At 38.5% G+C, this 56,210-nt stretch carries 74 protein-coding genes, 1 rRNA gene and 2 other annotated features (1 of these 77 running past the window's edge); of the genes, 1 reads left to right on the top strand and 74 read right to left on the bottom strand.

Translation table 11 applies throughout. The features are described 5' to 3' along the window. The 72 genes from WAK64_RS19455 to WAK64_RS19100 form a co-directional block, all read right to left on the bottom strand. Window positions 1–283, bottom strand: partial view of a DUF2521 family protein gene (locus WAK64_RS19455; RefSeq protein WP_336588668.1) — the 5' portion only. The gene continues 164 nt to the left of window position 1, outside the view; only the first 283 of its 447 coding nucleotides appear in the window; its start codon is at window positions 281–283; the stop codon falls past the left edge of the window. 320 nt (window positions 284–603) lie between these two features. Continuing rightward, the gene (gene rpsI / locus WAK64_RS19450; RefSeq protein ID WP_336588667.1) at window positions 604–996 is read right to left on the bottom strand and encodes a 30S ribosomal protein S9; all 393 of its coding nucleotides are present in this window, start codon (window positions 994–996) and stop codon (window positions 604–606) included. Window positions 997–1,018: 22 nt separating this feature from the next. Next, complete coding sequence (gene rplM / locus WAK64_RS19445) at window positions 1,019–1,456, bottom strand: 50S ribosomal protein L13 (RefSeq protein ID WP_336588666.1); 438 nt, start codon at window positions 1,454–1,456, stop codon at window positions 1,019–1,021. A 154-nt stretch (window positions 1,457–1,610) separates the two neighbouring features. Then, complete coding sequence (truA, locus tag WAK64_RS19440) at window positions 1,611–2,360, bottom strand: tRNA pseudouridine(38-40) synthase TruA (RefSeq protein WP_336588665.1); 750 nt, start codon at window positions 2,358–2,360, stop codon at window positions 1,611–1,613. Between the two features lie 12 nt (window positions 2,361–2,372). Then, window positions 2,373–3,170, bottom strand: coding sequence for an energy-coupling factor transporter transmembrane component T family protein (locus WAK64_RS19435; protein WP_336588664.1), 798 nt, complete (start codon window positions 3,168–3,170; stop codon window positions 2,373–2,375). Continuing rightward, window positions 3,167–4,036, bottom strand: a complete 870-nt coding sequence (locus tag WAK64_RS19430) for an energy-coupling factor ABC transporter ATP-binding protein (protein ID WP_336588663.1) — start codon at window positions 4,034–4,036, stop codon at window positions 3,167–3,169. Before WAK64_RS19430 ends, WAK64_RS19435 begins: the two co-directional genes overlap by 4 nt. Beyond that, window positions 4,012–4,851, bottom strand: coding sequence for an energy-coupling factor ABC transporter ATP-binding protein (locus WAK64_RS19425; protein WP_336588662.1), 840 nt, complete (start codon window positions 4,849–4,851; stop codon window positions 4,012–4,014). Before WAK64_RS19425 ends, WAK64_RS19430 begins: the two co-directional genes overlap by 25 nt. A 279-nt stretch (window positions 4,852–5,130) precedes the next feature. Further along, on the bottom strand, window positions 5,131–5,493 hold the full coding sequence (rplQ, locus tag WAK64_RS19420) for a 50S ribosomal protein L17 (RefSeq protein ID WP_336588661.1): 363 nt from the start codon (window positions 5,491–5,493) through the stop codon (window positions 5,131–5,133). 46 nt (window positions 5,494–5,539) lie between these two features. Then, window positions 5,540–6,484, bottom strand: coding sequence for a DNA-directed RNA polymerase subunit alpha (locus tag WAK64_RS19415; protein ID WP_336588660.1), 945 nt, complete (start codon window positions 6,482–6,484; stop codon window positions 5,540–5,542). 170 nt (window positions 6,485–6,654) lie between these two features. Further along, window positions 6,655–7,044 carry a 30S ribosomal protein S11 gene (gene rpsK / locus WAK64_RS19410; protein WP_336588659.1) on the bottom strand — a complete coding sequence of 130 codons (390 nt, stop codon included), beginning with the start codon at window positions 7,042–7,044 and terminating at the stop codon, window positions 6,655–6,657. Window positions 7,045–7,068: 24 nt separating this feature from the next. Continuing rightward, window positions 7,069–7,434: a 30S ribosomal protein S13 gene (rpsM, locus tag WAK64_RS19405; protein ID WP_336588658.1), complete on the bottom strand. Its 366-nt coding sequence runs from the start codon at window positions 7,432–7,434 to the stop codon at window positions 7,069–7,071. Between the two features lie 24 nt (window positions 7,435–7,458). After that, a complete protein-coding gene (gene rpmJ / locus WAK64_RS19400) occupies window positions 7,459–7,572 on the bottom strand; it encodes a 50S ribosomal protein L36 (RefSeq protein ID WP_000868344.1) in 114 nt (37 codons plus the stop codon). A 37-nt stretch (window positions 7,573–7,609) separates the two neighbouring features. Then, entirely contained in the window at window positions 7,610–7,828 is a 219-nt protein-coding gene (infA, locus tag WAK64_RS19395; RefSeq protein WP_071351372.1) for a translation initiation factor IF-1, read from the bottom strand. Next, window positions 7,806–8,141 (bottom strand): KOW domain-containing RNA-binding protein, encoded by a 336-nt coding sequence (locus tag WAK64_RS19390; RefSeq protein WP_336588657.1) that lies wholly within the window; start codon window positions 8,139–8,141, stop codon window positions 7,806–7,808. The genes infA and WAK64_RS19390 overlap by 23 nt, the downstream gene beginning before the upstream one ends. Before the next feature lie 15 nt (window positions 8,142–8,156). Further along, on the bottom strand, window positions 8,157–8,903 hold the full coding sequence (gene map / locus WAK64_RS19385) for a type I methionyl aminopeptidase (protein WP_336588656.1): 747 nt from the start codon (window positions 8,901–8,903) through the stop codon (window positions 8,157–8,159). Next, window positions 8,900–9,553, bottom strand: coding sequence for an adenylate kinase (locus WAK64_RS19380; protein WP_336588655.1), 654 nt, complete (start codon window positions 9,551–9,553; stop codon window positions 8,900–8,902). Before WAK64_RS19380 ends, map begins: the two co-directional genes overlap by 4 nt. A gap of 58 nt (window positions 9,554–9,611) precedes the next feature. Next, window positions 9,612–10,904 carry a preprotein translocase subunit SecY gene (secY, locus tag WAK64_RS19375; protein WP_336588654.1) on the bottom strand — a complete coding sequence of 431 codons (1,293 nt, stop codon included), beginning with the start codon at window positions 10,902–10,904 and terminating at the stop codon, window positions 9,612–9,614. Further along, a complete protein-coding gene (gene rplO, locus WAK64_RS19370) occupies window positions 10,904–11,344 on the bottom strand; it encodes a 50S ribosomal protein L15 (RefSeq protein WP_336588653.1) in 441 nt (146 codons plus the stop codon). The genes secY and rplO overlap by 1 nt, the downstream gene beginning before the upstream one ends. 33 nt (window positions 11,345–11,377) lie before the next feature. Continuing rightward, window positions 11,378–11,560, bottom strand: a complete 183-nt coding sequence (gene rpmD / locus WAK64_RS19365; protein ID WP_336588652.1) for a 50S ribosomal protein L30 — start codon at window positions 11,558–11,560, stop codon at window positions 11,378–11,380. A 13-nt stretch (window positions 11,561–11,573) separates the two neighbouring features. After that, a complete protein-coding gene (gene rpsE / locus WAK64_RS19360; RefSeq protein ID WP_336588651.1) occupies window positions 11,574–12,074 on the bottom strand; it encodes a 30S ribosomal protein S5 in 501 nt (166 codons plus the stop codon). A gap of 23 nt (window positions 12,075–12,097) precedes the next feature. Continuing rightward, a complete protein-coding gene (rplR, locus tag WAK64_RS19355; protein WP_336588650.1) occupies window positions 12,098–12,460 on the bottom strand; it encodes a 50S ribosomal protein L18 in 363 nt (120 codons plus the stop codon). Window positions 12,461–12,492: 32 nt separating this feature from the next. Beyond that, window positions 12,493–13,029, bottom strand: a complete 537-nt coding sequence (gene rplF / locus WAK64_RS19350) for a 50S ribosomal protein L6 (protein WP_336588649.1) — start codon at window positions 13,027–13,029, stop codon at window positions 12,493–12,495. A 31-nt stretch (window positions 13,030–13,060) separates the two neighbouring features. After that, on the bottom strand, window positions 13,061–13,459 hold the full coding sequence (gene rpsH, locus WAK64_RS19345; protein WP_336588648.1) for a 30S ribosomal protein S8: 399 nt from the start codon (window positions 13,457–13,459) through the stop codon (window positions 13,061–13,063). A gap of 30 nt (window positions 13,460–13,489) precedes the next feature. Continuing rightward, a complete protein-coding gene (locus WAK64_RS19340) occupies window positions 13,490–13,675 on the bottom strand; it encodes a type Z 30S ribosomal protein S14 (RefSeq protein ID WP_007474803.1) in 186 nt (61 codons plus the stop codon). Between the two features lie 24 nt (window positions 13,676–13,699). After that, window positions 13,700–14,239 (bottom strand): 50S ribosomal protein L5, encoded by a 540-nt coding sequence (gene rplE / locus WAK64_RS19335; RefSeq protein WP_336588647.1) that lies wholly within the window; start codon window positions 14,237–14,239, stop codon window positions 13,700–13,702. A 27-nt stretch (window positions 14,240–14,266) separates the two neighbouring features. Further along, a complete protein-coding gene (rplX, locus tag WAK64_RS19330) occupies window positions 14,267–14,578 on the bottom strand; it encodes a 50S ribosomal protein L24 (protein WP_336588646.1) in 312 nt (103 codons plus the stop codon). A 40-nt stretch (window positions 14,579–14,618) separates the two neighbouring features. Beyond that, a complete protein-coding gene (gene rplN, locus WAK64_RS19325; RefSeq protein WP_336588645.1) occupies window positions 14,619–14,987 on the bottom strand; it encodes a 50S ribosomal protein L14 in 369 nt (122 codons plus the stop codon). A gap of 47 nt (window positions 14,988–15,034) precedes the next feature. Then, the gene (gene rpsQ, locus WAK64_RS19320) at window positions 15,035–15,298 is read right to left on the bottom strand and encodes a 30S ribosomal protein S17 (RefSeq protein ID WP_336588644.1); all 264 of its coding nucleotides are present in this window, start codon (window positions 15,296–15,298) and stop codon (window positions 15,035–15,037) included. Window positions 15,299–15,317: 19 nt separating this feature from the next. Continuing rightward, entirely contained in the window at window positions 15,318–15,521 is a 204-nt protein-coding gene (gene rpmC, locus WAK64_RS19315; RefSeq protein ID WP_003351417.1) for a 50S ribosomal protein L29, read from the bottom strand. After that, a complete protein-coding gene (rplP, locus tag WAK64_RS19310) occupies window positions 15,511–15,945 on the bottom strand; it encodes a 50S ribosomal protein L16 (RefSeq protein WP_336588643.1) in 435 nt (144 codons plus the stop codon). Before rplP ends, rpmC begins: the two co-directional genes overlap by 11 nt. Before the next feature lie 2 nt (window positions 15,946–15,947). Beyond that, on the bottom strand, window positions 15,948–16,604 hold the full coding sequence (gene rpsC, locus WAK64_RS19305) for a 30S ribosomal protein S3 (RefSeq protein WP_336588642.1): 657 nt from the start codon (window positions 16,602–16,604) through the stop codon (window positions 15,948–15,950). A 3-nt stretch (window positions 16,605–16,607) separates the two neighbouring features. Next, a complete protein-coding gene (gene rplV / locus WAK64_RS19300; protein ID WP_336588641.1) occupies window positions 16,608–16,949 on the bottom strand; it encodes a 50S ribosomal protein L22 in 342 nt (113 codons plus the stop codon). Between the two features lie 19 nt (window positions 16,950–16,968). Next, window positions 16,969–17,247, bottom strand: a complete 279-nt coding sequence (gene rpsS / locus WAK64_RS19295) for a 30S ribosomal protein S19 (protein WP_336588640.1) — start codon at window positions 17,245–17,247, stop codon at window positions 16,969–16,971. Window positions 17,248–17,307: 60 nt separating this feature from the next. Continuing rightward, complete coding sequence (gene rplB / locus WAK64_RS19290) at window positions 17,308–18,138, bottom strand: 50S ribosomal protein L2 (protein ID WP_336588639.1); 831 nt, start codon at window positions 18,136–18,138, stop codon at window positions 17,308–17,310. Between the two features lie 30 nt (window positions 18,139–18,168). Further along, window positions 18,169–18,453, bottom strand: a complete 285-nt coding sequence (rplW, locus tag WAK64_RS19285; RefSeq protein ID WP_336588638.1) for a 50S ribosomal protein L23 — start codon at window positions 18,451–18,453, stop codon at window positions 18,169–18,171. Next, on the bottom strand, window positions 18,453–19,076 hold the full coding sequence (gene rplD, locus WAK64_RS19280; RefSeq protein WP_336588637.1) for a 50S ribosomal protein L4: 624 nt from the start codon (window positions 19,074–19,076) through the stop codon (window positions 18,453–18,455). Before rplD ends, rplW begins: the two co-directional genes overlap by 1 nt. Before the next feature lie 30 nt (window positions 19,077–19,106). Beyond that, on the bottom strand, window positions 19,107–19,736 hold the full coding sequence (rplC, locus tag WAK64_RS19275) for a 50S ribosomal protein L3 (protein ID WP_336588636.1): 630 nt from the start codon (window positions 19,734–19,736) through the stop codon (window positions 19,107–19,109). Window positions 19,737–19,769: 33 nt separating this feature from the next. Beyond that, entirely contained in the window at window positions 19,770–20,078 is a 309-nt protein-coding gene (gene rpsJ / locus WAK64_RS19270; protein ID WP_003156464.1) for a 30S ribosomal protein S10, read from the bottom strand. 21 nt (window positions 20,079–20,099) lie between these two features. Then, the gene (locus WAK64_RS19265) at window positions 20,100–20,270 is read right to left on the bottom strand and encodes a hypothetical protein (protein ID WP_336588635.1); all 171 of its coding nucleotides are present in this window, start codon (window positions 20,268–20,270) and stop codon (window positions 20,100–20,102) included. A 205-nt stretch (window positions 20,271–20,475) separates the two neighbouring features. Continuing rightward, a complete protein-coding gene (gene tuf / locus WAK64_RS19260) occupies window positions 20,476–21,666 on the bottom strand; it encodes an elongation factor Tu (protein ID WP_336588634.1) in 1,191 nt (396 codons plus the stop codon). A 129-nt stretch (window positions 21,667–21,795) separates the two neighbouring features. Then, window positions 21,796–23,874: an elongation factor G gene (gene fusA, locus WAK64_RS19255; RefSeq protein ID WP_336588633.1), complete on the bottom strand. Its 2,079-nt coding sequence runs from the start codon at window positions 23,872–23,874 to the stop codon at window positions 21,796–21,798. A gap of 51 nt (window positions 23,875–23,925) precedes the next feature. Then, window positions 23,926–24,396, bottom strand: coding sequence for a 30S ribosomal protein S7 (gene rpsG / locus WAK64_RS19250; RefSeq protein WP_336588632.1), 471 nt, complete (start codon window positions 24,394–24,396; stop codon window positions 23,926–23,928). Window positions 24,397–24,445: 49 nt separating this feature from the next. Then, window positions 24,446–24,868 (bottom strand): 30S ribosomal protein S12, encoded by a 423-nt coding sequence (rpsL, locus tag WAK64_RS19245; protein WP_336588631.1) that lies wholly within the window; start codon window positions 24,866–24,868, stop codon window positions 24,446–24,448. 103 nt (window positions 24,869–24,971) lie between these two features. After that, a complete protein-coding gene (locus WAK64_RS19240; RefSeq protein ID WP_336588630.1) occupies window positions 24,972–25,220 on the bottom strand; it encodes a 50S ribosomal protein L7ae-like protein in 249 nt (82 codons plus the stop codon). A gap of 133 nt (window positions 25,221–25,353) precedes the next feature. Continuing rightward, window positions 25,354–28,950: a DNA-directed RNA polymerase subunit beta' gene (rpoC, locus tag WAK64_RS19235; protein ID WP_336588629.1), complete on the bottom strand. Its 3,597-nt coding sequence runs from the start codon at window positions 28,948–28,950 to the stop codon at window positions 25,354–25,356. A 59-nt stretch (window positions 28,951–29,009) separates the two neighbouring features. Further along, the gene (gene rpoB / locus WAK64_RS19230) at window positions 29,010–32,567 is read right to left on the bottom strand and encodes a DNA-directed RNA polymerase subunit beta (protein ID WP_336588628.1); all 3,558 of its coding nucleotides are present in this window, start codon (window positions 32,565–32,567) and stop codon (window positions 29,010–29,012) included. A 236-nt stretch (window positions 32,568–32,803) separates the two neighbouring features. Beyond that, window positions 32,804–33,403: a class I SAM-dependent methyltransferase gene (locus tag WAK64_RS19225; protein WP_336588676.1), complete on the bottom strand. Its 600-nt coding sequence runs from the start codon at window positions 33,401–33,403 to the stop codon at window positions 32,804–32,806. Window positions 33,404–33,529: 126 nt separating this feature from the next. Continuing rightward, window positions 33,530–33,895 (bottom strand): 50S ribosomal protein L7/L12, encoded by a 366-nt coding sequence (gene rplL / locus WAK64_RS19220; protein ID WP_336588627.1) that lies wholly within the window; start codon window positions 33,893–33,895, stop codon window positions 33,530–33,532. A 50-nt stretch (window positions 33,896–33,945) separates the two neighbouring features. Next, a complete protein-coding gene (gene rplJ / locus WAK64_RS19215; RefSeq protein ID WP_336588626.1) occupies window positions 33,946–34,446 on the bottom strand; it encodes a 50S ribosomal protein L10 in 501 nt (166 codons plus the stop codon). A gap of 44 nt (window positions 34,447–34,490) precedes the next feature. Beyond that, window positions 34,491–34,644, bottom strand: a sequence feature (ribosomal protein L10 leader region). Between the two features lie 59 nt (window positions 34,645–34,703). Next, a complete protein-coding gene (gene rplA, locus WAK64_RS19210) occupies window positions 34,704–35,402 on the bottom strand; it encodes a 50S ribosomal protein L1 (RefSeq protein ID WP_336588625.1) in 699 nt (232 codons plus the stop codon). A gap of 113 nt (window positions 35,403–35,515) precedes the next feature. After that, a complete protein-coding gene (rplK, locus tag WAK64_RS19205; protein ID WP_336588624.1) occupies window positions 35,516–35,941 on the bottom strand; it encodes a 50S ribosomal protein L11 in 426 nt (141 codons plus the stop codon). 167 nt (window positions 35,942–36,108) lie between these two features. Then, window positions 36,109–36,642 carry a transcription termination/antitermination protein NusG gene (nusG, locus tag WAK64_RS19200; RefSeq protein WP_336588623.1) on the bottom strand — a complete coding sequence of 178 codons (534 nt, stop codon included), beginning with the start codon at window positions 36,640–36,642 and terminating at the stop codon, window positions 36,109–36,111. A gap of 171 nt (window positions 36,643–36,813) precedes the next feature. Further along, window positions 36,814–36,993 carry a preprotein translocase subunit SecE gene (gene secE, locus WAK64_RS19195; RefSeq protein ID WP_336588622.1) on the bottom strand — a complete coding sequence of 60 codons (180 nt, stop codon included), beginning with the start codon at window positions 36,991–36,993 and terminating at the stop codon, window positions 36,814–36,816. 45 nt (window positions 36,994–37,038) lie between these two features. Further along, window positions 37,039–37,182 (bottom strand): 50S ribosomal protein L33, encoded by a 144-nt coding sequence (gene rpmG / locus WAK64_RS19190; RefSeq protein ID WP_336588621.1) that lies wholly within the window; start codon window positions 37,180–37,182, stop codon window positions 37,039–37,041. A gap of 79 nt (window positions 37,183–37,261) precedes the next feature. Continuing rightward, window positions 37,262–37,918: an RNA polymerase sporulation sigma factor SigH gene (sigH, locus tag WAK64_RS19185; RefSeq protein WP_336588620.1), complete on the bottom strand. Its 657-nt coding sequence runs from the start codon at window positions 37,916–37,918 to the stop codon at window positions 37,262–37,264. Window positions 37,919–37,989: 71 nt separating this feature from the next. After that, complete coding sequence (locus WAK64_RS19180) at window positions 37,990–38,502, bottom strand: NYN domain-containing protein (RefSeq protein ID WP_336588619.1); 513 nt, start codon at window positions 38,500–38,502, stop codon at window positions 37,990–37,992. A gap of 5 nt (window positions 38,503–38,507) precedes the next feature. Beyond that, window positions 38,508–39,251 (bottom strand): 23S rRNA (guanosine(2251)-2'-O)-methyltransferase RlmB, encoded by a 744-nt coding sequence (rlmB, locus tag WAK64_RS19175; protein ID WP_336588618.1) that lies wholly within the window; start codon window positions 39,249–39,251, stop codon window positions 38,508–38,510. Continuing rightward, window positions 39,248–39,670: a Mini-ribonuclease 3 gene (locus tag WAK64_RS19170; protein WP_336588617.1), complete on the bottom strand. Its 423-nt coding sequence runs from the start codon at window positions 39,668–39,670 to the stop codon at window positions 39,248–39,250. The genes rlmB and WAK64_RS19170 overlap by 4 nt, the downstream gene beginning before the upstream one ends. A gap of 2 nt (window positions 39,671–39,672) precedes the next feature. Continuing rightward, the gene (cysS, locus tag WAK64_RS19165) at window positions 39,673–41,070 is read right to left on the bottom strand and encodes a cysteine--tRNA ligase (protein ID WP_336588616.1); all 1,398 of its coding nucleotides are present in this window, start codon (window positions 41,068–41,070) and stop codon (window positions 39,673–39,675) included. Then, window positions 41,060–41,713, bottom strand: a complete 654-nt coding sequence (gene cysE, locus WAK64_RS19160; RefSeq protein WP_336588615.1) for a serine O-acetyltransferase — start codon at window positions 41,711–41,713, stop codon at window positions 41,060–41,062. Before cysE ends, cysS begins: the two co-directional genes overlap by 11 nt. A 121-nt stretch (window positions 41,714–41,834) precedes the next feature. Next, window positions 41,835–42,053: a binding site (T-box leader), on the bottom strand. 42 nt (window positions 42,054–42,095) lie between these two features. After that, window positions 42,096–43,553, bottom strand: coding sequence for a glutamate--tRNA ligase (gene gltX, locus WAK64_RS19155; RefSeq protein ID WP_336588614.1), 1,458 nt, complete (start codon window positions 43,551–43,553; stop codon window positions 42,096–42,098). A 71-nt stretch (window positions 43,554–43,624) separates the two neighbouring features. Then, window positions 43,625–44,104 (bottom strand): 2-C-methyl-D-erythritol 2,4-cyclodiphosphate synthase, encoded by a 480-nt coding sequence (ispF, locus tag WAK64_RS19150; RefSeq protein WP_336588613.1) that lies wholly within the window; start codon window positions 44,102–44,104, stop codon window positions 43,625–43,627. 14 nt (window positions 44,105–44,118) lie between these two features. After that, window positions 44,119–44,826, bottom strand: coding sequence for a 2-C-methyl-D-erythritol 4-phosphate cytidylyltransferase (ispD, locus tag WAK64_RS19145; RefSeq protein ID WP_336588612.1), 708 nt, complete (start codon window positions 44,824–44,826; stop codon window positions 44,119–44,121). Window positions 44,827–44,846: 20 nt separating this feature from the next. After that, window positions 44,847–45,938 (bottom strand): PIN/TRAM domain-containing protein, encoded by a 1,092-nt coding sequence (locus WAK64_RS19140; protein ID WP_336588611.1) that lies wholly within the window; start codon window positions 45,936–45,938, stop codon window positions 44,847–44,849. A gap of 184 nt (window positions 45,939–46,122) precedes the next feature. Next, entirely contained in the window at window positions 46,123–47,181 is a 1,059-nt protein-coding gene (disA, locus tag WAK64_RS19135; protein WP_336588610.1) for a DNA integrity scanning diadenylate cyclase DisA, read from the bottom strand. A 22-nt stretch (window positions 47,182–47,203) separates the two neighbouring features. Continuing rightward, entirely contained in the window at window positions 47,204–48,580 is a 1,377-nt protein-coding gene (gene radA / locus WAK64_RS19130; RefSeq protein ID WP_336588675.1) for a DNA repair protein RadA, read from the bottom strand. Window positions 48,581–48,736: 156 nt separating this feature from the next. Continuing rightward, entirely contained in the window at window positions 48,737–51,175 is a 2,439-nt protein-coding gene (gene clpC, locus WAK64_RS19125) for an ATP-dependent protease ATP-binding subunit ClpC (RefSeq protein ID WP_336588609.1), read from the bottom strand. Window positions 51,176–51,191: 16 nt separating this feature from the next. Beyond that, entirely contained in the window at window positions 51,192–52,250 is a 1,059-nt protein-coding gene (locus WAK64_RS19120) for a protein-arginine kinase McsB (RefSeq protein ID WP_336588608.1), read from the bottom strand. Continuing rightward, window positions 52,250–52,786 (bottom strand): protein-arginine kinase activator protein McsA, encoded by a 537-nt coding sequence (locus tag WAK64_RS19115; protein WP_336588607.1) that lies wholly within the window; start codon window positions 52,784–52,786, stop codon window positions 52,250–52,252. The genes WAK64_RS19120 and WAK64_RS19115 overlap by 1 nt, the downstream gene beginning before the upstream one ends. A gap of 21 nt (window positions 52,787–52,807) precedes the next feature. Next, a complete protein-coding gene (locus WAK64_RS19110; RefSeq protein ID WP_336588606.1) occupies window positions 52,808–53,269 on the bottom strand; it encodes a CtsR family transcriptional regulator in 462 nt (153 codons plus the stop codon). 527 nt (window positions 53,270–53,796) lie between these two features. Continuing rightward, window positions 53,797–54,495, bottom strand: coding sequence for a Dph6-related ATP pyrophosphatase (locus WAK64_RS19105; protein WP_336588605.1), 699 nt, complete (start codon window positions 54,493–54,495; stop codon window positions 53,797–53,799). 271 nt (window positions 54,496–54,766) lie between these two features. Continuing rightward, window positions 54,767–54,994 (bottom strand): hypothetical protein, encoded by a 228-nt coding sequence (locus WAK64_RS19100; protein WP_336588604.1) that lies wholly within the window; start codon window positions 54,992–54,994, stop codon window positions 54,767–54,769. Window positions 54,995–55,270: 276 nt separating this feature from the next. Between WAK64_RS19100 and WAK64_RS19095 the strand changes: the two genes are divergently transcribed. Next, window positions 55,271–55,411, top strand: coding sequence for a hypothetical protein (locus tag WAK64_RS19095; RefSeq protein ID WP_336588603.1), 141 nt, complete (start codon window positions 55,271–55,273; stop codon window positions 55,409–55,411). 401 nt (window positions 55,412–55,812) lie between these two features. Here the strand turns inward: WAK64_RS19095 and WAK64_RS19090 are convergent, their stop codons facing one another. Beyond that, window positions 55,813–55,953: a hypothetical protein gene (locus WAK64_RS19090; RefSeq protein WP_336588674.1), complete on the bottom strand. Its 141-nt coding sequence runs from the start codon at window positions 55,951–55,953 to the stop codon at window positions 55,813–55,815. A 153-nt stretch (window positions 55,954–56,106) separates the two neighbouring features. Next, a 5S ribosomal RNA gene (rrf, locus tag WAK64_RS19085) occupies window positions 56,107–56,210 on the bottom strand; the annotation flags it as partial.

The following is a 56,210-nucleotide window of genomic DNA, read 5'->3' as shown; positions in this document are numbered from 1 at the left end:
GTTTTAGCTCAGTTGCTACCGTACTTTTAATTCTTTCTATACTCTCTCCACTCTTTCCAAGACGACTAAGCTTCCCACCCAACAAATAGGATTCAATAGCAACATCATAGCAGGCTTCATCAAACCCTTCTTGCATGAAAAGGCCCCCTTGGACTTTGAGCGTACCAAAGTACTTCCTTACACTCTCTGATAACAACTTTATAGAAATTTCCTTTAATAGTCGACGTTCATATTTTATTTGTTTTTCTCTTCTTTTCGCATTAAATGTCGTTATCACGTTCATTTGTATTCACTCCCTTGAAAGTATTTTCCTACAACAACCCCAATGTAATCCTAGGAAAATGCTATCACCCTTACCCATATTCGGAAAATAGGGAGACCCATTTATTTATGGAACCAAGCTATAGGAAAAATCCCTTTCACGGTCATCTCTTTAATGCTTATGAATGGATAAAATGAAGAAGAAGAGAGCGAAAGTTGCATTTATACTTACCTGTTTATACAGAGCGAGCTTCTTTACTACTCTGTTTTTATTAAATGACTAAGCTCTTGAGCACAAAAAAACCCAACCAAAATGGTTGGGCTTTTCCAAACGTGTATAAATTAACGTTTTGAGAATTGTGGTGCACGACGAGCGCCTTTAAGACCGTATTTCTTACGTTCTTTCATACGAGCGTCACGCGTTAACAATCCAGCGCGTTTTAATGGAGTACGGAATTCAGGGTCAACTTGAAGTAACGCACGAGCGATACCGTGGCGAATAGCGCCAGCTTGACCAGTATATCCACCACCATGTACGTTTACTAATACATCGTAGCTACCTAGAGTTTCAGTAACGTTTAGTGGTTGTTTAATTACTTCGCGTAAAGCTGCGAATGGAATATAGCTTTCTACATCACGATCATTGATAACAATACGACCTTCGCCTGGTACTAAACGTACACGAGCAACTGAGCTCTTACGACGGCCTGTGCCATAATATTGAACTTGTGCCAAGATAATGTCCTCCTCTAATTAATTATCCACGAAGTTCGTAAACTTCTGGTTTTTGTGCTTGGTGTTGATGCTCTGCACCAGCATATACGTGTAATTTTTTGATCATTTGACGTCCAAGAGAACCCTTTGGAAGCATACCTTTGATCGCAAGCTCTAACATTTTCTCAGAGTAGTTAGAACGCATTTCAAGTGCTGTACGAGACTTTAATCCACCTGGGTGCATGCTGTGACGGTAGTAAATTTTATCTGTTAATTTCTTACCTGTTAATTGGATTTTCTCCGCATTGATAAGAATTACGTGATCACCAGTGTCAACATGTGGTGTAAAAGTTGGTTTGTGTTTACCGCGTAAAATAGATGCTACTTCGCTTGCAAGGCGACCTAAAGTCTTGCCTTCAGCGTCAACAACGTACCATTTACGTTCGATTTCATTTGCTTTCGCCATATACGTCGTACGCATTGTTTACCCTCCTAATATTTAAAAAATTATCCAATGAATTTGAGTATTTATTTAGTCACAATAAGTTTCCGGGGCTTATCGTGGGGTTAAAATTCATACCATATGATATCTTATCTCTTTCTAGACACATTGTCAAGAAAATGTTACACCTGGATTAGTTGTCATTGGTATACCACACTTTCCAAAGATATAGCCCGTGAGCTGGAGCAGTTTTCCCCGTGACCTGTCGATCTTTTAAAGCTAATAGCCGGACCATATCGTCTGCTCTTCGCTTTCCTTGTCCAACTTCAATTAGTGTTCCCGTCATAATCCGGACCATATTATATAAAAAACCATTTCCAACAAAGGAAAAACATACTTCATCTTCGGTTTTTTTAATTGATATTTTATAAATGCTGCGAACTTTATCATTCACCTCTGTCTTTGCAGAACAAAAGCTAGAAAAATCGAACGTTCCCGTTAGGAGATCCGCTGCTTTTTGCATTTCAGCTACATTTAAGGGAAATGGGAAATGATAAGCATAATTTCGTGTAAATGGACTTGGGAATGGACTTATATTCAATTTATATCGATACTCCTTTTTTTGAACAGAGTATCTTGCATGAAAATCTTGTGGCACAAATTCACTGTGAAGAACAACAATTTCTTTGTTAAGTAGAGAATTTAAAGCGATTGTCCATCGATTTTCAGCAATGGTTAAAGGTGTATCAAAATGAAATACTTGTCCAAGTGCATGTACTCCGGCATCTGTTCTACCAGAGGCCGTAATGCGTACATCAGTCCCCTTATGAATTTGCTTTAAGGCCTTTTCTAGCTCTAGTTGAACCGTCCTCTTTGATGGTTGTACTTGGTAACCGGAAAATAAAGTTCCATCATAGCTTACTATACATTTCACTCGTTGCATCTTGTCACTCCATTAAGAACGTAATAAATACAAAACAAGGGCTACAGCTAATAGGGATAAAAGAGATACTGTGTCAGAAAGCTTCCAGTTCAGCTGACGGTATTTTGTTCGTCCTTCTCCACCTCGATACCCGCGTGTCTCCATTGCGATGGCTAAATCTTCTGCACGCTTAAAAGAACTAACAAACAGTGGAATTAATAGTGGCACTACTGCTTGAAGTCTTCCTTTTATACTTCCACTGGCCAAATCAGAACCTCTGGCCGATTGCGCTTTCATTATTTTATCGGTTTCTTCCATCAAAGTTGGGATAAAGCGTAAAGAAATCGACATCATTAACGCAATTTCGTGCACCGGCATGTTTATTTTCTTTAAGGGACCAAATAATGCTTCTAATCCATCCGTTAAAGAGATGGGCGTTGTCGTTAGCGTTAAAAGCGAAGTCACGATAATTAATAAGAGGAACCGCAGCGAAATAAAGATTCCTTGGCGTAATCCTTCTTCATAAACTTTTAAAAGGCCAATATCAATAACCACACTTCCTTCTTTTGTGAAAAAAACATGTAAAAGGAAAGTAAATACAATTAACCAGAGAACAGGCTTTAAGCCATTTACTAGAAATACATATGAAATTTTGGTCAGTAACACAAGTGAAAAGGTAAATAAAGCTAAAACTCCATATGTTATTCCATTATTAGCTAAAAAGACCACAACGATAAATAAAAAAACAAACAATAACTTCGACCTTGGATCCAAGCGATGGATGATGGAATTCTGTGGTACATACCGACCAATAACAATCTTTTCCATCATGCTTGACCACCTCTTTCGACCATGTCTGCGATAAGCGATGCAAGTTCTTCAATGGAAAGGCATGTAGTAGGAAGTTTCTTTCCCATTTTCATTTCAAACTGATGTTGAAATCTAACAAATTCCGGAATGTTTAGTCCGAACGACTTGAGCATTTCAACATCCGAAAAGATTTCTCGTGGTGTTCCCTGTTTAACAACACGTCCATTGTTCATAATAATGAGCTTCTCTGCATACTTAGCTGCATCTTCCATGCTATGTGTGACCAATATAGTTGTAAGTTTTTCTTGCTGATGAAGAAGGTCAAACATGTCCATAATCTCTTTTCTTCCTCTTGGATCTAATCCTGCAGTCGGTTCATCTAATACGAGAACATCTGGCTGCATTGCTAAAACCCCAGCAATTGCCACGCGCCGCATTTGTCCACCCGAAAGGTCAAATGGAGACTTAGTTAAAACCTCTTCAGAAAGACCAACTTGTTGAATATATTCCCTAGCTCTCCGCTCAGCTTCTCTAGGTGGAACTCCAAAGTTTAATGGACCATACATAACGTCTTTAAGTACCGTTTCTTCAAATAACTGATGTTCAGGAAATTGAAACACAATGCCGACCTTTTGTCTAATCTCTTTTAGTTTTTTTGACTTTTCATTAGATTGAATAACAAATTTACCAATCTCCACTTGACCACTTGTAGGACGAAGTAAAGCATTTAAATGCTGTAATAACGTTGATTTTCCTGAACCTGTATGTCCAATAATCGCGACATATTCTCCGGAAGGAATTTGAAAACTCACTTCATGAAGAGCCCTTCTCTCAAAAGGGCTACCGACACCATATGAATAGCTTACATTTTGAAGTGTGATATCCATAAATCATCCACCAATTCTTCTTCGGTTAAATAGTTGTGTTTTATGTTTAAACCTTTTAATTTTAAGGATTTGCTCATTTTTGCAGCAAATGGGATGTCTAACCCTAGCTGAATTAATTCCTCATCAAGTTGAAAAATCTCTTCTGGTGTTCCTTCTTTAAAAATTTCTCCTTCGTTTAATATAATTAAACGATCGGCTTTCCTTGCCTCTTCCAAATCATGTGTAATGGAGATAATCGTAATCTGCTCTTGTTCATTTAATTCTCGTATAGTCTTAATTACTTCTTCTCGACCTTTCGGATCTAGCATAGAAGTTGATTCGTCAAGAATAATTATTTCAGGTTTTAAAGCCATTATTCCCGCAATAGCTACACGCTGTTTCTGTCCCCCAGAAAGATGGTGTGGCTCTTGATTAAGAAAATCAAGCATTTCTACAGAACGTAATGCGTGATGTATTCGTTCTTTCATTTCCGGAAATGGAATTCCGTAGTTTTCTAAACCAAAAGCCACATCATCCTGAACGGTTGCGCCAACAAACTGATTATCAGGATTTTGAAACACCATGCCAATCCTTTTTCTGATTTCCCAAATGTTTTGTTCATTTAACAACCATTCTCCAACTTTCACCATCCCTGATTGAGGAAAGTGCAAACCATTTAACATTTTAGCCAGTGTCGATTTTCCTGATCCATTATGTCCTACAATCGCTAACCATTCCCCCTTTCGAACATCCAATGAGATGCCTTTTAAAGCAGGTGGTAGTTCTGAGTGGTAACGAAAATATACATCTTGAATCGAAATGACGGATGAAGACATCTTACCCCTCCTCTACGCTATATGAAAAATAGTAAATGTTGATTAAGTAAAAAAGTAGAATATATAAAAAAAAGCCTGCACCCCATTCCTTGAAAAGCTAATTGCTTTTCATGTTCAACCTTGAACGCCCATATTGGGGGAAGAGGTGCATGGAGCTAGACGAGACGCATGATACGCTCATCATAACGCTCTGCTTTTTTGCTTAATATTCAACTCTAATTGCAGAAAAAGGGCACGAAGCAGTTAAGATATAACTGTCCTGCCCTAGATGTTCTACTATTATACTAACTCGATAATAGCCATTGGTGCTCCGTCACCACGACGAGGTCCAAGTTTCATAATACGAGTGTAGCCACCTTGACGCTCACTGTAACGTGGAGCGATATCAGCAAATAGTTTTTGAACAGCATCTTGATTGCTTTCAGCATCTGCTACTTCGTTACGAATAAATGATGCAGCTTGACGACGAGCATGAAGATCGCCACGTTTACCAAGAGTAATCATTTTTTCAACAACAGAACGAAGTTCTTTAGCACGAGCTTCTGTTGTTTCGATACGCTCGCTGATGATTAGATCAGTAGCTAAATCGCGAAGCAACGCTTTACGTTGTGCACTAGTACGTCCTAACTTTCTGTAGCCCATGAAGGTTCCCTCCTTTGTTATATGGTTATATCAAACTATATAAAGATCAGTCATCTTTACGTAAACCTAAGCCTAATTCATCAAGCTTTGCTTTTACTTCCTCTAGTGATTTACGTCCTAAATTACGAACTTTCATCATATCTTCTTCTGACTTATTCGCTAACTCTTGAACAGTGTTGATTCCAGCACGTTTCAAGCAATTATACGAACGAACAGAAAGGTCTAACTCTTCAATAGTCATTTCAAGAACCTTTTCTTTTTGGTCCTCTTCTTTTTCAACCATGATTTCAGCGTTTTGCGCCTCATCTGTTAAGCCAACAAAGATATTTAAATGTTCAGTAAGGATTTTTGCACCTAAAGAAATCGCCTCTTTTGGTCCAATACTTCCATCAGTCCAAACATCAAGAGAGAGTTTGTCATAATTAGTCATCTGGCCAACACGAGTATTTTCTACTTGATAGTTTACGCGTGAAACTGGAGTGTAAATAGAGTCGATTGGGATTACGCCGATTGGAAGATCTTCGCGCTTATTGTGATCGGCTGGTGTATAGCCACGGCCTCTTTGTGCCGATAAACGCATACGAAAATGGCTGTTGCTAGACAAAGTAGCAATGTGTAAATCAGGATTTAAGATTTCAACATCACTATCATGTGTAATATCAGCAGCCGTTACGCTACCTTCACCTTGAACATCAATTTCAAGCGTTTTTTCTTCATCAGAGTAGATTTTTAACGCTAGTTTTTTAATATTAAGAATGATAGATGTAACATCTTCAACGACGCCGGCAATTGTTGAGAATTCATGCAGTACACCATCTATTTGAATCGATGTGACAGCAGCACCTGGGAGTGAAGATAGTAAGATACGACGTAAGGAGTTACCCAAAGTTGTTCCATATCCACGCTCTAGTGGTTCTACGACGAACTTCCCAAACTTAGCATCATCGCTAACCTCAACCGTTTCGATTTTTGGCTTTTCAATTTCAATCATTCAAATTTACCCTCCTTTAAAACGTCGAAATCTCGGAAAGAATTCTTATCCGAAATTCCCCATGTTTACATTCCCGATTGTGCACAACAACTGGATTGAACATCTCTTGCACAGAAAAAATACATATCACTTCCCATTATAGACAATGATACGAAATCTATACAGAAAAATTAAACACGACGACGTTTTGGTGGACGGCATCCGTTATGAGGAACAGGAGTAACATCTTTAATAGCTGTTACTTCTAGACCAGCTGCTTGAAGCGCACGAATAGCTGCTTCACGACCTGCACCAGGACCCTTAACAGTAACTTCTAAAGTTTTTAAACCGTGCTCCATAGCAGTTTTTGCTGTTGTTTCAGCTGCCATTTGTGCAGCGAATGGAGTAGATTTACGAGAACCTCTAAATCCAAGCGCACCTGCACTAGACCAAGAAATCGCATTACCGTGTACGTCAGTAATCGTTACGATAGTGTTATTAAAAGTAGAGCGAATGTGAGCAATACCAGCTTCGATATTCTTTTTCACACGACGCTTACGAGTATTAGTTTTACGTGCCATGTTAGCATGTACCTCCTTTACTTATTATTTTTTCTTGTTCGCTACAGTCTTACGAGGACCTTTACGAGAACGAGCGTTGTTTTTCGTGTTTTGACCACGAACTGGTAAACCACGACGGTGACGAAGACCGCGGAAAGAACCAATTTCCATTAGACGTTTAATGTTTAAAGAAACCTCACGACGAAGATCTCCTTCAACTTTGAAACGGTCAACGATATCACGGATTTTACCAAGTTCTTCTTCCGTTAAATCGCGAACACGAGTGTCTTCAGAAACACCTGCTTCTGCAAGAATTTTTTGAGCTGTGTTTTTACCAATACCATAGATATACGTTAAAGAAATGACAATACGTTTGTCACGTGGAATATCCACACCAGCAATACGTGCCATAGTGTACGTGCACCTCCTTCTATATTAGCCTTGTTTTTGTTTGTGTTTAGGATTTTCACAGATAACCATTACTTTACCACGTCTGCGGATGACTTTGCATTTTTCGCAGATCGGTTTAACAGATGGTCTAACTTTCATCTTATTCTAACCTCCCTAGTAGTCCGGAGTACGAAGATTATTTGAAACGGTACGTAATACGACCGCGCGTTAAATCATACGGTGATAACTCAACTGTTACTTTATCACCAGGTAGGATACGAATGAAATGCATACGGATCTTACCTGAAACGTGAGCTAGAACAGTATGACCATTTTCTAATTCTACCTTAAACATAGCATTAGGCAAAGTTTCAAGCACTTTCCCTTCAACTTCAATCACATCGTCTTTCGCCATCAAGCTCATCTCCCTTCATGAGATCATCAAGGACTTCGTCAACAAACTTAGTAAGTGCATATCGCAGCTTTCCATTTGTGACCCGCCCGGTCTCTATTATACTGTTTTGAACTTCTGGAGAAATAAAATCGTAAAAATAAAGATGATGAAGATTTTTCTTTTTCGGACGATCAAACTTACGTTTATCACCATCTGCAATAAGAACAAAATTATCATCAAGTTGTTGGATGACGATACCTAGTAGACCAGTATCTCTTCCTTTTTTAATTAATACGACTTGACCTATATACGGAGTCGAATCGGACTCGTTCAATCAGATCACCTTCACTTAGGCTTTCGTTAATATCTCATATCCATTTTCAGTAATAGCAATGGTATGTTCGAAATGAGCACACATTTTACCATCCACTGTGACAACAGTCCAGTTGTCAGTTAGAGTTTTGACATATCGACTGCCTGCATTCACCATTGGCTCAATTGCCAGTACCATCCCAGGCTTTAATCTTGGACCTTTGTTAGGTGGACCATAATGAGGAATCTGTGGACTCTCATGTAAGTCTTGACCAACTCCATGCCCAACATACTCACGAACAATGGAAAAACCGTTAGCTTCTACATATGTTTGTATCGCGTGAGAGATGTTTGAAAGGCGATCACCTGGCTTTGCTTCTTTTAAGCCAAGAAACAACGACTCTTCAGTTACATCCAACAGCTTTTGTGTGTCTTCATCTATTTTTCCAACAGCATATGTCCAAGCTGAATCTCCATGATAGCCTTTATATTTAGCACCTATATCAATGCTAATAATATCTCCATCTTTTAGAGCACGTTCACTAGGAATACCGTGGACAAGTTCATTATTCACTGAAGCACAGATACTGCCACGAAACCCATTATACCCCTTAAACGAAGGGATTGCACTATGTGCACGAATAAATTTATCGGCAATGTCATCCAATTCCTTTGTGGTGATGCCAGGAACAATATATTTTTGCAACTCTTGGTGGGTTAATGCAACAATTCTGCCCGCTTCTCTCATTATTTCTAATTCACGAGGGGTTTTACATATGATCATGCATGAAAGCCCCCAACTAGCTTCACGATATCTTCAAAAACAAGGTTGATATCTTTTTGTCCGTCTAGTTCTTTTAAATAACCCTTTTCTTGATAGAAATCAAGTAGAGGTTGTGTTTGTTTAGTATAAACAGATAATCGGTTTTCAACTGTTTCTTCATTGTCATCAGCGCGTTGATAAAGTTCACCTTCACAACGATCGCATACTCCATCTTTAGTTGGTGGATTGAAAACAAGATGATAAGTTGCACCGCAATTTTTACAAATACGTCTACCAGTTAAACGTCCCATTAGCACACTGTTATCAACCTTAATGTTAATGACAAAGTCAATGGTCTTATTTAAACTTGATAGAATTTCTTCAAGTGCTTCTGCTTGGGCTACTGTACGTGGAAATCCGTCTAGTAAAAACCCTTTCTCACAATCAGGTTTTGCTAGTCTTTCCCGAACAATACCAATGGTTACTTCATCAGGAACTAGCTCGCCTTTGTCAATAAATGACTTTGCTACTAGACCTAACTCCGTTTCATCTTTCATTGCAGCTCGGAACATATCACCTGTAGAAATATGAGGAATTCCGTATTTTTCAACAATCTTTTCGGCTTGTGTGCCTTTTCCTGCCCCTGGAGGACCCATTAAAAGGATATTCACCAAATTCCTCCTCAGTTTTATATTGGTTTTAGGAACATATGTCCCTAAAACCAAATCACTATTTAATAAAACCTTTATAATGACGTTTTACTAGCTGAGCTTCCAGTTGCTTCATTGTTTCAAGTGCAACACCTACTACAATCAACAAGCTTGTTCCGCCTATTTGAGCTGATTGTGGTAAACCTGCAAACTTGATAAAGAATACCGGAAGAATGGAAATCACTGCAAGGAAGATCGCGCCCACGAAAGTTAAACGATATAACACGCGAGTTAAATATTCCTGCGTTTTTATACCCGGGCGAATGCCAGGGATATAACCGCCTTGTTTTTGCAAGTTTTCAGCCATTTGCTCTGGATTAACTTGAATAAAGGCGTAAAAATATGTGAAAGCAATAATGAGAGCCACATAAATTGTCATTCCAATTGGTTCAGTGTAATCAAAAATATACTGAATCGTATCCGTTACATCACTCTGACCAAAGAAAGTTGTAATTGTCTGTGGAGTAATAATAAACGAAATAGCGAAGATTACTGGAATTACTCCAGCAGCATTCACTTTTAATGGTAAATGAGTCGACTGACCCCCTACCGGATTACGATTAACTAGTCGTTTTGCATATTGAATCGGAATTTTTCGTAATGCCTGCTGAATGAAGATAACCGCAACAACTAATACGATAACAGCAAGAAGAATTAATCCTAGCATAACGATACGTAAGAATAATTGATCTCCTGCCCCTTCAATTTGCTGAGCATATATTTGATTCACAGCATTAGGAATAGCAGCAACAATCCCAGCAAAAATGATAATGGAAATACCATTACCAACACCTTTAGCTGTTATTTGTTCCCCTAACCACATTAAGAAAGCAGTTCCTGCAGTTAATACAAGAGCTATCAGTAAATAGGTCCCAATGCTCTGATTCTGAATTAAAACTCCACCATACAAACGATTAAAACCGTAAGACATACCGATTGCTTGGAGAAAACCAAGTGCAATCGTAAAATAGCGAGTGAATTGTGTTAATTTACGACGACCAACATCACCTTGCTTGGACCATTCAGTAAATTTAGGTACAACATCCATTTGTAACAATTGAACAATAATCGATGCTGTAATATAAGGCATTATTCCCATTGCGAACAATGAGAAGTTCTGCAATGCTCCACCGCCAAAAGTATTCAAAAAGTCGAGAAGTCCTGGTTGATCATTTAGCTTCAGGACTTGTGCATCAACTCCTGGTACAGGAATAAATGTACCGATACGAAAGACAACTAACATTAGTAGGGTGAAAATTATCTTTCTTCTTATATCACCCACGCGCATAAAATTGGAGATTGTCTGAAACATTAAATCACCTCTACTTGGCCACCAGCGGCTTCAATTGCTTCTTTAGCAGCTGAAGAAAATTTGTGTGCTTTTACTGTAAGCTTTCTTTCAACAGAACCTTTTGCAAGAACTTTAATTCCAGCTTTTTCATTGCTTACAACACCAGTTTCAATTAGAAGTTCTGGAGTCACTTCAGTACCTTCTTCAAATCGATTTAATGTGTCAAGATTTACGATTGCGTATTCTTTACGGTTGATGTTAGTGAATCCTCGTTTTGGTAAACGACGGAATAAAGGAGTTTGACCACCTTCGAAACCAGGACGTACACCTCCGCCAGAACGTGCATTTTGACCTTTGTGTCCCTTACCAGCAGTTTTCCCATTACCTGTGGCAATACCACGACCAACACGTTTACGCTCTTTACGTGAACCTTCATTAGGTTTTAACTCATGTAGTTTCATGTCTGCACCTCCTTGTTTAAGAAAAGTGTTTTCTTATAGTTCTTTTACAGTTACTAAGTGAGCAACTTTGTTAATCATTCCGCGAATAGCAGCATTATCTTGCTGTTCAACTGTTTGGTTAACTTTACGCAAACCAAGAGCCTTAACTGTTTCGCGTTGATCTTGTGGACGTCCGATTACACTGCGAGTAAGGGTAATTGCTAATTTGTTTGCCATTTTAGTTCCCCCCTTATCCTAACAGTTCTTCTACTGATTTACCACGTAATTTGGCTACGTCTTCAGCACGTTTTAGTTGAGTAAGTCCGTTAATTGTTGCACGAACCATGTTAATTGGAGTGTTTGATCCTAAAGATTTTGAAAGGATGTCAGCAACACCAGCTAACTCAAGTACCGCACGAACTGGACCACCAGCGATAACTCCTGTACCGGCAGAAGCAGGTTTTAGTAGGATGTTTCCAGCACCAAATTCTCCGATAACTTGGTGAGGAATAGTAGCTCCTACCATTGGTACTTCAATAAGGTTTTTCTTTGCATCTTCGATAGCTTTACGGATTGCATCAGGTACTTCCTGAGCTTTACCTGTTCCAAAGCCAACGTGACCGTTCTTATCTCCAACTACTACAAGAGCAGTGAAGCGGAAACGACGTCCACCTTTAACAACTTTAGCTACACGGTTTACCGTAACTACGCGTTCTTCAAGTTCAAGTTTGTTTGGATCAATGCGACGCATCTGATATGTCCCTCCTTTAACTATTAAAATTCTAGACCGTTTTCACGAGCAGCATCTGCTAATGCTTTTACACGGCCATGATATAGATATCCACCACGGTCAAATACAACTGAAGTGAAACCTTTTTCTTTTGCACGCTTTGCAACTAATTCTCCAACTTTTACAGCAGCCTCAAGGTTGCCAGTTGAATCATTATTTAGTTCTTTATCAAGAGTAGATGCACTTACTAAAGTTACACCGTTCGTGTCATTGATAAGTTGTGCGTAAATATGTTTGCTAGAACGGAAGATGTTTAAGCGAGGACGCGCTTCTGTTCCTGTAATTTTTGCACGTACACGCGCATGACGCTTCTTACGTGTTTTATTTTTATCAGGTTTCGTAATCACCTACGGTCACTCCTTTCTTTACCTAAGCGGCATTATTTACCTGTTTTACCCTCTTTACGACGAACATACTCACCTTCGTAACGAATTCCTTTACCTTTATAAGGCTCTGGAGGACGTACTTGACGGATGTTAGCAGCAAGAGCACCAACACGCTCCTTGTCAGTACCTTTTACGATAACTTTAGTGTTAGAAGGAACCTCGATTTCAATACCCTTTTCTGGCTCCATCTCAACTGGGTGAGAATATCCTACGTTTAGGATTAGATTCTTTCCTTGCTTTTGAGCACGATAACCAACCCCGATTAGTTCTAAAGACTTTTCAAAGCCTTTAGAAACTCCTTCAACCATGTTAGCGATTAAAGCACGAGTAGTTCCGTGTAAAGCACGGTGTTCTTTATTGTCAGAAGGACGAGTAACGTTGACAACGTTGCCCTCAAGTTCAACTTTCATGTCCTGGTTAAATGTACGAGACAATTCCCCTTTAGGACCTTTAACAGTTACAGTATTTGCTTCGATCGTTACTGTAACACCAGCTGGTACTTCTACCGGTTTTTTACCTACACGAGACATTAGTGTGCACCTCCATTCATGTCAATATATATTACCAAACGTAAGCTAGTACTTCTCCGCCTACTTGTTTCGCACGAGCTTCTTTATCAGTAAGAACTCCGTTTGAAGTAGACACAAGAGCAATACCTAAACCGTTTAATACTTTTGGTACTTCATTAGATTTAGCATAAACACGTAAGCCTGGTTTACTGATACGCTTAAGTCCAGTAATTACACGCTCGTTGTTTGCTCCGTATTTTAAGAAAATGCGGATTATGCCTTGTTTATTATCTTCGATATACTCTACGTCACGTACAAAACCTTCACGTTTTAAAATCTCAGCGATTTCTTTCTTTAGGTTTGAAGCAGGCACTTCTAGCTTCTCGTGACGAACCATGTTCGCATTACGAACGCGAGTAAGCATATCTGCAATTGGATCTGTCATAGTCATTATAATTTACCTCCTTCCCAAATTCGGGTTTTACCAGCTTGCTTTTTTAACGCCAGGAATTTGACCCTTGTACGCAAGTTCACGGAAACAAATACGGCAAAGTTTGAATTTGCGAATGACAGAATGTGGACGACCACAACGTTCGCAACGAGTATAAGCTTGAACAGCAAACTTTGGTTCACGCTTTTGTTTCGCAATCATTGATTTTTTAGCCACGTTTTCGCCTCCCTTATTTAGCGATTACTTTTGGAATGGCATTCCGATTTGTGTTAATAATTCACGAGCTTCTTCATCAGAGTTAGCAGTAGTTACGATAACAATATCCATACCGCGTACTTTTGATACTTGATCATAATCAATCTCTGGGAAGATTAATTGCTCTTTTACTCCTAGTGTGTAGTTACCACGACCGTCGAATGCTTTTTTAGAAACACCACGGAAGTCACGTACACGTGGAAGTGATACAGAAATTAATTTATCTAGGAATTCGAACATACGCTCACCGCGAAGAGTAACTTTTGCTCCGATTGGCATACCTTCACGTAGACGGAATCCTGCAATTGATTTTTTCGCTTTTGTTATAACTGGTTTTTGTCCAGTAATTGTAGCTAGTTCTTCAACAGCTACGTCTAAAACCTTAGAGTTAGATACAGCGTCACCAACACCCATGTTGACAACAATTTTTTCGATTTTCGGTACTTCCATTACAGAAGAATAGTTGAACTTGCTCACTAGAGCAGGTGTGATTTCACTTTGGTATTTAGCTTTTAGGCGGTTCATCTAGCGTACCTCCCTTCTTTTTTAGAACTATTTATCTAGAACTTCACCTGATTTTTTTGCAACACGCACTTTTTTACCATCTTCTACTTTATAACCTACACGAGTTGGCTCGTTAGATTTAGGATCTAATGGCATTACATTTGATACGTGAATCGGTGCCTCATGGCTAATGATTCCACCTTGTGGATTCGCTTGAGAAGGCTTAGCGTGTTTTTTCACGATATTAATACCTTCAACAAGGACACGGTCCTTTTTAGGGAAAGCAGCTAGTACAGAACCAGTCTTTCCTTTATCTTTTCCCGTTATCACCATTACTTTATCGCCTTTTTTAACATGCATTTTGTCGCACCTCCTTGAATGGCGCCATAATTTATATCGATTAAAGTACTTCTGGAGCTAATGATACGATCTTCATAAAGTTGTTTTCACGTAATTCACGTGCAACTGGTCCAAAGATACGTGTACCACGTGGGCTCTTATCATCACGAATAATTACACAAGCATTTTCATCAAAGCTAATATAAGTACCGTCTTTACGACGAGCTCCACTCTTAGTACGAACAACAACGGCTCTTACAACTTCACCTTTTTTAACAACGCCACCTGGTGTTGCTTGTTTTACAGTACATACAATAACATCACCAATATTAGCTGTTTTACGTCCAGATCCGCCTAGAACTTTAATTGTTAATACTTCACGAGCACCAGAATTATCAGCAACTTTTAAACGTGTTTCTTGTTGAATCACTTAGGTTACCTCCCTTCGGAATGAAAAATCGTCCGAACATATAGTAATTAGATAATAACCGCTTTTTCTACAACTTCTACTAAACGGAAACGTTTTGTTGAAGATAGTGGGCGAGTTTCCATAATACGAACAATATCGCCTACTTTAGCTTCATTCATCTCATCATGAGCTTTGAATTTTTTAGAGTATTTTACGCGTTTGCCGTAAAGTGAGTGTTTTTTGTAAGTTTCTACAAGTACAGTAACTGTTTTATCCATTTTGTCTGAAACAACACGACCTGTATAAACTTTACGTTGGTTGCGTTCACTCATTCTGCAAACCTCCTCTCAATTATCGATTGTTAACGCCGATCTCTCTTTCACGGATTACAGTTTTCATACGAGCGATCGCTTTGCGTACTTCACGAATGCGAGCTGTATTTTCAAGCTGACCTGTCGCAAGTTGGAAGCGAAGGTTAAAAAGCTCTTCTTTCAGTGATTTTACTTTTTGTTCAATTTCAGCAGTGGTTAGATCACGAATTTCATTAGCTTTCATTTGATTCACCACCAATTTCTTCTCGTTTAACAAACTTACATTTTACAGGAAGTTTGTGAGATGCAAGTCGAAGAGCTTCACGAGCCACCTCTTCAGGAACACCAGCAATTTCAAACATAACTTTTCCAGGCTTCACTACTGCAACCCATCCTTCTGGAGCACCTTTACCAGAACCCATTCGGACTTCAAGTGGTTTTGCAGTATATGGCTTATGAGGGAAAATTTTAATCCAAACTTTACCGCCACGTTTCATGTAACGTGTCATCGCGATACGAGCAGCTTCGATTTGACGGTTTGTGATCCAAGAAGCTTCTGTAGCTTGTAGACCGTATTCACCGAAACTAACTTCAGTGCCGCCTTTTGCATTCCCACGCATCTTTCCACGATGTTGACGACGGTATTTCACGCGTTTAGGTAATAACATGATTATTTTCCTCCTTCCTCGGATTTCTTCTTAACTGGAAGGACCTCTCCACGATAGATCCATACTTTTACGCCTAGCTTACCGTAAGTAGTATCTGCTTCTTCATGAGCATAGTCAATGTCAGCGCGAAGTGTGTGTAGTGGAACAGTACCTTCACTGTATGATTCAGCACGTGCAATATCTGCACCGCCAAGACGTCCAGAAACTTGTGTTTTAATTCCTTTTGCACCTGCACGCATCGCACGTTGGATGGATTGCTTTTGTGCACGACGGAATGATACACGATTTTCTAATTGACGAGCAATATTTTCAGCAACTAATTTAGCATCTAAATCAGCTTTTTTAATTTCTACGATATTAATGTGGACACGTTTGCTTGTTAGGCCGTTTAACGCTTTACGTAAAGCTTCAACTTCCGTACCACCTTTACCGATAACCATACCAGGTTTAGCTGTATGAACTGTAATGTTAATGCGGTTTGCTGCACGCTCGATTTCTACTTTAGAAACTGATGCGTCTGATAAGCGTTTCGCAATATACTCACGAACTTTTAGGTCTTCGTGTAGAAGTTCTGCATAGTCTTTTCCTGCGTACCATTTCGAATCCCAATCACGGATAACGCCGATACGCAAACCGACTGGATTTACTTTTTGACCCACGAATTATCCCTCCTTTTTTTCTGATACCACTAGTGTAATGTGGCTTGTGCGTTTATTAATTTGGCTTGCACGACCCATCGCACGTGGGCGGAAGCGTTTCATTGTAGGACCTTCGTCTACAAACACTTCTGAAACAACTAGGTTGTTTACGTCCATATCATAGTTATGCTCTGCATTTGCGATAGCAGAATTTAAAACCTTTTCTACAACTGGAGAAGCAGCTTTTGGTGTATGACGTAGGATGGCAACCGCTTCACCTACTTGCTTACCTCGGATAAGATCTACTACTAAACGTACCTTACGAGGAGCAATACGAACTGTTCTCGCAACAGCTTTTGCTTGCATTAGGATACCCTCCTCTCAATTAGCGTCTTGTTTTCTTATCATCAGCAGCATGGCCTTTGTAAGTACGAGATGGTGCAAATTCACCAAGCTTGTGACCTACCATATCTTCTGTGATGTATACAGGTACATGTTTGCGTCCATCATATACGGCAATAGTATGACCGATAAATGTTGGGAAGATCGTTGAACGACGAGACCAAGTTTTTACAACTTGTTTCTTTTCCGTTTCGTTTAAGTTCTCGATCTTTTTCATTAAATGATCATCAACAAAAGGTCCTTTTTTTAAGCTACGACCCATGTCTGAACCTCCCTTCGCGATTGTTCTACGGTTCTATCAGTGAACCGTAGGTCAACCCCGTTATTTTTTACGACGACGTACAATGAACTTGTCGGATTTGTTGTTCTTCTTACGTGTTTTGTATCCAAGAGTTGGTTTACCCCATGGAGACATTGGTGATTTACGACCGATTGGTGCGCGTCCTTCACCACCACCGTGTGGGTGATCGTTAGGGTTCATTACAGATCCACGAACAGTTGGGCGCTTACCTAACCAACGAGAACGACCTGCTTTACCAATTTTAATTAGTTCATGCTGTTCATTTCCAACCTGACCGATAGTTGCACGGCAAGTTGCAAGAATCATGCGAACTTCTCCTGAGTTTAAACGTACAAGTACGTATTTACCTTCTTTACCTAAAACTTGTGCTGAAGTTCCAGCAGAACGGACCAATTGTCCACCTTTACCAGGTTTCAACTCAATATTGTGGATAATTGAACCCACAGGGATGTTTGCTAATGGTAACGCATTACCTGCTTTAATATCAGCTTCAGGTCCAGACATAACTTCTTGACCTACCACTAAATTTTTAGGAGCTAGGATGTAGCGCTTTTCTCCATCTGCATAATTGATTAGTGCAATGTTTGCAGAACGGTTTGGATCATATTCGATTGTGGCAACGCGTCCTGGTATACCATCTTTATCACGCTTAAAGTCGATAATACGGTATTGACGCTTGTGGCCGCCACCTTGATGACGAACGGTTAACTTACCTTGATTGTTACGGCCGCCCTTATTATGAATAGGAGCTAGTAATGATTTTTCTGGAGTTGAAGTTGTGATCTCCGCAAAATCAGAAGCTGTCATATTACGACGTCCGTTTGAGGTAGGTTTATACTTTTTAATCGCCATGTGTTTTCCCTCCTCTACTTAATTGTTAGCTTACGCCTCAAAAAATTCAATTTCTTTACTATCTGCTGTTAACGTTACGATTGCTTTACGACGCTTATTCGTATACCCAGCATGTTTACCCATACGCTTGAACTTACCTTTGTAGTTCATGATGTTAACTTTCGCAACAGTTACGCCAAAGATTTCTTCGACAGCATCTTTAACTTGCGTTTTGTTAACAACTGTATTCACTTCAAATGTGTACTTCTTCTCTGCCATTAAATCAGTTGAACGTTCAGTAATAACGGGGCGCTTAATGATATCGCGTGCATCCATTATGCAAGCACCTCCTCTACTTTTTCAACCGCTGCTTTTGTCATAATTAATTGATCATGACCTAAAACATCAAGAACAGTAACTCCTTCTGAAGTAACAACAGTTACACCAGGGATATTACGTGCAGAAAGTGCTACATTCTCATCTAATTCATCTGTTACAACTAACACCTTTTTGTTTATAGATAAATTTTTAAGAATAGCTACAAATTCTTTTGTTTTTGGTGATTCAAAAGCAAGGGCTTCTAGAACTAAAATGTTTTCTTCTGCAACTTTAGTAGAAAGAGCAGATTTAATCGCTAAACGACGAACTTTTTTCGGTAGTTTGTAACTGTAACTACGTGGTGTTGGACCGAAGACAACTCCACCTCCGCGCCATTGTGGGGAACGAATAGATCCCTGACGAGCACGTCCAGTACCTTTTTGACGCCATGGTTTACGACCGCCGCCTGCTACTTCTGAACGATTTTTTACATTGTGGTTTCCTTGACGTAAGGAAGCTCTTTGCATGATAACTGTTTCAAACAAAACAGCTTCATTTGGCTCAATACCAAATACAGAATCATTTAATTCTACCTCTCCAACTTGAGAGCCAGTTTGGTTAAGTAATGCTACTTTCGGCATTCTTATTTCCTCCTTTCCTAAGAAGTTCTATTAGTTTGATTTGATTGCAGTTTTAACTGTTAATAGTGCTTTTTTAGCTCCAGGTACGTTACCTTTTACTAAAAGAAGGTTGCGTTCTTCGTCTACCTTTACGATTTCAAGATTTTGAACCGTAATTTGTTCTCCACCCATGCGTCCTGGTAATAATTTACCTTTGAATACGCGGTTTGGATCAACAGGTCCCATAGAACCTGGGCGACGGTGGTAACGAGAACCGTGAGACATTGGTCCGCGAGATTGTCCGTGGCGTTTAATTGCACCTTGGAAACCTTTACCTTTAGAGATACCAGTAACATCTACTAGTTCGCCTTCTGCAAAAATATTAACTTTGACTTCTTGACCAACTTCGAAATCGTCCATGTTAACTCCGCGAATTTCGCGTAAGAAGCGCTTAGGAGCAGTTTCTGCTTTAGCGACATGGCCTTTTTCTGGTTTATTAGCTAACTTTTCACGTTTATCTTCAAAACCTAACTGTACAGCATTGTAACCATCTGTTTCATCAGTCTTCTTTTGAAGAACAACGTTTTGAGAAGCTTCAATTACAGTTACCGGAATGAGATCACCGTTTTCAGCGAAAACTTGAGTCATACCGATTTTTCTTCCTAAGATTCCTTTGGTCATGAGTCACACCTCCTGAAATATAATGTTTATAGATTAAAGTTTGATTTCGATATCTACACCTGACGGTAAGTCTAATCTCATTAATGCATCTACTGTTTGTGGAGTAGGATTAACGATGTCGATTAAACGTTTATGCGTACGCATCTCGAACTGCTCACGAGAATCTTTGTATTTATGAACCGCACGTAAAATAGTGTAAACAGATTTTTCTGTAGGTAACGGGATTGGACCAGATACCGAAGCACCAGAACGCTTAGCTGTTTCTACAATTTTCTCTGCAGACTGATCAAGAATTCTGTGATCATACGCTTTTAAACGGATACGAATTTTTTGTTTTGCCATTATTTTCCCTCCTTTTTTCGCCTATTTTATATAGACATTCTCCATGGAAATTTCCCACACACTCGCCATGGCAAAGCGGCCGGGTGTGTCAGCAACCTTCCACTTCATCGCAGTCAAAGACCAACATTGTCTATTATACATAAGAATATAGGCATTTGCAAGCATTTTTGCAAACCCAACTATCTTTTGCACACTCCTACTATTATACATAGGTGAGTCTATTGAATCAAGTAGAATCGATAAGTCTAATAATTATAAATATATAAGTTTACTTAGTAGTAACCAAATGTTTATCAACGTCATTTAATTAGTAATGAAAAATTAACACCATCAAGAAACTACTTCAAAACTAATAAAAAAACAGGTGATCTAAGATCACCTGTTTTAAAAGTACTAATTACTTTTCAATTGTTGCTACGACTCCAGCACCTACAGTACGTCCACCCTCACGGATAGAGAACTTAGTTCCTTCTTCGATAGCGATTGGAGAGATAAGTTCAACAGTCATCTCAACGTTATCTCCTGGCATAACCATTTCTACACCTTCAGGAAGGTTACAGATACCAGTTACATCCGTAGTACGGAAGTAGAATTGTGGGCGGTAGTTAGAGAAGAATGGAGTGTGACGTCCACCTTCTTCTTTAGATAAAACATAAACTTCTGCTTTGAAGTTAGTGTGTGGAGTGATCGTACCTGGCTTTGCAAGTACTTGTCCACGGTTGATATCTTCACGAGAAACCCCACGAAGAAGAGCACCAATGTTATCTCCAGCTTCAGCATAGTCAAGAAGTTTACGGAACATTTCAACACCAGTTACTGTTGTAGTCGCAGCTTCGTCAGCAAGACCAATGATTTCGATAGTGTCTCCAACTTTTACTTGACCACGGTCAACACGACCAGTAGCAACTGTTCCACGTCCAGTGATTGAGAATACATCCTCAACTGGCATCATGAATGGTTTTTCTGTGTCACGCTCTGGAGTAGGGATGTACTCATCAACAGCGCTCATAAGTTCAAGAATTTTTTCTTCCCACTCAGCTTCTCCTTCAAGAGCTTTAAGAGCAGAACCTTTTACTACAGGTACGTCATCACCAGGGAAGTCGTACTCAGATAGAAGATCACGAACTTCCATTTCTACTAGTTCAAGTAGCTCTTCGTCATCAACCATGTCACATTTGTTTAAGAATACAACTAGGTATGGAACACCTACTTGACGAGAAAGAAGGATGTGCTCACGTGTTTGTGGCATTGGGCCATCAGCAGCAGATACTACTAGGATAGCTCCGTCCATTTGTGCAGCACCAGTGATCATGTTTTTAACGTAGTCAGCATGTCCTGGGCAGTCAACGTGTGCATAGTGACGAGTTTCAGTTTCATACTCAACGTGTGCTGTTGAGATTGTAATTCCACGCTCACGCTCTTCTGGAGCAGCGTCGATTTGGTCGTATGCCATTGCAGCACCTTCACCAGATTGCTTAGCAAGAACAGTTGTGATAGCAGCTGTTAATGTAGTTTTACCGTGGTCAACGTGACCGATTGTACCGATATTCGCATGTGTTTTGGAACGATCGAATTTTTCCTTAGCCATTAGGAAATCCTCCTTCGGATGATTAAGTATTTTAAAATATATTTTAGATCTAGAAGATAGCATTACGCTACCCTCTAGACTAACATAACTTACAATAGTAGTTATACTTGATTAAAGGCAATAATTCAATTATTCACCTTTATTTTTTTTAATAATCTCTTCTGAGATTGATTTTGGAACTTCTTCGTAATGGTCAAAATGCATAGAGTATGTTCCACGTCCTTGAGTGTTAGAACGTAAAGAAGTAGCATACCCAAACATTTCAGATAGTGGAACGAACGCTTTTACAACTTGTGCATTTCCGCGAGCTTCCATACCTTCAACGCGACCACGACGTGAAGTTACGTCACCCATGATATCCCCTAGATATTCTTCAGGAATAACTACTTCAACCTTCATTAAAGGCTCAAGAATTACAGGGTTACATTTTGAAACAGCATTTTTAAGTGCCATAGATGCTGCAATTTTGAAGGCCATTTCAGATGAATCGACATCATGATATGAACCATCATATAGCTTCGCCTTAACGTCAATTAGAGGATAACCAGCAAGAACACCATTATCCATCGCATCTTCAAGACCTGCTTGAACCGCTGGAATATATTCACGAGGAACTACCCCACCGACAATGGCATTTTCGAATTCGAATCCTTTACCTTCTTCATTAGGTGAGAATTCGATCCAAACGTGACCAAATTGTCCACGACCACCGGATTGACGAGCAAATTTACCCTCAACTTGTGCAGATGCACGGAATGTTTCACGATAGGAAACTTGAGGAGCACCTACATTTGCTTCTACTTTAAACTCACGACGCATACGATCTACAATAATATCAAGGTGAAGCTCACCCATTCCAGCAATAATTACTTGACCTGTTTCTTGGTCAGTATGCGCACGGAAAGTTGGATCTTCTTCTTGAAGTTTTTGTAGTGCTGTTGTCATTTTATCTTGGTCAGCTTTTGATTTAGGCTCAACAGATAATGAGATAACAGGCTCTGGGAATTCCATAGACTCTAGAATTACTAGATTCTTTTCCTCACATAGAGTATCACCAGTAGTTGTATCTTTTAGACCTACAGCAGCAGCGATATCCCCAGCGTATACTTGTGAAATCTCTTCACGGCTATTAGCATGCATTTGTAGAATACGACCTACACGCTCACGCTTACCTTTAGTAGAGTTTTTCACGTAAGAACCAGAGTTTAATACTCCTGAGTATACACGGAAGAACGTTAACTTACCAACATAAGGGTCTGTCATTACCTTAAATGCTAGAGCAGAGAATGGTGCGTCGTCAGAAGACGGACGTGTTACCTCTTCGTCTGTATCAGGTACAATTCCCTTAATTGCTTCAACATCAGTTGGAGCTGGAAGGTAATCAATAACTGCATCTAACATTGGTTGTACACCTTTATTTTTGAAAGCAGAACCACAAATTACTGGGTAGAATTCTACAGATAAAGTAGCTTTACGAATTGCAGCTTTAAGTTCATCAGTAGAGATTTCTTCTCCACCAAGATACTTTTCCATTAGATCTTCATCTAAATCAGCTACAGCTTCGATTAGCTTTTCGCGATATTCGTCTGCTTGGTCTTGGTACTCAGCAGGAATGTCACGAACTTCAATATCAGTTCCAAGATCATTACCGTAGAATGTAGCCTTCATTTCAACTAGGTCAATAATCGCTTCGAAATCATCCTCTGCTCCAATTGGTAGTTGAATAGCTGCTGCATTTGCTTGTAAACGATCGTGTAAAGTTGATAAAGAATATATGAAGTCTGCACCAATCTTATCCATTTTGTTAACGAATACGATACGTGGTACTCCATAAGTTGTAGCTTGACGCCAAACCGTCTCTGTTTGAGGCTCAACTCCAGATTGAGCATCAAGTACAGCAACTGCTCCATCAAGTACACGTAGAGAACGCTCAACTTCAACTGTGAAGTCTACGTGTCCTGGTGTATCAATGATGTTTACACGGTGGTCATTCCATTGAGCTGTTGTTGCAGCAGAAGTGATTGTAATACCACGTTCTTGCTCTTGCTCCATCCAGTCCATTTGAGAAGCACCTTCGTGAGTTTCACCAATCTTGTGGATACGACCTGTGTAATAAAGAACACGCTCAGTCGTTGTAGTTTTACCAGCATCAATGTGAGCCATGATACCGATATTACGAGTCTTTTCTAAGGAGAACTCTCTTGTCATCTGGTCTTTCTCCTTCCTATAATAAATATTTTTTAAAAGGAAAAGCTTATATTACCAACGGTAGTGTGCAAACGCTCTGTTTGCTTCTGCCATTTTATGTGTATCTTCACGCTTCTTAACAGAAGCACCCGTGTTATTCGCAGCATCTAAGATTTCGTTAGCTAAGCGTTCAACCATAGTCTTCTCACCACGAAGACGAGAATAGTTTACTAACCAACGTAGTCCAAGTGTTGAACGGCGATCAGGGCGCACCTCAACAGGTACTTGGTAGTTTGCTCCACCAACACGGCGAGCTCTTACCTCAAGTACAGGCATGATGTTTTTTAGTGCTTGATCAAATACTTCCATAGGCTCTTTTCCTGAACGCTCTTGAATTGTATCAAATGCAGCGTATAGAATTTTTTGAGCTTTACCTCTCTTACCATCTTCCATGATTTTGTTGATAAGACGAGTTACAAGTTTTGAATTATAAATCGGATCTGGTAATACATCTCTTTTTGCTACAGGTCCTTTACGTGGCATGTCTTTTTCCTCCTTTCAGCGATGCTGTTAACTAGCTGTTATGGTTAATTTATTTTTTTGCTGGTTTTGGACGCTTAGTACCGTATTTTGAACGGCCTTGCATACGATTTTCAACCGCTGCTGTATCAAGCGCTCCACGAACGATGTGATAACGTACCCCTGGTAAATCCTTTACACGTCCACCGCGAATAAGTACTACGCTGTGTTCTTGTAAGTTGTGTCCAATACCAGGAATATAAGCATTTACCTCAATACCATTCGTTAAACGAACACGAGCATATTTACGTAAAGCTGAGTTCGGTTTTTTCGGTGTCATAGTCCCAACACGCGTACAAACACCACGTTTTTGAGGTGCAGATACGTCTGTTTGCGCTTTTTTGAAGCTGTTATAACCTTTGTTAAGCGCTGGAGACTTAGATTTACTTGATTTAGACTGACGAGGTTTGCGTACTAATTGGTTAATAGTTGGCATGAAAATTTCCTCCCTTCATTTATGTTAAGCCCACACATCCAGGTGGTTCATTATTGGGTAAAAACAAAGTCTTTGCGAGTACCTCTTACTCACAAAAACCTAATTAATAAATGATAGCAACAGTTACAGCTCCTACTTCAATTCCACAAGCTCTACCGAGCTTTTTCATAGAATCTACAGTAAGAATTGGTACTTTCATTTCTGTAGCTATTTCTAAGACTTTAGCAGTAATCCTAGGATCTGCATCTTTTGCAATAACCACTTCATTAGCCATACCATTTTTAATAGCCTTCACTGTCTGCTTTGTTCCTACAATGACACTTTTCGCCTGTGTTACTTTTTCATAAGACATTTAACATCCTCCAAAGTGACAGGGTAAAGAATAGGAGCAACCTTGAATATATTATCATCTTAAATCCACTATGTCAACAAGTGAAATTAAGAAATTTCAGGTGCGTTGTGCGAACACAACGCACCTGTTTAGATTACTCTACAGTCAGTGTTTCTTCAATTTCTTCATTTAAAACAGGTTCAGACTTTCTATACCTCTGCATTCCTGTACCAGCTGGTACAAGTTTACCTATAATAACATTCTCTTTAAGACCTAGTAATTCGTCACGCTTTCCTTTAATTGCTGCATCCGTTAAAACACGAGTCGTTTCTTGGAAAGAGGCTGCAGATAAGAAAGAGTCCGTTTCAAGAGAGGCTTTAGTAATACCCAACAGAACAGGTCGTCCTGTTGCTGGTGTATTTCCAGCCTTTAACGCCTTTCTATTTGCATCGGTAAATTGGTGAATATCCAATAATGTTCCAGGAAGAACATCCGTTTCGCCTGCATTGATAACACGTACTTTACGAAGCATTTGACGTACCATTACTTCTACGTGCTTATCTCCAATTTCTACCCCTTGCATACGGTATACCTTTTGCACTTCAAGAAGTAAATATTCTTGAACAGAATTCACATCACGAATTTTTAGTAATTCTTTTGGATCAATTGAACCTTCTGTCAGAACTTGACCTTTTGTAATCTCCGAATTAACAGCTACTTTCAATCTTGCCGTATATGGAGCGGTATAGGTTCTTGTTTCAACATCACCTTGAATCACAATTTCTTGTTGGCGATCACGAATTTCATTAATCGCTGTCACAACACCACTTATTTCTGAAATTACAGCTTGACCTTTCGGATTACGCGCTTCAAATAGCTCTTGAATACGAGGTAAACCTTGAGTAATATCATCACCCGCAACTCCACCTGTATGGAATGTACGCATTGTAAGCTGAGTTCCTGGCTCACCAATTGATTGAGCTGCAATAATACCTACTGCTTCTCCCACTTCAACTTTTTGTCCAGTTGCTAAGTTTACACCATAACATTTTTCACATACTCCGTGGCGTGTGTTACATGTAAAGGCAGAACGAATCCAAACTGATTCTATTCCAGCGTTGACAATCTGGAAGGCAAGGTCTTCTGTAATTAAGCCGTTTTCTTCCACAATGACAGCCTGTGTTTCAGGATGTTTAATTGTTTTTCTAGAATATCGGCCAATAAGACGTTCTTCAAGAGGTTCAATAATTTCTGTTCCTTCTTTCAGAGAGGCTACATGTAAACCTCTGTCCGTTCCACAATCTTCTTCACGCACGATAACATCTTGCGCTACATCTACTAAACGACGAGTAAGGTAACCAGAGTCAGCTGTTTTCAGTGCTGTATCGGCAAGACCTTTACGTGCTCCGTGAGTAGAAATAAAGTATTCTAGTACTGTTAACCCTTCACGGAAACTAGATTTGATTGGCAACTCAATAATTCGACCAGCTGGGTTGGCCATCAGACCGCGCATTCCAGCGAGTTGGGTAAAGTTAGACGCATTACCACGAGCTCCTGAATCACTCATCATGAAGATTGGGTTAGAAAGATCTAGCGTTTTCATTAGTTTCCCTTGGATCGTATCTTTCGCTTCACTCCAAACGGAAATGACCCGATCATAACGTTCCTCTTCGGTAATTAATCCACGTCTAAACTGTTTCATTACATTGTCAACTTTATTCTGTGCTTCAGCAAGAATTTGTTGTTTTTCCGCCAATACGACGATATCGGAAACACCAACTGTAATACCAGCTTTAGTAGAATATTTGAATCCTAAGTCTTTCATTCGGTCAAGCATTTTTGATGTTTCTGTAATATGGAAACGCTTAAAGACCTCAGCAATGATATTACCTAGAATTTTCTTTTTAAAAGGTGCAATCAATTCTTGAGCGGAGATATGTTCGCTCACGTTTTCTGTTGGTTCAACAAAGTATTTACTCGGTGTTTCTTTTTCAAGATTCTCTTTTGTTGGTTCATTTATATACGGGAAGGTTTCTGGAAGAATCTCATTAAAGATTAATTTACCAACCGTCGTAATTAACAGTTGATTATTTTGTTTTTCAGTAAACGTTTGATTGTTTAATGACTTTGCATTAATAGCCACACGTGTATGAAGATGAACATACCCATTTTGGTAAGCTAATAATGCTTCATTTGTGTCTTTAAATATAGTCCCTTCACCGATTGCTCCAGCACGTTCCATTGTTAAATAATAGTTCCCCAAAACCATATCCTGTGATGGTGTAACAACAGGTTTTCCATCTTTAGGATTAAGAATGTTTTGAGCTGCAAGCATTAACATCCTTGCTTCAGCTTGCGCTTCAGCTGACAATGGTACGTGAACAGCCATTTGGTCTCCATCAAAGTCAGCATTATAAGCTGTACACACAAGAGGGTGAAGACGAATTGCTCTTCCTTCTACTAGTCTAGGCTCAAACGCTTGAATCCCTAGTCTATGAAGTGTCGGAGCACGGTTTAATAATACTGGATGCTCTTTAATCACTTGCTCTAAAACATCCCATACTTCTGGTTGTACACGCTCAATTTTTCGTTTAGCACTCTTAATGTTATGAGCGAGACCCTTTTCTACTAATTCTTTCATTACAAATGGCTTAAAGAGCTCAAGTGCCATTTCCTTTGGTAATCCACATTGATACATCTTCAGGTTCGGTCCTACTACAATTACGGAACGACCAGAATAGTCAACACGTTTACCTAATAGGTTTTGACGGAAACGACCTTGTTTTCCTTTTAGCATATGTGAAAGAGATTTCAACGGACGATTACCAGGACCTGTAACAGGGCGTCCACGACGACCATTATCAATTAAGGCATCAACAGCTTCCTGTAACATACGTTTTTCATTCTGAACAATAATGCTTGGCGCTCCAAGGTCTAATAAACGCTTTAAACGATTATTTCGGTTGATAACTCGACGATATAAATCATTCAAATCGGAAGTAGCGAAACGACCTCCGTCTAACTGCACCATTGGGCGAAGCTCAGGTGGGATAACAGGAAGAACATCTAGAATCATCCAGTCTGGATCGTTGCCAGAGTTACGGAAAGATTCAACTACCTCAAGTCGTTTAATCGCACGGGTACGACGTTGTCCTTGAGCTGTTTTCAATTCTTCTTTTAACATTTCTGCTTCTTTATCTAAATCGATGTCTTGTAAAAGCTTTTTAATTGCTTCTGCACCCATAGCAGCTTGGAATTTCACACCATACTTCTCACGATAAGCACGATACTCTTTTTCTGAAAGTAACTGCTTTTTCTCTAACGCCGTATCGCCTGACTCTGTTACTACATAAGAAGCGAAGTAAATGACTTCCTCCAAGGAGCGAGGGGACATGTCAAGAACAAGTCCCATTCTACTTGGAATTCCTTTGAAGTACCAGATGTGTGATACAGGAGCCGCAAGCTCAATGTGACCCATTCGTTCACGACGAACTTTTGCACGAGTTACCTCTACTCCACAACGATCACAAACTACACCTTTGTAACGGACACGTTTGTATTTTCCACAGTGACATTCCCAATCTTTCGTTGGGCCAAAGATGCGTTCACAGAACAAACCGTCTTTTTCCGGCTTTAACGTACGGTAATTAATTGTTTCTGGTTTCTTTACTTCTCCATACGACCAAGACCTTATCTTATCAGGTGAAGCAAGACCAATTTTCATGTACTCAAAGTTATTTACATCTAGCAAGGGGCCGACCTCCCTTTTAATCTCAGGTTTTAACCCTTATGACCTAAAATTAGTGAGTCTTATTCTTGAGACCCAACTTTTTCAGCTTCTGATTCATTTTTTTCAGCAATATTTAAAGTGTCTGCTTGATGAACGTCATCTTCATCTTCCAGATCACGCATTTCTATTTCTTGATCATCGCTCGATAGAATCTTTACATCCATACCTAAGCTTTGTAGTTCTTTAATTAATACTTTGAACGATTCTGGTACACCTGGTTCAGGGACATTTTCACCTTTTACGATCGCTTCATAAGTTTTCACACGACCGACAACATCATCCGACTTTACTGTCAAGATTTCTTGTAATGTATATGCCGCACCATAGGCTTCTAATGCCCAAACTTCCATCTCACCGAAACGTTGACCACCAAATTGAGCCTTACCTCCAAGTGGTTGTTGTGTAACAAGTGAATAAGGACCTGTAGAACGCGCGTGAAGTTTATCATCAACCATATGTGCTAGTTTAATCATATACATGATTCCAACAGATACACGGTTGTCAAACGGTTCACCCGTTCTTCCATCGTATAGGATCGTTTTTGCATCACGAGCCATACCAGCTTCTTCAATCGTACCCCAAACATCTTCTTCGCGTGCTCCATCAAATACTGGAGATGCCACATGAATGCCAAGGTATCGAGCTGCCATACCTAAATGAAGCTCTAATACTTGACCGATGTTCATACGTGATGGTACCCCTAGTGGGTTAAGCATTATATCAATTGGCGTTCCATCTGGTAAGTAAGGCATGTCTTCCTCAGGAAGAATCCTTGAGATAACCCCTTTGTTACCATGTCGTCCTGCCATCTTATCCCCTTCAGAGATTTTTCTCTTTTGAACGATATAAACGCGTACGAGTTGATTTACTCCCGGTGGAAGTTCATCCCCATCTTCACGATTAAATACCTTTACATCAAGAACAATTCCGCCGCCACCATGTGGCACTCGAAGCGATGTATCACGAACTTCACGAGCTTTTTCTCCAAAAATCGCATGTAAGAGACGCTCTTCTGCAGTTAACTCCGTTACACCTTTTGGCGTAACTTTACCAACTAACAAGTCACCATCTTTTACTTCTGCACCGATTCGGATTATTCCTCGTTCATCCAAATTACGAAGAGCATCCTCTCCGACATTTGGAATGTCTCTAGTAATTTCTTCTGGTCCAAGCTTAGTATCACGAGATTCTGATTCATATTCTTCTATATGAATTGATGTATATACATCATCTTTTACAAGGCGCTCACTCATAATAATAGCATCCTCGTAGTTATATCCATCCCATGTCATAAAGCCAACCATTACGTTACGCCCAAGCGCAAGTTCACCTTTTTCCATAGAAGGTCCATCTCCTAAGATTTCCCCTTTAGTAACTCGGTTACCTTCGCTTACAATTGGACGCTGGTTATAACAAGTTCCTTGATTGGAACGAATAAATTTTTGCATTTTGTATTTATCGATGTCACCTTGTACCTCTTTGCCATCAACATTGATAATACGACGAACCCAAACTTCTTTGGCTTCAACACGTTCAACAATTCCTTCGTGTTTACAAATAACAGCAGCACCAGAATCTTTAGCTGAAACATGCTCCATTCCTGTCCCAACAATTGGTGATTCAGGTTGCATTAACGGAACTGCTTGACGTTGCATGTTCGCTCCCATTAGCGCACGGTTGGAGTCATCATTTTCTAAGAAAGGGATACACGCTGTAGCAGCTGATACGACTTGCTTTGGTGAAACGTCCATATAATCAACACGTTCACGCATAACAACTGTATTTTCTCCACGGAAACGAGCTACAACTTCCTCATCTAGGAAAGAGCCATCGTCTCCTAATCGAGCATTTGCTTGTGCTACTACGTAATTATCCTCTTCATCTGCTGTTAAATAATCAATTCGGCCCGTAACCTTACCTGTATCTGGATCTACTCTGCGGTAAGGTGTTTCAATAAAACCGAAACGATTCACTTTAGCGAATGATGAAAGTGAGTTAATTAAACCAATGTTCGGTCCCTCAGGAGTTTCAATCGGACACATACGGCCATAGTGGGAATAGTGAACATCACGAACTTCAAATCCTGCACGTTCACGAGTTAATCCACCAGGTCCAAGAGCAGACAACCGTCGTTTATGAGTAAGTTCTGCTAGTGGGTTTGTTTGGTCCATGAATTGAGATAATTGTGAGCTACCAAAGAACTCTTTTATAGAAGCAATCACCGGTCTAATATTAATTAATTGCTGTGGTGTTATCGTTGCTGTATCCTGAATGGACATTCTTTCACGAACAACTCTCTCCATACGTGATAAACCAATACGGAATTGATTTTGTAAGAGTTCACCAACAGAACGTAGGCGTCGATTACCTAAATGATCAATATCATCAGTATCCCCTACACCATGAAGTAAATCAAAGAAGTAGCTAATAGACGCAATAATATCGGAAGCTGTAATATGCTTAACCTCTTCTTCTACGTATGCATTACTAATAACATTAATTGCTTTTTCTCCATCTTCATTCGGTGCGTAAATCTTAATCGTTTGTAATTGAATATCATCTTCGATGACACCACCTACTTGACGGTGTGCAGAGATATTAATACCTTTTTCTAAATAAGGGAGAATTTTGTCTAGTGTACGACGATCAAGCGTTACTCCCTCTTCTGCTATAATTTCTCCAGTTTCTGGATCAGCAAGTGTTTCGGCTAATACTTGACCAAATAAGCGATTTTTAATATGAAGCTTTTTGTTCATTTTGTAGCGTCCAACATTTGCTAAATCATAGCGCTTCGGATCAAAAAAGCGAGAAACTAATAAACTCTTGGCGTTTTCTACTGTAGGTGGTTCACCTGGACGTAGACGCTCATAAATTTCAAGTAACGCTTTCTCAATACTCTCCGTGTTGTCTTTTTCTAAAGTGTTTCGGATGTACTCATTATCACCAATTAAATCGATGATTTCTTGATCAGAGCCAAATCCTAGTGCACGCAATAGTACTGTTACAGGTAGTTTACGAGTTCGATCAATACGAACATAAACTACATCTTTTGCGTCTGTTTCATACTCTAACCAAGCACCACGGTTTGGAATTACAGTCGCTGTGAAACCTTTCTTTCCGTTCTTATCTACTTTACCGCTATAGTAGACACTTGGAGAACGTACTAACTGAGAAACGATTACACGCTCAGCACCATTAATAACAAACGTTCCCGTTTCCGTCATTAATGGGAAGTCACCCATAAATACATCTTGGTCCTTCACTTCTCCGGTTTCTTTGTTTACAAGACGAACTTTCACACGCAACGGCGCAGAATATGTAACGTCTCTTTCTTTCGATTCGTCCACCGGATATTTTGGCTCTCCTAAGCTATAATCAATAAACTCAAGAGATAGGTTACCAGTGAAATCTTCGATTGGCGAAATGTCATGAAACATTTCTCTCAATCCCTCATCAAGAAACCATTGATAAGATGAAGTTTGAATTTCAATTAAGTTTGGCAATTCTAGTACTTCACTGATACGCGCAAAACTTCTGCGTTGGCGGTGTCGTCCATACTGAACAAGTTGACCTGTCAACTGATTCACCCCTCAAATCAAGCGTTTTGGTTGCGTCTATCATGTCTTATCTTAGGACAGAGATCCTATCACAAGACAAAAAGAAAAAGGGTTTTAATCCAAAAAACCTCAATTTCCACATGACGAGCTATTATTTTATTATTTTTTCCAAAACATCCAACAAATATACATGAAGGCATATTACCGGATGTTAATAATTTTGCATTTTATAATATTATCATAGCAACTATGAGGCGTCAATGTTTTTGTGCTTTTAATATATAATAGCCTTTTTTCTTCATTACGACCTCAACATCACCGAAAAGCTCCTTCATTTTACTTTGCGCAGAAGGCGCTCCTTGTTTCTTTTGTATGACTACCCACAATTCTCCACCTTTGACAAGATGGTCATAGCTTTGAGTTAATATCGAATGCACAACATCCTTCCCAGCGCGAATTGGCGGGTTTGTTAAAATTGCCGCAAACGACTCCTCAACCGATTGCAATGTGTCACTTTCATAAATGCGGGTATTATGCACACCATTCTTTTCAGCATTTAGCGCTGCTAGTGAAAGAGCTCTTTCATTTACATCAATCATATGCACGGTTAAATTCTCATAACTTTTAGCCAACGAAATGCCTATCGGACCATATCCACAACCCACATCTAGAAGGTTCCCTACTACTTCTGGAACTTGAAATGTTTCAATAAGTAAACGAGATCCAAAATCCACTTCGTTTTTAGAAAAAACTCCTTGATCTGTTTTGAAATGAAAAATATTATTTCTTAGCTCAAAATCCCAATATGTTGGGTTACTATCAACGTTAGGTGTACGGGAGAAATAATGATCCGTCATCATGACCCTCCTACAAAAATGAATAGTAGATTTCTTATGAATAATTATTCTTATAGTATATTCTAAATTTAAAGAATAAAAGTGAAAAAAAGCTCGCTTAAACAGCGAGCTTTTTACCAGTTAACATTACTTAACTTCTACACCAGCGCCAACTTCTTCAAGTTTAGCTTTAAGTTCTTCAGCTTCCTCTTTAGAAATACCTTCTTTAAGTGCTTTTGGAGTGTTATCAACAAGTTCTTTCGCTTCTTTAAGACCAAGGCCTGTGATTTCGCGAACTGCTTTGATAACTTTGATTTTTGAAGATCCAGCACTTTCAAGGATAACATCAAATTCAGTTTTCTCAGCTGCAGCGTCTCCACCAGCAGCTCCACCCATAACAGCTACAGGTGCTGCAGCAGTTACTCCAAATTCTTCTTCGATTGCTTTTACTAAGTCGTTCAGTTCAAGAACTGTCATTTCTTTAATTACATCAATGATTTGCTCTTTAGTCATTGTTTGTTCCTCCTTAAAATTGTATAAGTTTTTAAAACGTAACGATTAAATTACGCTCCTTGCTCTTCCTTTTGGTCAGCAACAGCTTTAGTTGCAAGAGCGATATTGCGCATTGGCGCTTGAAGTACAGATAATAGCATAGAAAGTAAACCTTCGCGTGATGGAAGTTCAGCAAGAGCTTTCACTTCTTCAGCTGTCGCAACGTTTCCTTCAATTACACCAGCTTTAATTTCTAGTGCTTCGTGATCTTTTGCGAAATCGTTAAGGATTTTCGCTGGAGCTACAACATCCTCAGTACTCAACGCAATCGCGTTTGGACCTGTTAATGCTTCGTTTAATCCAGCTAAGTTTGCAGATTCAGCCGCACGACGTACCATTGAGTTTTTGAATACTTTAAACTCAACACCCGCTTCACGAAGTTGCTTACGTAGTTCTGTAACTTCCGCTACTGTTAAACCACGATAATCAACAACTACTGTAGAAACACTTTTCTCAAGCTTTTCTGTAATCTCACTTACTAAAACCTTCTTTTGTTCGATAGCACTGCTCATCTTTACACCTCCTATAGATTTGTTAGATGAACATTTATACCGTTCACGGACACAATAAAGCCTCCATATATACACTTCAAGGTAGACATGGAGGCAATAGACATTCAGTTCATCACTGAAAGAATATATCGCTATTACCTCGGTAGGATTATTAAGTATAGATACCCCTACTGTCTCCGGTACAAATGTTAATTTAAACAACAGAATTTATTATATTTTAAATAACTAATACTGTCAACAGCTTAATTATTTTGTTATTATTTAACAGTTACAGTAGAAGGATCAATTTTGATTCCTGGTCCCATTGTTGTTGTAATGTTCACAGATTTCATGTAAGTTCCTTTTGCTGCAGCAGGTTTCGCTTTGTCAATTGTTTCAAAAATCGTGTTGAAGTTTTCAACAAGCTTCGCATCTTCAAAAGATACTTTTCCAATTGGTACATGAATAATACCAGCTTTGTCTGCTCGGTATTCTACTTTACCTGCTTTGATTTCGTTTACTGCTTTTGTTACATCAAATGTAACAGTTCCAGTTTTAGGGTTCGGCATTAATCCTTTAGGCCCTAATACACGACCAAGCTTACCAACTTCACCCATCATATCTGGAGTAGCAACGATTACATCAAACTCAAACCAACCTTGGTTGATTTTGTTAATGAATTCTGCATCTCCAACGTAATCAGCGCCAGCAGCTTCCGCTTCTTTTGCTTTCTCACCTTTAGCAAATACTAAGACGCGTTGAGTTTTACCAGTACCATTTGGTAGTACGACAGCTCCGCGGATTTGTTGATCATTTTTACGTACATCAATTCCTAGACGGAAAGCAACTTCAACAGTAGCGTCAAATTTCACTGTACTTGTTTTCTTAGCAAGTTCGACCGCTTCTCCAATTGCATATGCACTTGTGCGATCAACTAATTTAGTAGCTTCAAGATATTTTTTACCTTTTTTAGCCATTTTATTTTCCTCCTCATATGTGGTTTTAGCGGAATAACCTCCCACGAATAAAGGTTGCGAGATATCCATATTCACAATCTCGCAACCTCGTCCAAAAACAATCAGTTAAAGGATTAGTCTTCAACAACTATTCCCATGCTACGTGCAGTACCTTCAACCATACGCATTGCAGATTCAACATTTGCAGCGTTTAGATCAGGCATTTTTGATTCAGCAATCTCACGTACTTTGTCACGTTTGATTGTTGCCACTTTTTTCGTATTTGGTTCACCAGAACCAGATTCGATTCCAGCTGCTTTTTTAAGAAGAACAGCTGCAGGTGGAGTTTTTGTGATAAATGTAAATGAACGGTCCTCAAAAACCGAAATTTCAACTGGAATAATTAAGCCAGCTTGATCTGCTGTACGAGCATTAAACTCCTTACAGAATCCCATGATATTAACACCAGCTTGACCTAATGCAGGACCAACCGGTGGAGCTGGATTTGCTTTACCAGCAGGAATTTGTAACTTAACTACTTTCACTACTTTTTTAGCCACGAGACACACCTCCTTAAGTCCGTGATGTGGTAATAGGGATTTACCCTCCCACTCAATTATAAAATGTTTAAAGCAACATAAAATATTATCTTATGTTCAGTCTCTCCTAGTGAGACATACTGACTTAAAAAATAGTATCATCTTTTTAGAATCATTTCAAGTTTTTCTTACAATTTCTCTATTTGTGTAAAATCAAGCTCTACAGGAGTTTCACGACCAAACATATTTACTAAAACTTTTACTTTTGACTTTGCAACATCCATTTCCTCAATGGCTCCTGTAAAGTTTGCAAACGGTCCTTCTTTTACTGTAACGGTTTCACCTAATTCAAAATCAACTTCCACACGTTTCTCTTCCATGCCCATCTGTTTTAAAATATTCTCTACTTCTTCAGGCAAAAGTGGGGTTGGTTTCGAACCAGAACCAGCTGACCCTACAAATCCTGTCACTCCAGGTGTGTTTCGAACAACATACCAGGAGTCATCTGTCATTACTATCTCCACAATGACATAGCCAGGGAATACTTTTTTCTTTAAAACTTTCGTCTTTCCGTTTCTAACATCTGTTTCTTCTTCTTCAGGTACAATCACACGGAAAATCTTATCTTGCATACCCATTGATTCAACACGTTTCTCAAGGTTCGCCTTTACCTTATTTTCATAACCTGAATACGTATGAACAACATACCAATTCTTTTCCATTTATAGGGACGTTTCGTCCTTCCCTCCTCATTTTCTAAATCTCTGTTTAATTCACTTTTCATACAAATGAAAAAACCCGGTAACCGGGCTTTGTAAACTAGTTCTCTTTCCTTCAACATTATACCATGCCTACATGAAGGATATACAATATTAATAGGATTTCTTTTGAAATTATAGAATTAAGTTAATTAGTTCTGAAATCCCTAAATCTACAATAGCAAAAAAGACTGCAACAAACACTACTGTTGTAATAACAGTAATTGTATAGCGAGTAAGCTCTTTTCGTCTTGGCCAGCTTACTTTTTTCATTTCTAGTGATACGTTGCGGAAAAATTTCAAAATGCTAGACATTTGCAAGCAACCTCCAAAGATAGATAAGATGTCAATCTATAATAACTACCGTGTTTCTTTGTGAACAGTATGTGCATTACATTGCTTACAATACTTCTTTACTTCTAGACGTTGTTCTTGTTTTTTGCTGACTGTGGAATAATTGCGTGTCCCACAGTGACTGCAAGCCAAAATTGTTTTATTGCTCATATCGTTCTCCTGCTATAAGGGTTAATATCTTTTTTAAAAAATAACACGCATAACCCATTCGTGTCAATGACACGGCCAACTAAAGCGTAAATTCTCTTACTTCTAAATACCGCTCTAGCTTCCTTTTAACGCGTTGCAATGCATTATCAATCGATTTCACATGACGGTCAAGTTCTTCCGATATTTCTTGATAAGACTGGCCATCTAAATATAATGCCAATACTTTTCTTTCTAAATCACTCAAAAGCTCCGCCATCTTGTCCTCCATATTATCAAACTCTTCACGATTGACAATAAGCTCTTGTGGGTCCGTTGCCTTTGTACCTGTAATCACATCCATTAATGTTCGATCAGATTCTTCATCATAAATTGGCTTATCTAGAGAAACATAAGAATTAAGGGGAATATGCTTTTGGCGTGTTGCTGTTTTTATTGCTGTAATAATTTGTCTAGTTATACATAGTTCAGCAAACGCTTTAAAAGAAGTAAGCTTGTCCTCTTTATAATCACGAATGGCTTTATATAATCCAACCATTCCCTCCTGAACAATATCTTCTTTATCGGCCCCTATTAAAAAATATGATCTAGCCTTAGCTCTCACAAAATTCCGATATTTACGAATCAAAAAATCTAATGCATCGCTGTCTCCTCGATGAACAAGTTCGATGATTTTTTCATCATCTAATAACTCCCATTCATTAAGGACATCGTTATTTCCGTTGTCATTTACAACCACACGTATCCCTCCGAACCCGCAAAACAATAGATAGAAATATTATACAGCACAATGAAAGCGACTTCAACTGCTCATCGCTCTCCTCGGCGCCATTTTTCAAAAATTTCTGCCACTTCTTCTGAAAGAGGAATTTTAGAGGCTGGACTCTTATCCCTTGTTTTCTGGACTCTCTTTTCTATTCGGTGCTGAATACTTAACGTTTCTGTTAATAGTTCTCTAGCCGATTTCCTCAATGCACCTTGACCAAAAATCGCCCATTGTTCTATATAATCCGATGTTGCAACGTATATTTGTGTTTTCAAGTTATTTAATTCAATCGCAAGCTTCTCAATTCTTTCATCAGCCGTTTCGTTTTCACGTGTAAATAACACGTCAACTTTATAGTTATTATATTTCCTTGTCGTCCCTTGAACGTAATAAGCATCAAACACTACAATCACCCTATAACCTGTATACCCTTGATACTCCGCCATATACTCAACTAAGCGGTCCCTAGCCTGGGATAAATCGTATTCTTTCATCTCCCTTAATTCTGGCCAGGCACCAATAATGTTATATCCATCCACAATGAGGATATTCTTCATCTCAACTATTCCCCTAATGGGCAGCGTTTACGATACACTTCGTACATTAACAAACTGGCCGCAACTGACGCATTTAAAGAAGTGACATGGCCACTCATTGGAAGGTGAACAAGAAAGTCACATTTATCACGAATTAATCGACCCATTCCTTTCCCTTCACTACCAATTACTAAACATAATGGCATCGTACCGTCCAAATTCCGATAATCATCGCTACCTTTAGCATCTGTCCCAACAATCCAAATTCCCCGCTCTTTAAATTCATCAATTGTTCTTGCTAAATTGGTTACTCGTGCAACAGGTACATACTCGATGGCTCCCGTAGATGCCTTGGCAACTGTAGCCGTTAAACCAACTGCACGCCTCTTCGGAATTACAATACCATGCGCACCGATTGCATCGGCTGTCCTCATAATACTACCTAGATTATGCGGATCTTCAAGCTCGTCCAAAAGAAGAAAAAAAGGCTGCTCCTGTTTCTCTTCTGCCCTTAGATAAAGTTCATCCAGCTCTGCATATTGATAAGCTGCTACTTGAGCGACCACTCCTTGATGGTTTTCTTTCACCATCGTATCCATCTTTTGTTTTGGCACGTATTGAATCAAAACGTTAGATTCTTTTGCTAGCCTTACGACTTGCTGCATTGCTCCTTTTTGAGATCCTTCTGCAATCCAGACTTTATTTACATCACGTTCTGATTTTAACGCCTCAATAACGGGGTTTTTTCCAGCAATATAATCTTTACTCATATTGCCCCTCCTTTCTTTACTCCTACGTCTTTAAGAATGTTTGTCATTAATTCTTCAATTCGATCAATTCGATTAAGTAAATATAAATAACCAATTACTGCTTCAAACGCTGAACTGTAACGGTACGTTTGAACATCTGTATTCTTTGGAATTGAGCCAGATTTTGCATTCCTTCCTCTTCGCATTACTGAAAGCTCCTCTTCCGTTAAAGCATCATTTTCTAATAACTCCTTAAGGATGGTAGCTTGGGCTTTAGCTGAGACAAACTTAGTTGCTTCGCGATGTAGTAAATTTGGCTTTACTTTTCCTCTTTCAAGAAGATAGCGGCGTACGTACATCTCATACACCGCATCTCCCATATAAGCTAAGGCAAGAGCATTCATTTGCTTTGCATTTTTGTGAGTTTCTTCAAATAACATAATTAGCCTCTTTTCCAACGTGTTCCTTGAGGTGTATCTTCTAATATAATGTTCTGATCTTTTAACTGATCTCGAATTTCATCAGCTAGTTGGAAGTCGCGGTCTTTTCGAGCTTTTAGACGTTTTTGAATAAGTTCTTCAACCTCTTCATCTAATAAGTCTTCCTCTTCAAGCGTTAATCCCAAAATAGTGAATAACACCTCAAATTCCTGCATAAAAGCATGAATGACGTTTTCAGACGTATTTTGCTCTTGTAAGTAGTAATTTGCTTGTTTTGAGAGCTCAAATAATACTGAAATAGCATTAGCTGTATTAAAATCATCATCCATGGCAGTCAAAAATTCTTCGTGTAGTTTCGCAATCACATTTTCCCACTTTTGCTCATCTTGAACTAAATTGGCACTTGAATTTTTGCGATGTTTTAAATTATCATAAGATGTTTTTAACCGTTCTAGTGCTGCTTTCGTGCTTTCAACTAAATCTATACTGTAATTAATCGGATGACGATAATGAACCGAAAGCATAAAAAATCGTAGGACCTGTGGATCTTGTTCTTTTAAAATGTCATGAACGAGAACGAAATTCCCGAGCGATTTTGACATTTTTTCATTGTCTATATTCACATAACCATTATGCATCCAATAGCGAGCGAACGTTTTTCCTGTTAAAGCTTCGGACTGAGCAATCTCATTTTCATGATGTGGAAACGCTAGGTCTTGCCCGCCGGCATGGATATCAATAGTATCACCTAAATACTTTCTAGCCATTGCAGAACATTCAATATGCCAACCCGGCCGTCCTTTTCCCCAAGGACTCTCCCAATAAATTTCCCCTTCTTTTGCCGCTTTCCAAAGGACAAAATCGAGTGCATCTTCCTTTTTCTCTCCCACGTCAATTCGTGCGCCCAATTGTAAATCGTCAATTGGCTGATGTGATAACTTTCCATATTGATCAAATTTGCGAGTTCGATAATACACGTCTCCACCCGACTCATACGCATAATCCTTTTCAATTAATGCTTGTATAAACTCAATAATAATATCCATATTTTCTGTTACTCTAGGGTGAAGGTCTGCTCGATTACAACCTAACGCCTCTGTGTCTTCAAAATAAGCGTTAATAAAGCGTTGCGCAATGGTTGGAACATCCTCACCAAGCTCATTTGCTGCTCGTATAAGTTTGTCATCAACATCTGTAAAATTAGAAATAAACTGAACTTCATATCCACGATATTCTAAATATCTACGTACCGTATCAAAAACAATAACAGGCCGCGCATTTCCAATATGAATATAGTTATATACGGTTGGACCGCATACATACATCTTTACCTTTCCCTCTTCTAACGGCTCAAACTCTTCTTTTGACCTTGTTAATGTATTAAAAACCTTAATGCTCATGTTTTAGGCCCCTTTCTTCTGTTTCAATTTGTTCTCGTAATTGATCAATTTCACGCTGCATCTCCTCACATCGATCCGCAACTGGATCCGGAAGGTCACTATGATTTAAATCCTGTTTCACTCTTACACCATCTTTTACAACTACTTTTCCTGGAATACCAACAACCGTAGAATTATTCGGCACATCTTTTAATACGACAGAACCAGCACCAATTTTCGAATTTTCTCCAACCGTAATCGAACCTAATACTTTAGCACCAGCCGCTATAAGTACATTACTTTCAAGAGTAGGATGGCGTTTTCCTTTTTCCTTTCCTGTACCACCAAGTGTTACACCTTGATAGATCGTAACATTATCTCCTATTTCACATGTTTCCCCAACCACAACACCCATCCCATGGTCAATAAAAAAACGTCGACCAATTTTTGCTCCCGGATGAATTTCAATTCCCGTAAAAAATCGACTTATTTGTGATGTAGCACGTGCTAGAAAATATAATTTCCGCTTAAATAAAGCATGCGCAATTCGATGTGACCAAACGGCATGTAAACCAGAGTAAGTAAGGATCACTTCAAAGTAACTTCGTGCTGCCGGGTCTTGATCAAAAATCACATCAATATCCTCTTTAAATATTCCTAACATGAAAATCCCCCTTTCCCATCACCTGGTTTTATATAGTAATGCGTAAGTATCATAGGAGAAGCCCCTTAAACACACCCCATAAGAACGTATACTGTTCACGCAAAAAAGCGTCTCTGCAAAAGACAGAGACGCTTTCTAAGCGCGGTTCCACTCTGTTTAGAAAATGTAAATTACATTCTCTCAACTCAAAGTCAGGGTAACGGTTCAACCGCCTTCGCTTACTTTATTCAGCAAAGGACTCCAAGGTGCATTTCAATAATCAGAACACTAACCACTTCCAGCCAAGGTGGTTTTCTCTATTAGTTTTTGATTATTTACTTCTCCTCTTCAACATTTTCACGCTATTGTATTATATATACTATATTACATTTCCTCAAAAATGTTAATTTAAAACTCCTTCAAGGCGTTTTTTCACCTTGTCTTTTCCCAATAATTGAATCGCGTAAGGTAAATCTGGACCATGCATATGTCCTGTTATCGCTACACGAATTGGCATAAAGAGCTTCTTACCTTTATGGCCGGTCTCTTTTTGGACAGCCTTCATTGCTGATTTAATTTCAGGAGCTACAAACTCATCGAGTTCTTGTATTTTTTGTAAAAATACAGAAAGAACCTCAGGGACTTGCTCCTCTGCTAAAATTTGATTTGCTTCTTCTTCGTACTGTACATTCTCTTGAAAGAATAGCTCAGAGTGTTGAACAATTTCTTCCCCATAACTCATTTTATCTTGGAAAAGAGCGATTAGCTCTTTGGCCCATGCCTTTTGCTGTTCTTCAATCGGTTCTTTAAGTAAATCAGCTTTCACTAGATGAGGAAGAGCTAAATCAACTAATTGATCTATTTCTAAGTTTTTAATGTATTGGTTGTTCATCCAAGTTAATTTTTGTTTATCAAATACAGCTGGTGAAGTTGACAGTCGTGACGGATCAAAAATGTCAATTAAGTCCTCTTTTGTGAAAATTTCTTCTTCTCCTTTTGGTGACCAGCCTAATAAGGCAATAAAATTGAATAAAGCCTCTGGTAAATAGCCAAGCTCTTCATACTGTTCAATAAATTGAATGATACTTTCATCACGTTTACTTAATTTCTTTCGGTTCTCATTAACAATAAGTGTCATATGACCAAATGTCGGTGGCTCCCAACCAAATGCTTCATAAACAACAAGTTGTTTAGGCGTATTAGATATATGATCTTCGCCTCGAAGAACATGTGAAATTCTCATTAAGTGATCATCAATAACTACCGCGAAGTTATAAGTCGGTGTACCATCTTTCTTCACAATGACATAGTCACCCATGCCAGATGATTCAAATGATACATCCTCTTTAACCATGTCATTAAAGGAATACACTACTCCAGCAGGTATCTTAATTCGAATGCTAGGTGTACGGCCCTCCTGCTTAAATCTCTTCTTGTCTTCTTCTGAAAGATGGCGACATTTCCCAGAGTAACCAAGCATTTGTCCGTTAGATGCTTGCACATCGCGCTCTGCTTCTAGTTCTTTCTCAGTACAATAGCAATGATACGCCTTACCTTCTTCTAACAGCTGATTGTAATACTTTTTATAAATATCATTACGTTCTGATTGTCGATAAGGGCCGTATTCCCCTCCCACATCAACACTCTCATCCCAGTCAATTCCTAGCCATTTTAGATAGCGAAGCTGACTCTCTTCTCCACCTTCAATGTTTCTTTTTTTATCAGTATCTTCAATACGAATAATAAACTTCCCATTGTTGTTACGTGCATATAAATAATTAAATAATGCCGTACGGGCGTTACCTATATGTAAATGTCCTGTTGGACTTGGTGCATAACGTACTCGAACCTCATTTGTCATCACTTTTCCTCCTCAAACTCCGATTAACTATTGCTCCATTTTATCACCGTTATCTCTTAGAAGAAAGCCCTTTAGTTTGTCTTCTGTAGTAAAATCGTTGCTTGAGCAGCAATACCTTCACCACGTCCAGTAAATCCTAATTTTTCAGTCGTCGTCGCCTTAACATTTACTTGTGTAGGAGAAGCTTCCAACAGGTCGGCTATTCGATTTTTCATTTTTGAAATATGTGGTGCCATTTTTGGCTTTTGAGCAATAATGGTACAATCAATATTACCTAGTTCATATCCCGCTTCTTTTACCAATTCCCAAACATGAGTCAAAAGCTTACCAGAATCCGCGTCCTTAAACGCTGCATCAGTATCTGGGAAGTGCTTTCCTATATCTCCCGCTCCAATGGCCCCTAATGCGGCATCAGCAATAACATGTAATAAGACATCTGCATCCGAGTGACCAAGAAGCCCTTTCTCATGAGGGATTTCTATTCCTCCAATGATTAATGGACGGTTTTCTACTAGTTGATGAACATCATATCCTTGACCAATACGAAACATGAATTTTTTCTCCTTTATTTTGGCATTTTCTTAGAAGATATTTCATTCCGCTTTTGAATGATTGACTCCGCGAAAAACAAATCCTCTTTTGTCGTTAGCTTAATATTATCATAATCAGATTCTACAATTGTCACTGGTTTCCCTAATCGTTCTACAAGGGAAGCGTCATCCGTTCCTAAAAATTGCTGCCTTGATGCTTCCTCATGGGCATGTTCAAGAAGAGAAAAACGAAAAGCTTGTGGTGTTTGCACTGACCACAAGCTAGATCGATCCAAAGTTTCCATCACGGTTTGCTGTTGAACCACTTTTATCGTATCTTTTACAGGTACAGCAGCAACCGCGGCTCCATTTGTTTTAGCTGCTTCCACAAGTGCATGAATAGTATTCTGGGTAACAAACGGACGAGCTCCGTCGTGTACCAGCACTATCTCAGAGTCTGAAAGTGATCGCATTCCATTAAAAACACTAAACTGACGCTCTGTCCCTCCATACACTAGCTTGCTTACCTTTTGAAGATTATATTCCGATAGAAGCTTTAGAAAAATTTCTTCTTCCTCTGAATGGATGACGACAATTGTATTTCTGCACAGGGGGTCTTGTTCAAATATCCGAAGGGTATGGACAATAATCGGAACTTCATGAAGTTCCAACAACAACTTATTGCAATGAGCGCCCATCCTCTTTCCTTTTCCCGCTGCAGGAATTATTACATCATAAGTCATCTTTTCTACTCCTTACTCTATTACAACGCTCGTTCTAATAATTTTGGTTTTGCAAAAATCATTCTTCCTGCTGATGTTTGTAAGACAGATGTAACAAGAACATCGATATGCTTACCAATGAAATTTTTTCCTTCTTCGACAACAATCATTGTCCCATCGTCTAAGTAGGCAATTCCTTGGTTATGTTCTTTACCATCTTTAATCACTTGTACCTCCATCTCCTCACCAGGTAAAACAACGGGTTTTACAGCATTAGCTAAATCATTAATATTGAGCACTTGTACATTTTGTAAATCACACACTTTATTTAAATTATAATCGTTTGTGACAACGATTCCTTGTGTTATCTTCGCTAACTTCACAAGTTTACTGTCTACTTCCCCGATGTCCTCAAAATCTCCTTCGTAAATTTGAACTTCAACAGGCAAATCTTTCTGAATTCGATTTAAAATATCTAAACCTCTTCGACCACGGTTCCTTTTTAATACATCAGAGGAATCCGCAATATGCTGTAGTTCTTCAAGTACGAACTGAGGAATAACAATAATGCCCTCTAAAAACCTTGTTTGGCAAATGTCTGCGATCCTTCCATCAATAATGACACTTGTATCAAGGATCTTGAGGGTTTTGGCAGGAAGGTCAAGATCCTCTTCAGCTGCCTTCTTTTTATTTCCTTTATTCCCTAATGTAAATAAACTAATTAATTCTTCTCGCTTTTTAAAACCAACCTGAAAGCCAATATAACCTAATAGAAGCGTTAAAAGAATAGGGACAACGGTATTCACGAAAGGAAACTCAATTCTACTAATAGGTAAGCCAGATAAAAACGCTAAAATTAAACCAAAAATCAACCCAATACTACCAAATAATATTTCAACCGCAGGGGTTTTTACAAGAGAATCCTCAAACCATTTAACAAAATTTACAACGAATTCAACAACCCAAAAAGTTAAAAGATAAAAAATAATAGCACCTAAAAAGGCCGTCATATACGGGTTATTAATAAAAGGAATGTCTTCGAAATTGACTAATTGCAACAAATTTGGAAGAAGAAAGACTCCTAGTGTTCCTCCAATAAATAGAAAGCACACTTGGACAATTCTCTTTAACATTCCCACACCTCCTTTTTCATTATTATAATCATTTTCTCAAACTCATCTAGTTTTAAACCCTATTTTTAATATTTGTCACAAAAAAGATATTTTATTGATAATTTAAAATAATCATTGAATAAAATATTACTCTTTTGTTTGTAAAATAATACCATCATCACCTGTTAGATGTCAATTTACACCTTTATAACTGACGCTCTGCAAAAGTTTGTTCTTTTATTAGCTTCAATCCTTCTTTTATTTTTCGTGCTCTTACCTCTCCAATTCCTTCAACATCATCTAAGTCGGAGACAGAAGCTTTCACGATATTAGCTAAATGAGTATAAGTCGTTACCAAATTTTCAACAATAACAAGTGGTAATCGAGGAATTTTATTTAACACCCGATAGCCTCTTGGACAAATAATATCGTCTAACGGAATGTAGCCATGAAATCCTAATAATTTTAATAGGACAGCATCATCTAATACTTCGTTATGAGCAAGCTCTTGAAATTTCTTTAACTTTTCAAACGGTTTAATCTGCTGTTCGGCTGCATAATCTCGTATAATAAGCATCGCTTCCTCATCAATATCTACTAGCAGCTCATTCATTTGTAAACGAATTAATCTCCCCTCTGTTCCTAATTCATTCAAATAGGATAGCAATTCATTCTTAATTCGAAGAACCATTTCAAAACGATGTAACACTTGAAGTAAATCACTGTATGTGACAAGTTCTTCAAACTCCAGGACGGACAAATTAGAGGTACTTTGATCAAGAACTACTTTATATTTTTCTAACGTTTGAATAGCTTGATTGGCTTTCGTTAAAATAACAGAAATATCCTTCAATGCATACCGAAAGTCACCTTGATAGACCGTGATAACATTTCTTCGTTGTGAAATTGCAACGACAAGAGCTTTTGTTTCTTTCGCGACTCGCTCTGCCGTTCGGTGGCGCATTCCGGTTTCGGAAGACGTGATACGAGGATCAGGGGCTAGTTGGGCATTCGCTAATAAAATCTTACTTCCTTTTTCATTTAGTATAATAGCACCATCCATTTTCGCTAATTCATATAAATAACTAGGGGAAAATAAAGAATTTATATGGAATCCTCCATCCACAAGGTCTTTCATTTTATCATTATATCCAAGAACAATTAACCCTCCAGTATTCGCTCTTAAAACATTATCAATTCCTTCTCGAATGGGGGTCCCTGGTGCGATAAACTTCAAAATTTCGGACATAGATTTATATTCCATAAGCCCTCTCCTCCGTGTCTTGTTATCCTCCTAATGCTGTTTTTAACGCTTCACCTACATGCGATACTCCGATAACCTCTATTCCTTCTGGTTTTTTCCATCCATCTAGATTATTAGCTGGAATAATCGCCCTTCTAAAGCCAAGTTTAGCAGCCTCGTGGACACGTTGTTCGATTCTTGAAACGCGTCGAACTTCTCCAGTTAATCCAACTTCCCCTATAATACAATCTGTTGCTTTCGTCGGTTGATCACGGAAAGAAGAGGCAATCGATATGACCATAGCTAAATCAATAGCTGGCTCATTTAACTTGACCCCACCAGCGACTTTTAAATAAGCATCTTGATTTTGTAAAAGCATCCCTACTCGCTTCTCTAACACCGCCATTAGCAAGGAAACACGATTGTGATCCATTCCTGTGGCCATTCTTCGAGGATTTCCAAAACTTGAAGGGGAAATTAATGCTTGTAGCTCAACCAAAACTGGGCGAGTTCCTTCCATCGATGCAACTACGGTAGAACCAGAAGCTCCTTGAGATCTTTCTTCTAAAAAGATTTCCGATGGGTTTTCCACTTCTTCCAACCCTGTTTCTTTCATTTCAAAAATACCCATTTCATTGGTGGAACCAAAACGATTTTTTACAGCGCGTAAAATTCTATAAGAGTGGTGGCGTTCTCCCTCAAAGTATAAGACTGTATCAACCATATGCTCTAGCATTCTAGGACCTGCAATGGACCCTTCTTTAGTAACATGCCCTACGATAAAAATTGCAATACCTTTTGTTTTTGCAATCCTCATTAATTCTGCTGTACACTCTCTAACTTGAGATACACTTCCAGGAGCAGATGTAACCTCTGGGTGGAATATTGTTTGGATTGAATCAATAATTACTAAATTTGGAGCCATTTTGTCTATTGTTCCTGAGATAAGCTCGAGACTCGTTTCGGAATATACATACAGCTCCTCCGCTTTAATATTTAATCGATCTGCCCTTAATTTAGTCTGTTTGATTGACTCTTCTCCTGAAATATATAATACCTTTTGATTTCTTTCGGCAAGCTGTGCGGAAACCTGCAATAATAAAGTGGACTTACCTATACCTGGGTCTCCACCAATTAATACTAGTGAACCAGGGACAACACCTCCACCTAGCACACGGTTTAGTTCTTTACTCCCCGTGAAAACTCTTGGTTCTTGAACAGACTCTATGGACGTAATAGGTGCTGCTTTATTCGAGGACGAAGGTGAGGAGTGTACAAAGGCTCCACGGGGCCTTTGATTCGTAACTTCCACTTCTTCAACCATCGTATTCCACTCATTACACCCAGGACACCTCCCCATCCACTTTGGTGATTCATACCCACAAGATTGACACATAAACTTTGTTTTCTTCTTTGCCATCATTTTTCCCTTCCTAATAAACAAATTACCTATTAATTTAGAGCACTACGTATTTCTTAGCCTTTTAATCCTGAACTGAAACAACTACATTTAATTAAATATATATGAAAAAGAGGTACACGATCCAATCTATTCCGTGTACCTCTCCTTGCTGCGTTATAAAGCCGAGTCAGATGTTTCTTTTATAACAACGGTAAATTCATTTTCTTGCACATCAATTTCAATATCCTGCCCTGTAAGCACTTTTCCCTTTAGTAGTTCTTCTGATAATCGATCTTCCACATGTTTTTGAATCGCTCTTCTTAACGGTCGAGCTCCATATTCAAGGTCAAAGCCTTCTTCAACAATCTTCTCTTTAGCTTTTTCAGATAAAGTTAGAGAAATGTTTTGCTCCTTTAACCTCTTTGTTAATTGATTAGCCATTAGTGATACGATATCCTTCAAATGGTCTTTTTCTAGTGAGTGGAATACAATCAATTCATCAATACGATTTAAAAATTCTGGACGGAAGGCCTTCTTTAGCTCCTCCAATACTTTACTTTTCATATCTTTATAATCTTGTGTTGTATCTTGAACATTGAAGCCTACGTATTTATTTTGTTTTAAAGTTGAAGCACCTATATTAGAGGTCATAATTAATACCGTGTTTCTAAAGTCAACTGTTCTCCCTTTTGAATCGGTTAATCGACCATCCTCTAGGACTTGTAATAGAACGTTAAATACATCAGGGTGAGCCTTCTCAACCTCATCTAGTAACACGACAGAATACGGCTTGCGACGAACTTTTTCCGTTAACTGTCCCCCTTCATCATATCCTACATACCCAGGTGGTGATCCAACTAGACGTGAAGTCGAATGTTTCTCCATATATTCTGACATGTCGATACGAATCATTGCTTCTTCATCACCAAACATCGCTTCCGCTAACGCACGAGCCAATTCAGTCTTCCCTACACCCGTTGGGCCTAGGAATATAAAAGAACCAATTGGACGTTTAGGATCCTTTAAACCCGCTCGAGCCCGTCGTACAGCTTTTGATACAGCTACCACTGCTTCATTTTGGCCAATTACACGAGAATGGAGAAGCTCTTCTAAATTAAGAAGCTTTTCAGTCTCTGTCTGAGCTAACTTTGAAACAGGTACTCCTGTCCAATTCGATACAACCGTCGCAATATCCTCTACTGTGACTTCAGTATTTTCTTGTCCCTGCTTTTGTTTCCAATTTTTCTTTGTTTCTTCTAGTTCTTCACGAAGACGTTGCTCGGTATCACGTAAACTTGCTGCTTTTTCAAATTCTTGACTTTGAACGGATGCATCTTTTTCTTTCCTGATTTCCTCCAACTTCGATTCAAGCTCTTTTAAGTTTGGAGGTGTTGTATAAGAACGTAAACGGACTTTAGAACCTGCTTCATCAATCAAGTCGATTGCTTTATCAGGAAGGAAACGATCTGAAATGTAACGATCCGAAAACTTAACCGCGGCTTCAATAGCAGCATCCGTTATGGATACTCGGTGATGTGCTTCATAGCGATCCCGAAGTCCTTTTAATATTTGAACAGACTCTTCTGTTGTTGGTTCATCTACTTGAATCGGTTGGAAACGTCTTTCTAATGCCGCATCCTTTTCAATATATTTTCGATATTCATCTAAAGTAGTAGCACCAATGCATTGCAATTCACCTCGAGCAAGCGAAGGCTTTAAAATGTTAGAAGCATCGATAGCTCCTTCCGCTCCTCCAGCACCAATCAAGGTGTGCAGTTCATCGATAAACAATATAATGTTTCCAGCTTGTCGAATTTCATCCATCACTTTCTTTAAGCGATCCTCAAATTCCCCACGATATTTAGTTCCAGCAACCACTGTTCCCATATCAAGAGTCATCACACGTTTCTCTCTTAGGATTTCCGGTACTTCATTATTGATGATTTGTTGTGCTAACCCTTCTGCAATTGCCGTTTTCCCTACCCCAGGCTCTCCAATTAAAACGGGGTTATTTTTTGTTCGTCGACTCAATACTTCAATTACTCGCTGAATTTCTTTACTTCTCCCTATCACCGGGTCAAGACTTCCTTCACGGGCAACAGCCGTTAAGTCCCTTGCTAAACTATCGAGCGTTGGTGTATTTGCATTTCCCCCTCCTGTTTGGTGACCGTTAGACTCATTACTGCCGAGAAGTTGTAGTACTTGTTGTCTCGCTTTATTTAAACTTACCCCAAGATTATTCAATACTCTCGCTGCTACTCCTTCACCTTCACGGATTAACCCTAATAAAATATGTTCCGTTCCAACGTAGGAATGGCCTAGCTTTCTCGCTTCGTCCATCGATAATTCAATCACTTTTTTTGCACGAGGAGTATAATGTATGTTTTGATTTTTTTCTTTGCCTTTACCGATTAAATTTTCTACTTCTTTTTGTATCTTTTCTGAACTTAATCCTAAGCCATTTAATGCTTTGGCAGCAATTCCTTCTCCCTCTCTAACAAGCCCTAACAAAATGTGCTCGGTTCCAATATTACTATGAGATAATCGAATTGCCTCTTCCTGTGCTAAAGCAAGTACTTTCTGCGCTCTTTCTGTAAATCTTCCAAACATCATTTAGACCATCCTCCAATCAATTATCTTTTTCTAACTGTAAACGTTCCCGAATCAATGTCGCCCGTCTTATATCCCTTTCTTCCGTACTTAAAGGGCCTCCTGCATATTGCTGTAAAAAACCTGGTTGAGTTAAAATCATTAACTCATTCAAAATATTTCTGGATATATTTGAAATATAGCCTAAATCAATCCCTAGTCTAACATCGGATAAACATTGAGCAGCTTCTTTAGTATGAATAATTCGGCTATTCGTTAACACACCATACGAACGATATACTCTGTCTTCTAATTGTATGTCTGAAGTCTTAACTAATGCTTCACGGGCAGATTGCTCTTGAGAAATGATTTGTTTCACTACTCCTAGAAGATCTTCAATAATCTCTTCTTCTGATTTACCTAGCGTCATTTGGTTAGATATTTGAAAAATATTCCCTAACGCCTCGCTCCCCTCGCCGTAAATCCCTCTCACCACTAATCCTAGTTGGTTAATAGCTGGAACCAATCGATTCATCTGTTGTGTAAGGTAGAGACCTGGTAAATGCATCATTACGGACGCTCTTAAGCCAGTTCCAACATTCGTCGGACAACTTGTTAAGTATCCCTTCTCTTCATCATATGCAAAATCCAACCTTGCTTCCATCCAATCATCTATCTCATTGGCTTTATGTAGAGCTTCCTTCAACTGAAGTCCGGGGAATAGACACTGAATTCGAAGATGATCTTCCTCATTAATCATGATACTAACATCTTCTTGTTCAGTTAATATTACTGCACCAAAACGAGAATGTTCAGCAAGCTGGGGACTAATTAAGTGTTTTTCAACTAACACCTTTTTTTGTAATGGCTGAAGTTCGTTAATTTTAAATAATTCCACTTCATGATGACTGTTACTATTCATCTCTTCCACCATGTCCACAATTGCCTTTGCATCTTGAGAACTATAAAGTGTAGGAAAGCGATAGGAGGTGACATTACGAGCAAGTCGGATACGCGTGCTTAAAACAATATCCGAAGAAGGTCCTTCTGAACTCATCCAAGAGCTTACAGCTTTACTCATAAATTGCTCTAATGACATTAGGCATCCCCCCTCTTTTGAATTTGCGTTTTTTCAAGGGAACGAATTTCATCGCGGAGCTCTGCTGCTTTTTCAAATTCCTCATTAGCAATATGCTCTTGAAGCGTTTGACGTAATTGATTCACTTTTTTCTTTAAGTGAATTGCACCACCCTGGCGTTTTGGAACCTTTCCGTTATGAGTCAGATTTCCACTATGCAGCCTCTTTAAAATTGGCACTAACTTTTCACTAAATGTTTGATAGCAATGGTGACAGCCAAATTTACCTACTTTTACAAATTGTTCATACGTCATATGACAGTTTTCACATTGAACTGTACGGGGATCCACTGATTGGTTATGTTTTGGGAAAGTGGTCATATTCAGTAAACCGGAAACTAAATTATTGACAGAGAACATATCTCCTTCATTAAAAAACAAAGATTCCTGTTTCTCTTGAGCACACTTTTGACATAAGTGAATTTCATTTTTTTCCCCGTTAATCACTTTTGTAAAATGAAGCGTTGCAGGCTTTTCTCCACACTCCTGACAAATCATGTGCTTCCCTCTCTTTCTTAATTATTTGTATTTTAACGTCATTAACATACTTTTTAACATCCGTGCTCTTAGTTCATCACGAACAGGAAGATCTATATATATAACGGAACGATCCATCACACTAAGCATTATTTTAGCTTCTCGCTCTGAAATAGCTCCTTCTTCAATTAAGCGAACAATTACATTTTCTGAGCTTGCTTGAGAAACCGTATTTCCAAGCATTGAAAGAATTTGGTCAATAAGGTGTGCTTTATCATGTGTTTGCACCTTTGCAATTCGAATAAAACCACCACCACCTCGTTTACTTTCGACTAAATAGCCCCTCTCTATTGTAAATCGAGTATTTATCACATAATTGATTTGAGAAGGAACACATTGAAATTTATGCGCTATCTCACTTCGTTTTATCTCTACGATATCCGACTCACTCTTTTGAAGAACCTGCTTTAAATAGTGTTCAATTATATCTGATATATTTCTCAACAAACCTCCTCCTTTTCTGACTTTGACTATATTTGACTTTAATTATACTACACATTCCTTTTCCGTGACAAATAGTTCACTTCACAACAATTGAGGATATGTATAATTCGTTGATGTCACCATTATCTTTAACGCCTATGACTGTTTTTAAACCTTTCTTTATTGTGAAGCAGAGAGTAGCTCGAAGCTTTATTTTCCCTATCTTTCTTGGGCTCAATTTAAATTCATAACAAACATCCGTTCTACAACGAATGAACAATGATTTCTTTCGATATTCAATTCCGTTAAACTATAGTATTTATTTGGACCTAAACAAAAAAGCGCGTTTTTATTACTGCGCTCTTTCTAAGTTATATTATTATAGTTCTGGTTAGCCTGATTATCATTATACGTTTCAGATAGCATAATATTTGAATTTAAAAAATCTAAATTTTCCATGAGAGCCTCTAATCCGTATTTCTCAAGCTTACATATGGATGTATAAATAAAGAGGAGCTTTGGCAACCTTTATTATTTTTCTATTTTTTCTATTCATTTGATGAATTAATTGGGATTAGGTCAATATAAAGAAACCGGTCCTTTTGAGTAAAATAGTCAGGTGTTACTTTCTGTTCACCTAATTTATATTTTATTGGGAATTTAAAGTTAGGGCCGTCAAATACAAAAGAGTGGAATTCTCCATTCTCTCCACAAATATCATGCTTTTCTTTAGGGTAATCCTCTATAAACTCCCAGTCATATACTCTGCCTGAGAAGCTCCTATCTAATTTATCCAAATCGATACACGTCAGTACAGTTTTAAACTTACGATTAATAAATTCATGACTCAATTCCTCTACTGGTTTACCCCAAAGAGGGAAGAGTGTGGAAATTCCCGTTTTTAACAGCATATTTTCTCTATACTCCCGAACATCCTGTAGGTGAATATCCCCAAATGCAATATGAGTTACCTTGTCATCCTTCATTTTAGTAACAGCATTTCCCATTAATTCTTGATACTTTTCATCAGAGCAGTCCTGTGGTAGCCAGACTTCTCGTAATGGAATTCCTAAAGACTCAGACTGCAGCTTTAGTAATTCATAACGGACTCCATGAATAGATACGCGATTTACTCCTTCTGTAAGCGTCACTAGCAATGAATCAATCTCGTATTTAGGATTATTTTGTATTTTATATAATGCAAGAGTGGAATCCTTTCCACCGCTAAATCCAACTACAACCTTCATCTGGACCTCCAAAAATTTTATTAATATTATTTGCAAATATACTTGAACCAAGCAAACTTAAACGTGTTTAGGAAACAAAAAAAAACGACCCTCTAAATTCATTCATACGTATAATTCTTATGATCCTTTCATAGGGTATATACTTTTCTGCCAGTATTCTTCAAAATGGATAGATTCTTTCTCTATACTACACTTGGTTTTCGATACTCTAACTCCACAATAAAACCAATCTATTTATTTGATGCTCAAATCCTTTTACTTAATTAGGAGCTTAGTTATTATTTATTTTTTGAACTATTTTTTCTACTCTAAATAACAAAAAAGATTTAATAAATGCTGCCGTTGCGTATAATGAAAAAATATAAAATAGAAACCAAATATGTTGATAATTCGGCCCATTTTCTATTGGCCCTACTTTAGGTTTGTAGCCATTATATACGACAATACACCCAGAAAGCAGAAAAACAATTCCTATAATAAGATATATATATTTCCCCACTTTTTCTCCCTTGGGAGTATATTAAAATTTTTTTTACGTCCGCTAAGAGTTTAATAAATTTCTTCCAAATAAATAACAAAAATATATGAGATAAGTTCAATTACACTCTTTATTTGGAGAACTAGGAAGGATTAAACTACTTAATAACGAAACAGTAATTGCTTATTATAGCTAATTTTATTTTCCTTATTACATTACTTATTCCACAAACTCTTTTCTCTAACTTATTATTAATTATTTCAAATTTCCAATAAACCCACAAGGAGATATTACGTAGTGAGTCTATTAAAATGGATAGGTATTTTTTTCTTTTATTGGGTTGTGGTAGGAACTATAGCAAATATCATGTTTGCACCATTTGTTTATTCTTTAACCGGTATATCTCATTCAGATGGTTTGACTCGTATTAAAATATAACATTTGAAAGGGAAAATGATGATGTTGGAATTAATTGTACCTATTACTTATATAACACTTACTAATTGTAGTCTTTATCATACAAAACAAACCAAAGAGAAATAAGCAATATTATAAGAATATAAAGCCACAGAAGAAAAATAAGAGAAAAGGAAATATAATTCGAATAAGCATTCAGGTAGTCCGTTGGCAATGGTAAGCCTAATCTTTAATTGTTTAGGTATTGTTAGTTTATTCTTTTAATTAATTTTCGTAGTCAAAAGTAGTGGAAGCCTTATAATTAAGGATTTTCACTACTTATGCAAAATATTAATATTAAAATTTTTACAGAGCATTTCATTTAGCATGTCTTTCTCCCACCTAGCACCCATTAGCATGTTTACTCAAGAACTTTAACACCTTTAGGACTTAAAATAATGCCTTCTATTTTTGTTCTCAGCAAATATTTCTCCGGTGGTTGCACAAGCTTCATAAGATTGATATTTTCTGAGAGTGATATGTTCACTCTCTACAAAGATTTCCATCATGTCTTCTTCGTTAATGTCTAATGATTTTCTTCTTTCCTTTGGAATAACGATGCCCCATGACCATTAAAGAACACATCAATTACCATTTAGACAAAAAAAGATATCCCTTCATATTTAAACTGTAAAAAAGATAAAAAAAACAGCCCACAATGAGCTGTTTTTAAATGTGCATGGCGACGTCCTACTCTCACAGGGGGAAGCCCCCAACTACCATCGGCGCTAAAGAGCTTAACTTCCGTGTTCGGTATGGGAACGGGTGTGACCTCTTTGCT

The organism is Bacillus spongiae (assembly GCF_037120725.1).
Lineage (GTDB): Bacteria > Bacillota > Bacilli > Bacillales > Bacillaceae_K > Bacillus_CI > Bacillus_CI spongiae.
The sequence above is the reverse complement of the archived record's forward strand: the minus strand, read 5'-3'. Positions and strand labels throughout refer to the sequence as shown.

Excerpts from the sequence above, each read along its gene's own strand:
- rplM (WP_336588666.1), bottom strand. The coding sequence starts at position 1,456 with ATGCGTACGACGTATATGGCGAAAGCAAATGAAATCGAACGTAAATGG.
- truA (WP_336588665.1), bottom strand. The coding sequence starts at position 2,360 with ATGCAACGAGTGAAATGTATAGTAAGCTATGATGGAACTTTATTTTCC.
- WAK64_RS19435 (WP_336588664.1), bottom strand. The coding sequence starts at position 3,170 with ATGATGGAAAAGATTGTTATTGGTCGGTATGTACCACAGAATTCCATC.
- WAK64_RS19430 (WP_336588663.1), bottom strand. The coding sequence starts at position 4,036 with ATGGATATCACACTTCAAAATGTAAGCTATTCATATGGTGTCGGTAGC.
- WAK64_RS19425 (WP_336588662.1), bottom strand. The coding sequence starts at position 4,851 with ATGTCTTCATCCGTCATTTCGATTCAAGATGTATATTTTCGTTACCAC.
- rplQ (WP_336588661.1), bottom strand. The coding sequence starts at position 5,493 with ATGGGCTACAGAAAGTTAGGACGTACTAGTGCACAACGTAAAGCGTTG.
- WAK64_RS19415 (WP_336588660.1), bottom strand. The coding sequence starts at position 6,484 with ATGATTGAAATTGAAAAGCCAAAAATCGAAACGGTTGAGGTTAGCGAT.
- rpsK (WP_336588659.1), bottom strand. The coding sequence starts at position 7,044 with ATGGCACGTAAAACTAATACTCGTAAGCGTCGTGTGAAAAAGAATATC.
- rpsM (WP_336588658.1), bottom strand. The coding sequence starts at position 7,434 with ATGGCACGTATTGCTGGTGTGGATATTCCACGTGACAAACGTATTGTC.
- rpmJ (WP_000868344.1), bottom strand. The coding sequence starts at position 7,572 with ATGAAAGTTAGACCATCTGTTAAACCGATCTGCGAAAAATGCAAAGTC.
- infA (WP_071351372.1), bottom strand. The coding sequence starts at position 7,828 with ATGGCGAAAGACGATGTGATTGAAGTTGAAGGGAAAGTGCTTGAAACT.
- map (WP_336588656.1), bottom strand. The coding sequence starts at position 8,903 with ATGATCATATGTAAAACCCCTCGTGAATTAGAAATAATGAGAGAAGCG.
- secY (WP_336588654.1), bottom strand. The coding sequence starts at position 10,904 with ATGTTTCAGACAATCTCCAATTTTATGCGCGTGGGTGATATAAGAAGA.
- rplO (WP_336588653.1), bottom strand. The coding sequence starts at position 11,344 with ATGAAACTACATGAGTTAAAACCTAATGAAGGTTCACGTAAAGAGCGT.
- rpmD (WP_336588652.1), bottom strand. The coding sequence starts at position 11,560 with ATGGCAAACAAATTAGCAATTACCCTTACTCGCAGTGTAATCGGACGT.
- rpsE (WP_336588651.1), bottom strand. The coding sequence starts at position 12,074 with ATGCGTCGCATTGATCCAAACAAACTTGAACTTGAAGAACGCGTAGTT.
- rplF (WP_336588649.1), bottom strand. The coding sequence starts at position 13,029 with ATGTCTCGTGTAGGTAAAAAACCGGTAGAAGTACCAGCTGGTGTTACA.
- rpsH (WP_336588648.1), bottom strand. The coding sequence starts at position 13,459 with ATGACTATGACAGATCCAATTGCAGATATGCTTACTCGCGTTCGTAAT.
- rplE (WP_336588647.1), bottom strand. The coding sequence starts at position 14,239 with ATGAACCGCCTAAAAGCTAAATACCAAAGTGAAATCACACCTGCTCTA.
- rplX (WP_336588646.1), bottom strand. The coding sequence starts at position 14,578 with ATGCATGTTAAAAAAGGCGATAAAGTAATGGTGATAACGGGAAAAGAT.
- rpsQ (WP_336588644.1), bottom strand. The coding sequence starts at position 15,298 with ATGAGTGAACGCAACCAACGTAAAGTTTATACAGGTCGTGTTGTTTCA.
- rpmC (WP_003351417.1), bottom strand. The coding sequence starts at position 15,521 with ATGAAAGCTAATGAAATTCGTGATCTAACCACTGCTGAAATTGAACAA.
- rplP (WP_336588643.1), bottom strand. The coding sequence starts at position 15,945 with ATGTTATTACCTAAACGCGTGAAATACCGTCGTCAACATCGTGGAAAG.
- rplV (WP_336588641.1), bottom strand. The coding sequence starts at position 16,949 with ATGCAAGCAAAAGCTGTTGCGAGAACAGTTCGTATTGCTCCTCGTAAG.
- rpsS (WP_336588640.1), bottom strand. The coding sequence starts at position 17,247 with ATGGGTCGTAGCTTAAAAAAAGGACCTTTTGTTGATGATCATTTAATG.
- rplB (WP_336588639.1), bottom strand. The coding sequence starts at position 18,138 with ATGGCGATTAAAAAGTATAAACCTACCTCAAACGGACGTCGTAATATG.
- rplW (WP_336588638.1), bottom strand. The coding sequence starts at position 18,453 with ATGGATGCACGCGATATCATTAAGCGCCCCGTTATTACTGAACGTTCA.
- rplD (WP_336588637.1), bottom strand. The coding sequence starts at position 19,076 with ATGCCGAAAGTAGCATTACTTAACCAAACTGGCTCTCAAGTTGGAGAG.
- rplC (WP_336588636.1), bottom strand. The coding sequence starts at position 19,736 with ATGACCAAAGGAATCTTAGGAAGAAAAATCGGTATGACTCAAGTTTTC.
- rpsJ (WP_003156464.1), bottom strand. The coding sequence starts at position 20,078 with ATGGCAAAACAAAAAATTCGTATCCGTTTAAAAGCGTATGATCACAGA.
- tuf (WP_336588634.1), bottom strand. The coding sequence starts at position 21,666 with ATGGCTAAGGAAAAATTCGATCGTTCCAAAACACATGCGAATATCGGT.
- fusA (WP_336588633.1), bottom strand. The coding sequence starts at position 23,874 with ATGACAAGAGAGTTCTCCTTAGAAAAGACTCGTAATATCGGTATCATG.
- rpsG (WP_336588632.1), bottom strand. The coding sequence starts at position 24,396 with ATGCCACGTAAAGGACCTGTAGCAAAAAGAGATGTATTACCAGATCCG.
- rpsL (WP_336588631.1), bottom strand. The coding sequence starts at position 24,868 with ATGCCAACTATTAACCAATTAGTACGCAAACCTCGTCAGTCTAAATCA.
- WAK64_RS19240 (WP_336588630.1), bottom strand. The coding sequence starts at position 25,220 with ATGTCTTATGAAAAAGTAACACAGGCGAAAAGTGTCATTGTAGGAACA.
- WAK64_RS19225 (WP_336588676.1), bottom strand. The coding sequence starts at position 33,403 with ATGACGGATCATTATTTCTCCCGTACACCTAACGTTGATAGTAACCCA.
- rplL (WP_336588627.1), bottom strand. The coding sequence starts at position 33,895 with ATGACTAAAGAGCAAATCATTGATGTAATTAAAGAAATGACAGTTCTT.
- rplJ (WP_336588626.1), bottom strand. The coding sequence starts at position 34,446 with ATGAGCAGTGCTATCGAACAAAAGAAGGTTTTAGTAAGTGAGATTACA.
- rplA (WP_336588625.1), bottom strand. The coding sequence starts at position 35,402 with ATGGCTAAAAAAGGTAAAAAATATCTTGAAGCTACTAAATTAGTTGAT.
- nusG (WP_336588623.1), bottom strand. The coding sequence starts at position 36,642 with ATGGAAAAGAATTGGTATGTTGTTCATACGTATTCAGGTTATGAAAAT.
- secE (WP_336588622.1), bottom strand. The coding sequence starts at position 36,993 with ATGTCTAGCATTTTGAAATTTTTCCGCAACGTATCACTAGAAATGAAA.
- rpmG (WP_336588621.1), bottom strand. The coding sequence starts at position 37,182 with ATGAGCAATAAAACAATTTTGGCTTGCAGTCACTGTGGGACACGCAAT.
- WAK64_RS19180 (WP_336588619.1), bottom strand. The coding sequence starts at position 38,502 with ATGAAGAATATCCTCATTGTGGATGGATATAACATTATTGGTGCCTGG.
- rlmB (WP_336588618.1), bottom strand. The coding sequence starts at position 39,251 with ATGAGTAAAGATTATATTGCTGGAAAAAACCCCGTTATTGAGGCGTTA.
- WAK64_RS19170 (WP_336588617.1), bottom strand. The coding sequence starts at position 39,670 with ATGTTATTTGAAGAAACTCACAAAAATGCAAAGCAAATGAATGCTCTT.
- cysS (WP_336588616.1), bottom strand. The coding sequence starts at position 41,070 with ATGAGCATTAAGGTTTTTAATACATTAACAAGGTCAAAAGAAGAGTTT.
- cysE (WP_336588615.1), bottom strand. The coding sequence starts at position 41,713 with ATGTTAGGAATATTTAAAGAGGATATTGATGTGATTTTTGATCAAGAC.
- gltX (WP_336588614.1), bottom strand. The coding sequence starts at position 43,553 with ATGACAAATGAGGTTCGAGTACGTTATGCACCAAGTCCAACAGGACAT.
- ispF (WP_336588613.1), bottom strand. The coding sequence starts at position 44,104 with ATGTTTCGTATTGGTCAAGGATATGATGTTCATCAACTAGTAGAAAAC.
- ispD (WP_336588612.1), bottom strand. The coding sequence starts at position 44,826 with ATGACTTATGATGTAATAATTCCTGCAGCGGGAAAAGGAAAGAGGATG.
- WAK64_RS19140 (WP_336588611.1), bottom strand. The coding sequence starts at position 45,938 with ATGTTAAAGAGAATTGTCCAAGTGTGCTTTCTATTTATTGGAGGAACA.
- disA (WP_336588610.1), bottom strand. The coding sequence starts at position 47,181 with ATGGAATATAAATCTATGTCCGAAATTTTGAAGTTTATCGCACCAGGG.
- radA (WP_336588675.1), bottom strand. The coding sequence starts at position 48,580 with ATGGCAAAGAAGAAAACAAAGTTTATGTGTCAATCTTGTGGGTATGAA.
- clpC (WP_336588609.1), bottom strand. The coding sequence starts at position 51,175 with ATGATGTTTGGAAGATTTACAGAAAGAGCGCAGAAAGTACTTGCTTTA.
- WAK64_RS19120 (WP_336588608.1), bottom strand. The coding sequence starts at position 52,250 with ATGTCATTAGAGCAATTTATGAGTAAAGCTGTAAGCTCTTGGATGAGT.
- WAK64_RS19115 (WP_336588607.1), bottom strand. The coding sequence starts at position 52,786 with ATGATTTGTCAGGAGTGTGGAGAAAAGCCTGCAACGCTTCATTTTACA.
- WAK64_RS19105 (WP_336588605.1), bottom strand. The coding sequence starts at position 54,495 with ATGAAGGTTGTAGTTGGATTTAGCGGTGGAAAGGATTCCACTCTTGCA.